Here is a 57,671-nt window from a genome sequence, read left to right as displayed (position 1 = left end):
GGAGAGTTTTCCCTTGTTTGGAGCCATCTTTCTCCCGTAGGTCATCTACCCATGGACCAGTAGCGTTTACAATTTGTTTGGAAAAAACTTTGATTTGTTCTCCAGTCAAGACATCTTCCGCTATAACACCTGTTATTTTTCTATTTTCATAAATGAAATCTACTACTTTGACGTAGTTGAAAGCGAGTGCGCCGTATTCAACGGCCTTTTTTAACACTTCTATGGTGAGTCGAGCGTCGTCTGTACGGTATTCTACATAATATCCAGAGCCTTTTAAACCTTCTTTGCGAAGCAGAGGCTCTTTATTTAAAGTTTCCTCTCGATTGAGTATTTTTCGTCTTTCTATTTTCTTAACACCTGCTAAATAATCGTAAAGGCGAATACCGAATGAAGTAGCGAGTTGGCCAAATGTACCACCTTTTACAATTGGCAGCAGCATCCATTCTGGAGTTGTGACATGAGGCGCATTTTCATATACGATGGCTCTTTCTTTCCCAACTTCAGCAACGATGGATATTTCTAGTTGTTTCAAATAACGAAGTCCACCATGGACTAATTTTGTGGATCGGCTGGAAGTACCTGCTGCAAAATCTTGCATCTCGATTACCGCAGTTTGAAGTCCTCTACTCTGGGCATCTAAAGCGATACCTGCGCCAGTGATTCCTCCTCCAATGACCAACACATCTATTTCTGTTTCAGTTAGCTTAGTGAGAGATGTTGTTCGGTTCATTTCTATTCCTCCTTGGGAAGTAAAAAAGGAAAGACCACAATCCCAACACTTTTTAAGTAGTTGGGATATGCGGCCTTCTCCTCGTCTCCGGTCAATTAACTTGTTATTTAAAAACACGTGTTGCTTCTACTGCTTTTATCCATCCATCATAGTGCATTTTTCGGTTTTTGTCATCCATTCGAGGATTAAAGGTTTGATTGATATCCCAATTTTCCGCGATCTCCTGTTTATCTTGCCAGAAGCCAACAGCTAGTCCTGCCAAGTATGCAGCTCCTAGTGCAGTTGTTTCTAAGACAACAGGTTTTTCAACTGGTACATCTAACATATCACTTTGAAATTGCATGAGGAAGTTATTAGAGGTTGCTCCTCCATCTACACGTAGTTTTTTCAGTTGGATACCCGAATCGGATTCCATCGAAGAGAAAACATCTTTTGTTTGATAAGCCAGTGATTCAATGGTTGCTCGTGTCAGATGTGCTTTGGTAGTACCTCGGGTGATACCAAATACAGAACCTCTCGCTTCACTATCCCAATATGGTGTACCAAGGCCGACAAATGCAGGAACAACATATACACCGTCTGTGGAATCAACGCTTGTAGCCAAGCCTTCGGAATCCGCTGCGGTCTGAATAATACCTAGACCATCTCGAAGCCATTGGATAGCAGAACCTGCTACAAAAATACTTCCTTCTAAAGCATATTCGACTTTACCATTGACACCCCAAGCTATAGTGGTGAGCAATCCATTTTGGGAACGTACTGCTTCTTCTCCTGTATTCATGAGCAGGAAGCATCCGGTTCCATATGTGTTCTTAGCCATCCCAGGTTCAAAACAAGCTTGACCAAAGAGTGCAGCTTGTTGGTCACCTGCCATTCCAGAGATTGGAACCTCTTCTCCAAAGAACAGGTTTGGAGATGAAACCGTGTACACCTCAGAAGAGGAACGAACCTCAGGGAGCATCGATTTTGGGACAGTCAGTATTTCCAGCAGTTCTTCATCCCATTTTAAATCGTAGATGTTGTACATCAAGGTACGAGACGCATTGGTATAATCGGTTACATGGGTTTTGCCGCCTGATAATTTCCATACGAGCCAAGAATCGATAGTACCAAAAAGCAAGTCCCCATTTTCCGCTTTCTGGCGAGCTCCTTCTACATGATCGAGAATCCATTTGACTTTTGTACCAGAGAAGTAGGCATCGATCAATAGCCCTGTTTTATTTCGAACGGTTTCTTCATGACCATTTGCTTTTAATTCTTCGCATATATCTGCTGTTTGTCTCGATTGCCAGACAATCGCATTATAAACAGGGATACCGGTGTTTTTATCCCAAACAACGGTTGTTTCACGCTGGTTGGTAATGCCAATTGCAGCTACTTCACTTGCAGATACAGGATATTTTGCTAATACTTCAGAGATAACGCTTTGGACAGAACCCCAGATCTCCATGGCATCATGCTCTACCCAGCCAGCTTTTGGGAAGATTTGGGTGAATTCTTTTTGTGCTACACCAACGATTTGACCTTGTTTGTTAAAAAGAATTGCTCTTGAGCTCGTCGTTCCTTGATCGATGGATAGAATGTATTTTTTACTCATTTTATGACTCCTCCATTTTCGTGTTATTACTTATATGTTAAAACAATCCCATATAGAGTACAGCTGCTAGGATTGCACCAATAACGGGTCCAATAACAGGAATCCAAGCATATCCCCAATCAGAAGAACCTTTTCCTGCGATTGGTAAGATTGCATGAGCAATACGTGGACCTAGATCCCTAGCTGGGTTAATCGCATACCCGGTTGTTCCTCCGAGAGACATCCCAATTGCAACAATTAAGAAGGCAACCGCGATAGTTTGTACACCATCAGCAAATACTAGTCCTTTTGCTCCAAATGCTAGTAATACGAATACGAGAAGTGCAGTACCTATGATTTCACTTAATAAGTTAGCAAATGAACTGCGAATAGCTGGTCCAGTTGAAAAAACAGCTAGTTTAAGTTCAGCATCATTTGTTTCTTTCCAATGAGGCAGATAATGCAACCAAACAACAACTGCACCGAGGAAAGCCCCGATCATTTGAGCCAGTATCATAGGAAATACTTGAGCCCAAGCTAATTTACCTGCAATGGCAAACCCTATTGTCAGAGCGGGGTTTAGATAAGCTCCACTTATATGCCCGACGACATAGGCAGCGATCATTACAGCAAAACCCCAACCAAATGTGATGACAATCCAACCAGCATCTTTTGCTTTTGATTTACTTAAGAGTACACCAGCGACAACACCATCACCTAAAATAATTAAAATCATTGTTCCGATAAGTTCTGCCATAAAAGTGGACATACATGAAACCTCCTTTAAATTGAGTGATAGAGAAAGAGATAGGAGATAGGCAAATAAAAAATCACAAAAATTCCCTCCCAATAAAAGGGGATTTTTGTGATTCTCCTCATCTCATCACATGGATTAACTTTTTAAAAATTGATGTAAACGTTTACAATTAGAATAATATCCTATCGAAACGAAGAAGGCAAGCTTTTTTTAGCTTTCCCATATTTTGCGATCAGAAGAAGTAACAGCGACTGCGCCAGAGTCTAAAGCCAATTGAACTTCTTGATGAGTTCGGATTAATCCACCAGCTAAGAGCGGGATTTTTGTTCTCGATGCTACTTCTTGAATGACACGAGGCATGATTCCAGGTAATACTTCAATGTAATCAGGTTGAAAGCTGTCTAAAAGTCGATAGCTTGTCTCTAAAGCATGAGAATCTAATAGAAATAATCGCTGAATGGCAATAAGTGATTTTTTCTTCGCTACTTTTACAACCGGAGTTCGTGTTGAGATCAAACCTGCTGGTTTGATGGTTTGGCATAAAAATTGCGCTGCATACTCATCACTTCGTAAGCCTTGAATCAAATCAGCATGTAAGAGTACTTTTTTCTGATTTCGGTTAGCAAGGGAAATCAGACTCTCTAATTGACCGATATGAGTATCCAGAAGCACGATATATTTGTAGTGAGAACGCAACATTTTTTCATATTGTTTGATGTTTTTGGCTGCGGGTAATATTTTTTGATTTGCAAAATGTGTCATCGTATCTCCTCGGACTTTCTCATTTGATAAGTCAAGCATTTAAATGAGATTGTAACACGATTTAGGCTGAAATTCATATGATGGAGAAACAGGTGTAACAGAAGGTGATAGTCGTGCAGATACAGGCTAAAACAGACCTTGAAGCTTATCAAGTAAAACAGTTAGTGGAATCCCATTATGGGTATCACGTTTATGAAATAAGGAAAGTGAGAGCCGTTTATAAATTGAAAACGGATCAGGGAATTGTTGCTTTTAAGAATGCAAAAAAAATGAAGGATATCGATTTCGTTGACTCTGTTATCCAGCATCTCCATTTTTACGGATTTTCCCACGTGCCGACTTTAAGAAAAACAAGAACCAATAAATTGCTTTTACACTATCATGATGGTGATTATGTTGTAGAACAGTGGCTTCCTTCGGATGTGCAAGAGGTAAGTCCGTATAAACGAGATTGGCTTTATGCAGCAGGGGAGAAACTGGCTCAATTTCATGAAGCTGCTGCCAATTACCCCAGTAATCAAATTCCTAAAAAACGCATTCGTCAAGCGTGGGGAGAATGGTTTCATCGGAAGTACAAAAAAGTAACAGAACGGAGCCAATGGACAAACTCACATACTGATAGTTGGCTTTTAGCAAGGATGAAACAAGCAAAAGATAATCTCCTTAAGTATCCCAATATTACTTCGCTTTTATGCCACGGGAGTTTGCATCAAGAAAACATAATGATGGATGCTGATTCAGAAGTATGGCTCATCGATTTTGAGAGACTTACTTATGATTCCATCGGAAAAGATTTGGCTCAAGTTTTGATGTATCATTTCCGGTTCCATCCATGGAATCGAGAAGATGTAGATCAATTTTTAGCTGGTTATCAATCCGTATCTGTACTTAGTCAATCCGATTTGATTCATTTTTGTACGCGCAATTTAGTACCTGAGCGCATGATCTATGCTTATTTAGATGGAAATCCTGTATTAGAAGACCAAGAGAAAGAATGGGCAAAAGAGTCCGTATTGAGAGAGATAGTACCAGACTATTGGAAATAAAAGACGATACAAGTTTATCGCAACCATGTATCGTCATTCCGATTATAATATTAAAGGATTTGTTTGATTTCTTCAATCTGTAGAAAAATTCCTTTTTCTACGTCAAATGTCGGCTTATAACCAAGGATGCTCCTAGCTTTGGAAATGTCTGCCCAAGTATGTTTTGGATCGCCTGCTTGGGCTGGAAGAAAGTTTCTAATAGCTTTTTTTTCGGTTTGTTCTTCCATCAGTTGGATTGCTTCATTTACAGTGAGATGAGAGATGCCGCCAATATTAAACACTTCTCCGGTAACAGAAGAGTGGGCAGCTAAGAGATTTGCCGTAACCGCATCTTCCACAAAGGTAAAATCTCGAGATTGCTGACCATCGCCGTATATCGGGATGGGTTCCTCGCGTAAAATACGACTGATCATACGATGAAAAGCCATATCAGGTCTTTGTCTCGGGCCAAATACGGTAAAGTATCGCAATGAATTAACTGGAACTCCAAAGTTTTTGTGGTAGAGCTCACAAAGCTGTTCGGCTGAAAGTTTTGTTACTCCATATGGAGAAATGGGGTGTGGGATATGATCTTCGGCAGTAGGCCCATTCATTCCACCATATACAGAAGAAGAAGAGGAATATACCATTTTCTTTATGGATGTTCGTTCCTTTATCGCTTCTAAAAGGCGTTGGGTGGTCAGAATGTTGTTATCGACATATTCCCGAAAATCAGCTCCCCAACTGGTTCTAACCCCTGGCAAGGCAGCGAGATGATAGATGGTGTCTACACGATCTAAAATAAGATTAAAATCAGCAGTGAGAAGATCTTGTTCGAGAAAACGAAACCTTGGTTGATGTATGAGCCAACGAAGATTTCGTTCTTTTACTTTTCGATCGTAATTAGAGGTAAAGCAATCTATTCCGATTACTTCCAGTTCATCTTGTATTAGTCGTTCAGTTAAAGTAGATCCAATAAAACCAGCACATCCAGTAACTAGTATTTTTGACATGGAACTCCTCTACTTTTCTTATTTTTTCTTTTCCCAAACAGACAAAATATCTTTTGCTACCCGTTCAAATCCGTAATTTTGGACTGCTAATCTTTTTCCTGTGACACCCATGTGTTTCCTCATTGTTTCGCTCGATAAAATGGTGGAGATGGCGCTGGTAAATTCCTCAGGATTTTCTGGATTTTGTACAATTATTCCATTTTCTCTGCTCTGAATTATTTCTGCATTTCCACCTCGAGCAGTAGTGACAATAGGTAATCCAGCAGCCATTGCTTCATAGTGCACTCTTGCTAAAGGTTCTTGCCAGAGGGAAGTACAGACAAAAACGTCTCCAGCCCAAAACCATTTGTGGACTTGTTGAGGATCGACAAACCCTGTTGTAATGACAGGAACAGGACAACGATTGGCAAGTGCGTGAACATAAGCCACATAGTCGCTTATACCTTCATCGCTGTACCATTTGCTTCCGACCAATACAAGTGCAATGTTCGAGTGCTTTTTCTTCAAAGATTGCATGGCGAGTACTAGTCTATCTACTCCTTTTTTGGCAGTTAATCTACCGACAAACAAAATTACTTTTTTGCCTTGCAGATTATGCTGACGACGAAGCATATCACGTTCTTTTTTTCGTTCTGCTTCAGAGCTAGGGATATAACGTTTGATATCCACTCCTGAATAGATGGTTTTCAACTTCGGTTGTGCTTGGGGATATTGTTTTGCTATCGTTTGACCAACGTAGCTACTTACAGTCACGATCTTTTCCAGTGAACCAATTGCTGCTACCGCGGTTGATGGATCGATCTTTTCTAGTAAGAACATATCATTATGCATACTCAGGATAAGCCTAGCATTAGGGGCTACTGAACGAATGGGTGGAATGAACTTCGGTCGATTGAACACGTGAATTAAATTATATTTGCTCGCGTTATTTTTAAGATAGGCCACAACATGTTGGATATAGACATCGGGAAGTTTTCCTGGAACTCGCACATAATCTATTCCAGCCAATGTTTGTCTATTTGGCAGGCTAGGGTCATCTACACTTAAAATCGTAAGTTTATGCCGCTTACTAAGCAGTGGAGATACACCATCGATATAGGTTTGGATCGCTCCTCCTCGAACAGGAGGAACTGGTAATTTTTCTGTACAGATCATCAAGATATTCATTCATTACACACTCCTTTTCCTAGGTGAAGAATTAACAAATTTCTTCCTTCTTCCAGCTAAGTTTTTAGGAGTGCTTCTTCTTCGTTTTTTCAACTTTCTATCCGTTAAATATTTCTTTCTCGCAGGAGTACCATAAATCGGTTTTTTAGGAGAACGAATGGGAGTATATTTTCTTTTTTCTTTTCGAAGTGGTATTTTTTTTGGATTTTTTGTAAGTTTTCTTTTCTTGTACTTCCGTGGAAGTGTTTTCTTGTACTTTTGAGGAAGTGTCTTTTTTGGTCTTCTTGGTATCGTTTTCTTGTATTTCTTCTGATTCTTTTGAGGTCGCTTTTTCGTAACTTTGTCCTTTACTTCTTCCGGTATGGTTTGCTTCGATTTTTCCGAATCTTTATCGATGTTTTCTTTCCGATTTTCTTCTTGGTATTTTTCTTCTTTAAATGGTTGCCGTTTGAGTTTTTTCCATAGTTCTTCTGACATGCCATAGTCTTTTCTCGCATATTCTTCTTGGTACTTTTTCTTGAACGCTTCCTCCCAGTTTTTTGAAATGTATTTCCCGCCTACTTTCCAGTCCTTGCTAAGCTGCTGTAAAGCGGCCCATTTTGTGGCATCTTGGCTCTCAATATTGCTCAACAGTGTCAATAATTGCTCATTCATCGCAGTATCAGGGTTGAAAATAATTTCTTTCACATGTTTATAAAACTCGTTTGGCAGCATCATGTCTGTGTGAAACACTTCAAATAACTGGGGACTGATTGGATTTGATTGATTATAGGCTTGAATCATGCCATTCATCCAATTGACATCCCATGCTCCTTTATCCTCCATGGAACTGGTGACCAATTTTCGCAAGTCTCGAATAGGTAAATCAAACGAAACTCCGTCCAAATCGATTATCCATACACCTTTCGGTCCAATTTGGCCGTTGGAGAAACCATAATCTTGGTGAGCGAGTCCCCAATATTTTTCTCCTTTTGCGATAAGGTCGTAATAAGAAGAATTGTTTAATATTTCTAAGGCTTTGATGGCCTGTTGCTGATATTTATCTACCATTTTAAGTAAGGTTTTACTTGCAGGTGTTTCAGAATAAGCCCGGGCTAATTCTCGGAACCAGCCAATTTTGGTTATTACTTTTTCATATTGCTTGGGGTAGTTATGCAGTCTGCTTGAAAATTTTGCACCAAATGGAGGATGGTAGCCTTTGGAATGATGGTGAAATTCTCCTAGTCCATAACATAGTTTCGCAAAGCCGTCGATGGATGTTTGATTTGCTGGTGTGAGATCGATCCAGTCGGTAACGATCCATAGTTTTCCACCAGCTTCGACGCAGTTGTCTCCAGATTTGCTTCGGATTAGTTTGGGCACTCGTGCTCCTTGATTTACGACGTATTCTTGTGCTCCAACACTAAATAGACTCCTTTCTGGTGTGCGATGCAGAACTTTTAAACTCCGTGCGCCTTTATCAGTATCGATTCGCCAAATGGCACCGCCTTTATCTGGTTTGGAGGTAATCATTAGCATATTTTTGACTTTCATATCATAGTAAGTGGTTACTTTTTTTGCTAGTTCCGTAAGTTCAGCTGGTACGTCTTCGAAATCTTGTTCCGCAGTGCCCCAAGGCTGAATGATATACTCGCTCATTCATAGCCCTCCTACTTAAAATCTTCATTTCTCACAAAATATGTTTATAGATTCTAATGGGAAGGGCACCTATCTGTTTCTATGAAAAATAGGTATTTCGTTTAAGAATTAAATAAAATAATGGATCATTCGATAGACACCAAACATATATTAAGAATCACTAAAGAAAAAAGTAAGATGGAGAGGCGATGTCATGAACGTTGCAGTGATTGGCATGGGCTATGTTGGAGCTACTATGAGTGTGGCTTTGGGTCTAGAAGGACATCATGTTTTAGGGATAGAAATAGATGCAAAAAAGATTGAGTCTTTCCGATCAGGAAAACTTCCTATTTATGAAGCAGGAATGGAAGAAAACTTACGTGTTTTACTAGAAAGGAATCAAATTACATTTTCCAATCAAATTTCGGATATAGATCAATGTGATGTGGTGATGGTTGCAGTCGGTACTCCTTCAGCAGACGATGGCAAGGCTGATCTAACCTATGTAAAAACAGTAGCCAGTCAAATCGGAGAACAGATAAAAAAACCACAGATGATTGTCATCAAGAGTACAGTGCCTGTTGGCACAGGGGAAATGGTCAGAAAAATTATTGAGCAAAGTCAACATAAAAGGGGAGCAGTGATTCCATTTGAAGTCATATCCAACCCCGAATTTTTACGTGAGGGAAAAGCTCTTCAAGATGCTCGAAACCCCGAAAGGGTGATAATTGGATGTGAAACAACAACAGCAAAGAAGGTGATGACAGAACTGTATCAGTCTGTTGCAGAGAAGCTTTATTTTACTTCCGTTAAAAATAGTGAAATGATCAAGTATGCGTCAAATGCTTTTTTAGCAACGAAAATTTCCTTCGTTAATGAGTTGGCTCGTCTAACAGAAAAAGTAGGAGCAAATATAAAAGAAGTGACAAGAGGAATGGGGATGGATAGTCGAATTGGGGAGCAGTTTTTGCATGCTGGTATCGGGTACGGAGGTTCTTGTTTCCCAAAGGATACAGCAGCACTGTTGTCCATGAGTCGAGAAACAGGGGTTAACCTTACTTTGTTACAAGCTGTAAAAGATATAAATAACAGTCAAGTTATGTGGTTCTTAAATAAAGTCGAAACAGTGTTGGGAAAATTAGAAAGCAAAAAAATCGCTGTATTAGGGCTTACCTTTAAACCAAATACAGATGATATTCGTGAAGCACCATCGATCCGAATACTTCAGTATTTGTTGCAAAATAATGCAGAATTGTCAGCCTTTGATCCCAAAGGAATGAGAGCTATGCAAAGATTATTTCCACAAGTATCCTATTGCAGGGACCCATTTGAAGCAATTACGCAAACGGATGCAGTTATAGTGGCGACTGAGTGGCCTGAAATAGTGGAGTTAGAATGGGAAAAGGCAGCACATTTGGTGGCGAAACCGCTTCTGTTCGATGGCAGAAATGCTTTATCACCAAAGGATATGGTTCATTGGGAGTATTATGGTGTCGGAGTTTCTTTATCATGAAAGGTGTCATATTATGTGCAGGTAAAGGTACTCGAATGCAGCCCTTTTCGTTGACTATTCCTAAAACGATGTTACCTGTTGTGAACCGTCCACTAGTAGCGTATTGCTTAGAAAAATTTTATCAAGCAGGCATTGAAGAGATTGCTGTGGTTGTCCATTCAGAACAACATATGCTGATAGAATATTTGAATAAGTTACCTGCAAAACCAGTCATTTGTTATCAAAAAGAACAACTTGGAATCGCACATGCGCTCAAGTTGGTGGAGTCATTTGTCGGAACTGATTCTTTTATACTCCTTTTGGGAGATAACTTGATAAAAGAACCGATGGAGACATTAATCCATGCCTTTGAAGGAAATCATGGTTCGATTCTTCTGTCTGAAGTGGAAAACCCTAGCGATTATGGAGTTGCTGAGATTGTTGATGATCGAGCTGTCAATATAGTGGAAAAGCCGATTGATCCGAAAAGTAATCTTGCTGTGATTGGGATGTATCATTTTTCTCCAGTGATTTTTAAAGCTATTCGTTCCATTGATCCATCGCCTCGTGGTGAATATGAAATTACCGATGCGATTCAGTGGTTGATTCATCAAGGTTATTCCATTTCATACTCGATTACAAAAGAAAACTATACTGATGTAGGGACAATTGATCGATGGTTAGCGGCAAATAAATGGATGTTGTTCGATATGATGTCTAAAAATATACGTATAGGCAAAAATACAAAGCTAGAAAACTGTGTCCTTAGCGGTCCTATTGTGATAGGAGATAACTGTATATTAACCAATGCGACAATTGGGCCATATGCAACGATTGGAGATAATGCGACCATAGAAAACTGTAGTATTTCTCAAAGTATTTGTCTTGATCATGCAGTTATTCAAGATTTAACAAGACCTGTTATGGACAGTGTAATAGGACAGTATGCTAGATTATTAGGGAATCATCCCAAAGAAGAGCAAGCCGTTCGATTAGTTTTGGGCGATCATTCTAGAATGTCCATTGCGGAGTAGATTACCCATCTCTCATCATAGATGGGTATTTTTTACGGAAAAGCGGACATACTGACGCCAAACAAGTAGGAGGGAATAAAGTGGAACAGCAGAAGCCAGATATATTACTCCATGCAGAAGGTGCTGATAAAGAACGGGATGAACGACTAGCAGAGAAGGGTACGCCTTTAGGTGAAGCAGTAGAGGCAAATAAAGAGAAAAAGATACAAGGAAAGAACTCTCCAGCTACATAGGTGGAATTTTGAGTAGTGAGTCACCAGCGATAGAAGATCTTCTATCGCTTTTAATATTTTTTTGGGATAAACTTCCTACCAAAAAGGAAGTTGAAGGACATAATGCGAATTGGTAAAGGAGTCATGTATGGAGGTTTTTGGTATGAGTCCATTTACTTGGTCCCCGAGAGAAAAGAAATTAGCAATAGCGCTTGTTGCTATCTTAGTATTTGCGATTGGTGCTCTACTTTGGAATCAAGATGATATTTCGTTGCAAGGAACATCATTGCCTGTATATCCACAGCAGCAGCCTAAAGATAAAATGGTGGAACCAAAGAAACAAACACCAATTGCTACCATTGATGTGAAAGGTGCTGTGAAAAAGCCGGGTATTTATAAACTCACTATGCCAGTGAGGCTTTATCAAGTTATAGAAGTGGCGGGTGGTACATCTGATGTTGCTGATGTAAATCGCATTAACTTGGCGAAAATTATCGCAGATGGATCTATGATTTACATTCCAAAGAAAGGGGAAGAAGTTCCGAAGGAGGCTTCTGCCATCCAAAACAAAGAAGAAAATAAAATTAACCTGAATACAGCTACTTTAACAGAGTTAGAGGAGTTGGAGGGTTTAGGACCGACAAAAGCAAAGGCAATTATTCAATATCGAGGAGAACATGGGGGATTTCGATCGGTCGATGAGTTGTTGCAAGTTTCTGGTATTGGAGAACGAACATTAGAGCGGATTAAAGAAAAAATATTTGTAAGCTAAATGCATAGTCGGGGAGTTGCGAAAACTCCCCTATTTCTATTTGATAGGTGATGTTAGTTTCCTAAAGGCTCATAAATTTCTATCAAATTTCCTTGGGGGTCTCTAAAATGAGCTGTTTTTAACCCCCAATTTTTTCTAATCGTCGGTCTGGTATTAAACGATACTCCTTTTGCTTGTAAATCTTGGTAGGTTTTATCTACATTCTCTACTTCGAAAATAAGAGCAAATGCATCCAGGTTTCGATTATCGAGAGGAAAATCATCAGCACCTACCGTTTCTGCCATAAGCTCACGTTTGAATAAAGCTATTTTTGAAACACCAGTGTCAAATTCAGCATAAGCGTCTGTTTCATTTCCCCATAGCACTTTGAATCCTAACGTGTCTCGATAAAAGAAAAAACATTCCTGGAATTTGGTTACACATAAACGAATATTATGCAGTTTCACAGAATAACTACCTTCCTTTCAATGGAAAAGGGATTCAATCCGAAAGAAATCCCTAATAAATTAATTTTTCTCTTTTATACAAAAAACACCTTCATTGACCAGAAGGTGTTTTCCTATGCGCTATTTGATTTAGGATAAGACTTTTTTCACCAAATTGATAGCTTGATCCAATTCTTCTTTGGTAATGGTCAATGGTGGAGCAAAACGGATTGTGTTGTCATGTGTTTCTTTACAGAGAAGGCCTTCATTCATCAATTGTTCACAGTGAGGACGGGCTTTTTCATGCAGCTCCATGCCGACAAATAATCCTTTTCCACGAACTTCTTTGATAATCGGATTGCTTATTTTTCTTAGTTCCTCGATAAAATATGCTCCCAGCTCACGAGAACGTCTAGGTAATTCATCTTCTTCTAACACATCCAAAGCAGCAATGGAAACGGCACAAGCAAGCGGATTTCCACCAAATGTAGATCCATGTGAACCAGGTTCAAAGACGCCTAAAATTTCTCGGTCTGCGGCAACTGCTGAAATAGGTATCACTCCGCCTCCTAATGCTTTCCCCATAATGTACATATCAGGTTTTACATCTTCCCAATCGCAGGCAAATAATTGACCAGTCCGTCCAAATCCAGTTTGGATTTCATCCGCGACAAACAGAACATTATTTTTCTTACAGATATCATATGCAGCTTTTAAGAATCCTTCTGGAGGGATAATAATTCCAGCTTCTCCTTGAATCGGTTCTAAAATAAATGCAGCAGTGTTTGGAGTAATCGCGTTTTGAAGTGCTTCCACATCTCCATAAGGAATCACTTTAAAACCTGGCGTAAGCGGTCCAAAACCGCGTTGATAATCAGGGTTTGAGGACATGGAAACAGTAGTGATCGTTCTGCCATGGAAGTTATCTTCGCAGACGATGATTTCAGCTTGATCAGCTGCTACTTTTTTAACATCATATGCCCATCGTCGAACGGTTTTGATCGCTGTTTCTACCGCTTCTGCACCTGTATTCATCGGTAGAACCATTTCTTTACCAGTGATTTGAGCTACTTTTTCATAGAAAGGACCTAGTTGTTCACTATGAAATGCACGTGAAGTAAGTGTGATTTTATCTGCTTGTTCCTTTAAAGCTTGAATTAATCGAGGGTGGCGGTGTCCATGATTGAGTGCGGAGTAGGCACTAAGCATATCCATATAGCGGTTTCCATCCGCATCGGTTACCCATACTCCTTCGCCTTCTACTAAAACAATGGGTAAAGGATGATAGTTTTTTGCACCATATTTATTTGTTAAATCAATGATTGTTCCATTATTTGACATAATTATTCCTCCTGAAAAATATTTTGCAATTCTATTGTAACGGAAACGTTTTCAAAAATGCAAAGAATTGTTTAGTTAATCATTAACGTGCATATATCGTTTTCTTTTTATGTATCGGTATTGATTTGATTGAAATATTAAAATGTGGTGTTGGATGAACATGCATGGCTGATAGGGAATTTTTTTGAAGGATGGCAGATCTTTAAGTTTTACTTTTTGAATTTATATCTTAGATTATTGATTTGGTGTATCATATTTTTGGAATCTATATCTGACGGAAGGATAGGGTTATATATGACAATTAAATCCGATAGATGGATACGCAAAATGGCAATCGAACAAAAGATGATCGAACCATTTGTAGAGCGGAATGTGGGGAAAGGAGAATTTGTTAGTTTTGGTTTATCGAGTTATGGCTATGATTTACGTGTTTCCGATGAATACAAAATTTTTCATAACGCATTAAATCCGATTATTGATCCGAAAGAAATCGATGAAAAATCTTTTATCGATTATAAAGGTGAGGTGTGCATCATTCCACCAAACTCTTTTGCATTGGCGAGATCAGTAGAATATTTTCGTATACCTGAAAATGTACTGGCAGTTTGTGTTGGCAAGTCGACTTATGCTAGGTGTGGAATTATAACCAATGTTACTCCGTTTGAGCCAGGCTGGGAGGGACATGTGACATTGGAGATATCCAATACTACACCATTGCCAGCGAAAATTTATTCGCATGAAGGTTTATGCCAAGTTCTATTCCTCGAGAGCGATGAGGCATGTGAGGTTTCTTACAAGGACAAAGCTGGGAAGTATCAACATCAACAGGGGATTACATTGCCAAAAGTATAGGAATATACGTTTGACTAAATTTGGAAAATATGATAAATTCGCTCTAGTTTAGAAGTAGGGGAGCGAACAGATTGTATCGACCATTTGTGAGCATTACTAGTGGTTGGATTGTTGGTGTGTGGCTAGCAAATCAAATTCATATCGATACATATTGGATTATCGCGGTAATTATCGCTTTAAGCGGGTGTCTCTTTTATGGTAAATACATGAAGGGGGGACCCGTTATTTTATGTTTAATAGGCATTTCTTTTGGTGCTGCTTACTTTGATTTTTACAATGAAGGGAATGTTTCTGCATTTTCAAAACCATTACATACTTATGGAGTGGGAAAGATTGCTTCTCTTCCGAATATCGATGGAGATAGCATCCGATTTGACGTTCAGATCAGATATTTTCGAGATGGTGAAAAACTTAAGCAGGTACCAGAGGAACTCATTCGAGTAAATACGAAAGCAAATAGTCTTGACCAACTTTCCATCGTTAAAAGTTGGTATACAAGTTGCAGCATTCAGCTTCCTCTCCAGCTGGAAAGGCCGTCACCAGCACGAAATCCAGGAGGATTTGATTATGCGGGGTATTTGCATCACTATGGTATTCATTGGCAGACATATGTACCATCTCTCACTCAGATTCAAGTTATTGCCTGTTCCAATACGATAGGTTCTCAAGTCGAAAAGTTACGCCAATTCCTTCATGATCAAATTGCTGAGTTATATCCAGCAAAGTATGCTGGACTACTACAAGCAATGCTTATCGGTGAACAACATATGCTCGATTCTACTACACAAGAGATATTTTCCACACTTGGTCTGGTGCATGTGTTGTCCATTTCGGGACTGCATGTTTCCATCTTGGTAGCCAGTTTGTATTTTTGCTTGATTGCCTGTGGGATAACGAGAGAAAAAGCAGCACTTTTGATCCTCGGTTTTCTTCCGGTTTATGCGATGTTGACGGGAGGGAGTGCACCTGTTATTCGATCTGTAATCATGGCGATGATGATGCTGCTTGCAGTCATCTTACGGAGAACAGCTGATGCTGTTTCCTTTTTGGCATTAGCTCTTTTGTTTCAACTTATCTGGAATCCTTATCAGCTCTGGGAACCGGGATTTCAGCTCAGTTTTTTGGTTACGCTCGGTTTAGTGGTCTATGTAGAACCTCTTTCTCACCATATTCCGGTTCCTTGGCATCGATTTCGTCAAGCTTTGTCTGTGCTGGTCGTATCCCAAATCGTCTCTTTCCCAGTTGTAGCGGCATATTTTTATCAGTATGCTTGGCTGTCTGCTCCTGTCAATTTGATATTTGTACCAGTATATAGTGTTATTGTTCTGCCGTTATCAAGTCTATCTGTCTTGATAAATCTTATTTCTAGCAGTTGGGGAGCGATATTAGCTGGCATAACTTCTTGGGTATTAGGTGTAATGGATCACGTCTTACGATGGATTTCTGGACTTCCGTACATGACATACTCACTTTCTCCTCCGACACTATGGTGGATTCTTTGTTATTTTTTTATCTTTTGGTTCCTTTACGTCACCATAGTGACGGATCGGTTGTTTATTCAACGCCTCCGGTATGTCATGATCTCTGCACTTGTTGTGTTAGCAGGAATCCTTCTATTTGCTGGGAATCTTTCAACTACACGAATTACGATGATAGATGTGGGGCAAGGAGATGCTACGCTGATCGAAACTTCAGGCGGAAAAGTTATCTTGATAGATGGTGGAGGTATCCTTCCACGCAGACAGCAGGCATGGCAGAAACAGACGAGTACTTTTGAGGTCGGTAGAGATGTGGTTGTACCTTATTTGCGATATCGAGGAATTAACCATATAGATACGATTGTGATGACTCATGGAGATGGAGATCATATTCGAGGATTAGAGGCGGTGGTTCGGCGTTTTTCGATCGGACAGGTGCTTCATAATGCAGCTGTACCAGCTGATTCTTTTGAAAAAAAACTATTGACGCTTATGAGACAGAAACAGATTCCGATAAAATTGGTTGTCTCAGGTAACAGTTGGCAAATCGAACAAGGGGTACAAGCGAAGATTTTGCATCCTTCATCCGTTGTTTCATCAGCGAATATCAACAATGGATCGATCGTTATGTTACTATCAATATATAATACAAATATACTTTTCACAGGAGATATGGAGGAGCCTGCGGAAAAGGAGGTCCTTGCAAAGTTTCAGTTGCCGAGGGTACATATATTAAAAGTAGCTCATCACGGGAGTAAAACATCAACAAAATACGCATGGATTTCAAACATAGATCCAGATCAAGCACTCATATCAGTCGGCTTACACAATCGTTATGGTCATCCAAAGCCAGAAGTACTTTCACGTTTGCACCAGTTTGGTGCACAGATATGGCGAACGGATTATCAAGGCGCTATTTTGGTTCATATCAATCCTAGAGGATACCGGATAGAAAGCATGAAGAAAGGTGATGATCATTTCGATGATAGATAAACTTCCTCCTGTATCTCTGTACTATGGACTAGAATCATTTTTAATGGAAGAAGCATGCAATCAGCTTCGCGGTCAAGTTCCAGAAGAAGAAAGAGATTGGAATTTACTTGTAATGGATCTAGACGATACTCCTTTGGAACAAGTGATACAAGAAGCAGAAACTCCTTCTTTTTTTGGAGGAAGACGGCTCATTTTAGCTAAAAATGCAACTTTTTTTACAACTGCTAAACCAAAAAGAGAGCAAAATCACAATTTAGATGCATGGCTCCATTATTTAAGCAGACCAAGTGAAAGTAGTGCAATTGTCTTTACCGTAGTGAACGATAAATTAGACAAACGCAAAAAAGTAGTTAAACAAATGGAGAAGGTAGCATCTGTTACCAAATTTGATGAATTAAAAGGACAAGTATTGCTCAAATGGGTAATGGATCGATTTCGAGCTCTGCAAGTAAAGATCAAACGTGAGGTATGTATTTCTTTCATACAGGTAGTCGGTAGTGATTTACGTCTCATCAATCAAGAATGTGAGAAGCTAAGTCTCTTTGTAGGCCCCAAAGGTATCATCACGCGAGAAATCATTGATGAATTGATCCCGCGTACGCTTGAAAATAATGTTTTTCAATTGACGGAGAAACTAGCAGAAAAGAAAATCACTGAAGTTTGGCAAATATGGGAAGATCTGCTCACGCAAAAAGAGGAGCCGATTCGAATTTTAGCATTGATGACTAGGCAATTTCGCTTGTTATATCAGGCGAAAGTGCTGACGGCTAGGGGGATGGGTGCTAGTGAAATCGCAAAAATGTTAGGAGTTCATCCGTATCCTGTGAAATTAGCAATTTCTCATTCTTCATCTTTTACCTTGGAACAATTGAAAAAATATTTGTCATTAACCATCGCAGCTGATCAAGATATCAAATCTGGTAAAATAGAGAAAGTATTAGCAGTAGAACAAATCTTTTTAGCGATACATGGAATTACTGCTTAAAGAAAGGTGTCAAATATGGAACAAGCAAAGCAGAAAGATCTTCGAAAAAAACAATTAATCTATACCAATCTGATCTTTTTTCTCTATGCCATTATTGCCTACAGTGTCATTTTTACAGGTGCTACTGGATTAGTAGTCTATCTTGTTTTAGCGGCTATATTTCTCATCTCTCCTATCGGTTTTTTTCTCTTTCGAACATCTGGGCCTCTTTTATTATTGTTTCCAGGTATGAAAGAGTTGCAAGTATATGAAAAAGAAAAATTAAAAGATGCATGGTTCTCGTATTATTTTACAAATGCTATCTTGCAAGTAGCAGCTACGATTTTTTTTATTGTCCAAGCATCTATACGTAACCCTAAAATCGCTTTTATCGAAGGAATTCCACCTTGGATTATTTTTGCCATTTCGGTTATCTTGCTATGGATAGGAAATGGTAATCAATTGTTTCATGCAAAAAGAATGGATGAAAAGACTTATGAACAGTTAAAAAGTTATGCAGATGACCGTCGTACCTTTGCTATGGTATTTGCTATTGTTGCGCTCGTTATGACGGGTATTGCCATCTTAGCTGTTTCTATCATGTCCCGGAAATTTATTTAAGTCTAATGCTGGTATCGTTATTGATATCAGCATTTTTTGATAGAATGGAAGTTAGCACTTAACATTAGTGCTAACAGAATCCATGGAGGGGAAATGCGAATTCTCTCGCGTCGTCGTCGCAAGCCCGTAAAGCTGAAGAAGACGTCTCGCAACCGCAGGAGCTTCTGGAAGTTCACCGGAGATATGATCGAGGACTACTTGTTCTGGATGAGTGACTCTGAATGGATGTCTCTCATCCGTGGAATTGGCTTGCTACTCAGCCTTCCGTTCCGAGCACTGGGTGCTATCGCCAAGTGGTTCGAAGAACTCTGATCCGTTGGGGCGACCTCGAAGTCTGGGTTCAACAGGAGTTTGGTCATGTATGTGACCAAACTCCGCCCAATTAAAGTAATGTATGTATCGTATGTGTTTGCAGAAACTAATAGGCAGTCTAAGTTTTTAAATAAATGTAGGAGATGAACCATGAAAATAGCGATAATCGGAGCTACTGGAAAAGCGGGACGAAACATCTTAAAAGAAGCGATAGACAGAGGGCATCAAGTAACAGCTATTGTAAGAAATGCAACCAAACTGGATTATTCAGGAGATGTCATCGAGAAAGATATTTTTCAGCTTACTCATGAAGATCTGCAACCATTTGATGTAGTGGTCAACGCATTTGGAGCACCTGCTGGAAAAGAACATCTCCATGTAGAAGCAGGAAATGTATTGATAGAGGCATTACAAGACAACTCCCACACGAGATTGATAGTAGTTGGCGGTGCTGGAAGTTTGTATGTGGATGAATCTAGAACAATGAGACTAATTGATACACCTGACTTTCCAGAAGCATTTTTACCGACAGCAAAAAATCAAGGAGAAAATCTCGCTATCTTGGAACAGACCAAAGGACTCAATTGGACTTTTGTCAGTCCATCGGCAATTTTTGCTCTTGGGAAAAGAACAGGGAAATATACCATTGGTTCTGATGTATTATTAATCAACGAAAAAGGAAAAAGTTACGTGAGTTATGAGAATTTCGCAGTTGCCATTCTTGATGAAATAGAAAATCCAAAACATAAAAATCAACGTTTTACTGTAGGATCTGAAGAATAAGAAAAACCGATTGTAGGTGATAAAGCCTGCAATCGGTTTTTCTGATAATCAAGAACCATTGATCAAGGACATCGCTAATTCTGGTGTAAACTGTCCAGCTTGTGTACCTTTTCCAATCCCACAATCGCCATCGGATTCACCTGGACGTTTGATCCATAGATAAGCGTCTGCAAAAGAGCTGGATTGGATAGTTGGTTCTTTTCCTAAATTTCTGGCAGAAGGATTACACCATTCGCCATTTGATCCATTGCCATTGCGACTAGTATCTATAACGAGGTGGGCAGTGATGTTATATTTGTTTTTCAGTGTTTCTGTTAATTTTGTGCCATATTGTTCGACATCAGTCGTTTTATTGTAGTTAGAAACGTTTAGAGAAATACCTCTGGTATTTGCAACCCCTGCCTCTTTTAACCATCCTGCCATATCTTCAGGAGATTTCCATTTTCCATCCCCGCCATCGATATAAGTCCAAGCAGCAGGTGCATTTTGTTTTAAGACTTCTGTTGCGCCATTTAGCAAGGAAAATCTAGTTTGCCGATCTGTATTAGATAAACAGTCTAGGTGAATCAAAGCATCTGGCTCTAAAATGACAATAGCAGGGCGATTGCCAATACCTTTTGCGATCTTTTGAATCCACGCATTGTATTCTTCTGCTGACTTTGCTCCGCCTGCCGAGTATCCACCACAATCGCGCTGAGGAATATTGTATGCGACAATGATCGGAAGTTTCTTTTCCTTTGCTGCTTCACTGACATAGTTGTCTACTTCATCTGCATTCCACCCGCCAAACCATCTTGCAGTGGGAGTACTAGCTATTTTTTCCTTAATTTTTTTAGCACGCTCATCATTTGCGTTGTTTTTTACCCATTTGATAGCTTGGGAATCTGTTTCGGTATAAAGACCAATTGTGTTAAGAAATGGATTATTGGTATCATTGCTAATTGTTTCTGGATCATTGGTCTGAGTTTCTGATGAAGGTTGTGTATCAGACTCCTCTTTGGAAATTTCCTGTTTTTGGGATGGTGTATTTTCTACGGGAGTTTGTTCATGGTGCTGGTGGTATTGAGACAATTCAGAGATAAAGGATTCTAAGGAAATATTCCAATAAAAATTAGTGAGGAAAAGCAAGCCAATTAATGTTTTAACCAAGCATATATCCCCCTCATGATAAATTAATAGTTAGTTTGTTTCTAATAGTAAGATAATTACACAAGGTAATCAAATGAAATTTAGATGAATAAATGTTTTCTAGAAAGAGAGAGATTTAAGAAAATACAAAATCCCTTTCCAGAGAAACTACCTAGTAGAACAAGTCCAATTTTAAAGGTTATATCATGAATTTCTTTTTTTGCGATAATCGGCTGTTGGGGAAGAAATATAGAAGAGTATCCTTAAAAAACAAAAGACAGCACACCAGAAGGGGCTGTCTGAAAAAGCTTAGTTGTTATTTTCCTGTTTCATAATACGGTTGGTAACTTCATATGCAGAGGTGAATGAGAGCTCGGACAGTTGTCCTTCACCATGGCACCAATCTCCTGCGAAATAAGTATCTTTTAAACTATAAAACTGGACAGGCATGAGCTGCTGGTCATGAATGCTTTTGATTTCTTGTACGGTTGCTTTTTTGGAAAGTCGTTTTGCAACAAGAACATCTCTCCAACCAGCAAAGTGTTTATCATATACAGATTCGATAATCGCTACTTTTTCATCTGCTTTTCCTTCTTTGATTTCTTCCTCATTCAAATAAGCAATAGCTTGCATCAACTGTCCGCCTTCAGGAATACAAGTTTTATCATAATGGGAAATATCCGTAATAAATACACGTTCCCCTTTGTGATAAATATATGTGTATGGACTTGCTATTCGCTCGGATAAACCAACATCATATACTACAACTTGTGTAGGGAGATAATTTGTATAAGCGGTGAACAGAGATTCATATTTTGTTTCCCCAAATAATTTTCCAAGTTCTTTCGGTGGAATACAGAAAATAAATTCATCTGCTTCGTAAGTTTGTTCTTTTCCATGAATTGCTTTGATTTTACTACCTTCCACTTCTAATTTATCGATTTTTTCTTTTGTAACAATTTTTCCGCCATTTTTTTCAATGATACTTGCAAAAGATTCTACAATCGCTTGCCAACCTCCACCTATGTAGGCAACAGCTCGCTGGGTAGAGAAGAGTCTTTTGTAGTAGGCAAAAAATAAGGGGGAAGGAATATTTTCAGGTTCATTGGTAAAAAAGTTAGAAGAAGCAACTGTTAACAGTAATTCACGAATTTGCTCAGGTTGCTTTTTTAAGTAATCCCCGATTAGTACGCCATCTTCTCCGCGTTCAATTGCAGTCAATGTTTTTAAAATCTCAGCAGCAAATCGAAGTTTGTTATTTGCATCGAGCACTTCCGTTTTATACAGTCCTTCTAATGTTGCAGGCATCGGTGTGGTAAAAGTTCCCATGTCATAAAATGCTTTAGAAGGAGAGAAATCGCGCCAATCGACTTCCAATTTGATTTCTTTTTCAAACTTACGGAGGACAGATTTGTCTCGTGCATAGATGGCATGTGCCCCAAAATTAAAATTAAACCCTTTCATTGGGATGGACATTGCCCTTCCACCTAGTTTGGGCGCCTTTTCTAATAGTGTTACTTGGTATCCGTGGTATGCTAGTCTGGCTGCTGCAGAAAGTCCAGCTAAGCCGCCTCCAACCACGACAACAGATGAAGACATAAAAACACCCTTTACAAAATTCATTTTTCAAAAGTATCGTAGACATAGATAAATTCCCTTCTTCGTAGAAGAAAGGGTTTCATTGTGAAAAGCATATATTCATCCCCTACATTGTAACAAGTTCTTCTGTTTTTCGGTAGAGTGCAATCATATTCTTAATTTTCTTATAAAAAGGAAGTGCAACCAAAGATGAAACTGGTAAGTGCTTGTTTAATGGGCGTTCATTGCCGTTTTGACGGAAAGCATAGTTTGGATACAGAGGTACAAAAGTTAGTAAAAGAAGGTAAGGCGGTACCGGTTTGTCCAGAACAGATGGGAGGGTTATCTACTCCACGTCTACCAGCAGAGATCATAGGTGGTGACGGGGATGATGTTTTAGATGGAAAAGCCAAAGTGGTCAACGTTGAAGGAGAAGATGTTACGGATGCATTTATCCGTGGTGCAGAGGAAACATTACGTGTGGCAAAATCAGTCGGTGCTACAGAAGCCATCTTAAAAGAGCGCAGCCCTTCTTGTGGAAGCTGTGTTATTTATGATGGAACTTTCCAAGGGAAGAAACAAGCAGGAAATGGAGTTACGGCGGCGCTGTTGAAGAGAAACGGCATAAAAGTAGTTTCAGAGGAAGATTAGAGAAAAATGGAGTTTTAGATACAAAAAGACCGAGGCTGCTCCACTCGGTCTGATTTATTTTAAATACATGAGAAAAAAGGCAGTCCCACCAGTTATACCACTGCAATGACAATGCCTTATCAATCATTCATTTTTAGTTAGTTGCTAGTGGTTCTATCTTATCATCTTTTAGCAGTTTCTGATATTGCAGATACATCGCAATTCGCCATGGTACAAGCATTCCAAAAGCTAAGATGAAAAACAATGCCCCAGTTTGAGGGATACTTAGAAAATGCTCAATATACGAATGAAGCGCCAACCGAATGGTCAAAAGACCAACTAAGATATAGACAAAAGCAGGTGAACGCTTTAAGTACACTTGACCTTCCCGAAGTTCAAACTTGGACGTTTTGATGAGTGGAATAGAAAACAGAATTGATCCACACAAAAAAGCCAATCCAGCCCATGTCCATGAGATATGAGTGGGTGGGAAGAGAAACATAAGGAACCCAGTACTCATACCGAGCGGGGGGATGAGAATCTTTTTGGCGTTTGTCGGTTTTGATGCAGATCGAATTCGGATCATGATCATCGATAGTGCCATCATGATAAAGACAATAGTTGCGATTGTATGCAGATGCAAGGTAAGGAAATTCTCCATCTTTGACACCTCTTAATCTACACAGAAAGTGGTAAATCTTGTCCTTATTATATGAAAAAAGCGCGAAAGTATGAAAAAGCGACCCCATGAAGGGTCGTCCTTATAGCGCTTGTAACTTTTGTGTGAGACGAGATTTTTTACGAGCAGCTGCGTTTTTATGAATAAGTCCTTTTGTTACTGCTTTATCCAAAGTACGACTTGCTGTTTTCAAAAGACCAGTAGCTTGTTCTTTATCATTGTTTTCAATAGCAGTTAGAAAACGTTTTACAGCAGTACGCATAGTAGATTTTTGAGCAGAACGATGAAGACGTCTAGCTTCGTTTGTTTTAGCGCGTTTGATAGCAGATTTAATGTTAGCCAAGGGAAATTCACCTCCATAGTAATACTGTTGGTTCCGATAAAACAACATGCATCATTGTAACACTAACGTCTAGGAAAGTAAAGAATAATAGCGCGATAATAGTAAAAAATAGGGAAGAAAATATATCGGGAGTTGACCAAGATGAAAGAACATCAAATCGACCTGAGTCAGTACAATATCCGAACAGATTTAGCAATCGAAGCACATGATCTAGCCCGTGAACAACAGGATAGTCAAATACCTGGTGTCAAGATGAATGAGACCAATGCAGAAGGAATCCGAACCAGCTGGATATGGGTAGAAAATGATGAAGGAGCCCAGCGAATTGGCAAAGCACCAGGTACATACGTGACCATCGAAGTTCCTGCTCTGCGTTCCAAAGACTCTAATTTACAAGAGCGAGTAGCCGAACACTTTGCCAATCAATTTTCACAATTTCTTCAAGATGTTGGCATTGATGCAAATGCAAAAGTTCTCCTGGTAGGACTTGGAAACTGGAATGTAACCCCAGACTCTTTAGGACCACTTGTGATCAAACAATCGATGGTCACTAGACATCTATTTGTCTTAGCTCCAGAGCAAGTAGACGATGGCTACCGCTCAGTAGCAGCAGTTTCCCCTGGAGTGCTCGGTATTACCGGAATGGAAACAAGTGAGATCATCTACGGAATCGTTCAAGAATCCAAACCAGATGTCGTCATCGCCTTTGATTCCTTAGCATCCCGCGCATTGTCCCGCGTCAACACAACCATCCAAATAACCGATACCGGTATCAGCCCCGGTGCAGGAGTGGGCAACAAGCGTAAACAGTTGAATCAAGAAACACTCGGTGTACCTGTACTTGCAGTAGGAGTTCCAATAGTTATAATAATACGGGTATAACGGTTTCGAGTTTGTTACAGAAGATTGCTAGGACTTTTCCAAGTCCGATTAAGAAGCAGATAAACACCAAATTACATGGAGCCCATTAGAAAAAAATAATATAATGAAGGAACACAAAGGGCTTCTCTTATGGGGCAGGAGCAGAACATGCATGAGCTGAACGAGCGACTGATGGGTCTCAAGAACGAGGCGCGTGAGCTTTTCCAGCGTATCGAAAATGTTCGCCATCGAGATGAAGTGTTCGAACTCTGGTGCAGCTATCCTTTCCAGTTCGGAAGGTCTCGTAAGGAAAAGGACATCCAAAAGTGGGTCGCTGATGTTCGTTCGGACAAGGCTGTGATGGAAATCCTCACGGATGTGAAGGAACATCCGTTGCAGCGAATCAGTCGATTCCGAGGAATCGAGCGAGATTCGTATACCTGGACCGCAACGGATCTCCTTGAGGAGGGAAACCTCGATCAGGAGACACATCAAAAGGTGGAGCAGGTCACTCAGGGACCTGAATGGCTCCGTGAGAACTTGGACTGGATCGACGCCGAAAACGGCATGGAAGAGCTTGAACGGCGAATCCAAGCTTGGATCGAGGATGCGAAGAAGGTCCTCTCTGATGCGTGGACAAAGGCTCAGACGGTAGCTCTCGCACAGAAGTTCAACGTGCGTCGCTAGCTCTAGGAAGTCCGCTTTCCCACTTACGGGAAAATAGTACCCTCTGACATTATGGAATTGAATTCTCTCTTCTGTCAGAGGGTGCTGTGTTTTCAAAACTTAAATGTGTTGAAATTTCTTTTAACAGATTATTGTTCCGATAGTGGGGCATATAGAATCGATTTGCGTTTCGATCAAAAAATTTTAATTATCTGGCGGGCTTCCTGCACGACGATTTAAATGGTCAAAAGACATTTCTTCCTCACCTCCAGTGCCTGATAATTTTACACTGATTTCGTAAAAGATTGTTAAATAATCTTGATATTTTCTTTTGTCAATGCTCTTATAAGATTCCGCCAATTTTAATGCGGTATTTCTTTCTTGAGTCTGTAAACCATGTTTATGTGCTAATTGATATGCTTGTTTTAATGCTTGGATTCCTTCATCGTTGCGATTTTGTTGTAACCATAGTTCTGAGAGACCACTAAGAGCTTCAAATTGATAAAAGGCATCGTCAACATCTTCGCTCAATTTAACAGCATTTTGCAGATGTGATTCGGCTAAGGAGATATCACCGATTAGACTGTACAGTTTCCCAAATTCTATTTGGTTATATGCAGCAAAATAGATATCTTTGATTCTATCTTTCCATTCAGTTGCAGTTTCAAAGCATACTTTCGCCATTTCCAAATCTCCTAAATCCTTATAAATACTTCCTAACGTTGTCCACATTTCAAAAGATCGATCATAGCTTTTTTCTCGACGAGCGATATCAATCGCCTGTTTTGCCTTTTGGATCGCTTGATCATACATTTTTTCCCGAAAGAGCAGGTTTACTTCTGACTGATACATATTTAGTTTGGTTTCAGTATCCATTTCACCTTCGTACATGCGCATGTCTTCTATAACTCTTTTAGCCTCACTATTTCGCTTTAACTTCTCCAAATAAATGACTTTGCTCACAAGCAAAACATATTTGGTAGATTTTCGTTCTCCATTTGGATCAAAAGCTTGTAAACCATTTTCCACCGTATCAATGCTTCTTGATAATTGTTAGATCGAGAGTAGATGCGACTTAGTTCATAGTAACTAGCTGCTACTACATTGGTAGATAAAAGAGCAGGGAAGCGGTTACAGCCAGCAATCGCATCTTGAAAGTAAGAATAAGCTTTCGACCAATGTTCTTTTCCTCTACGAAAAAAGTATTTCCCTTTTAAATAGTGAATGATGGCTAATAATGGATCATCTTTTAACTCTGCTTCTATTTTCTTTAATTCTTTGTTTCCTTCTTGAAGATAGCCATAGTCGATGTGATTTTCGATGGAAGTTAGTTTTAATTGGATCATTTGCAGGAACTGATCTTTCTTTCCTGCTTCTTTTTTCAATAGTTGAGGGATATCTTCCCAAGCGATACCAATAGCTCCAAACAATCTTTTGATCGTTTGCTGACTGGCTCTTTTTCCCTTTGCTTTTTCTACGTTACTTACAGTCGAAGAAGAGACCCCAGCTTTTCTTGCTAATTGCTTTTGCGTAAGGTGGGATTTTTCTCGCAAACGGAGAAGTAAAGTACCCACTTCCAGGCGACTATATTGTTCAAAATCCATAAAATCTATCCTCCTCTATCGTACCAAAAATTTTTTTGTTTCAAATAGTCAGTGAAATGGTTTGAAACGTCATTTTTAAGTCAAATGAGACCGACATGTGAGTCGATTTTGGTGAAATTTTTTCGCTGATTCACCTAGATGAGTAAAATTTGACTTGGGAATAGGAACTGATTTGTCAATTTCTCAAAATTTGTAAATAAATTAATAATTTATTATAATTCTAAGCAGAGATGAGACACCTTAGATGGCAACGTTTTCAAGATTAATCATTCCTCTATGTAGAGGTCAAGATTTTTCAATTTCGTAGCTGTACTCAAATTCATGAAGGGATGCATTGCAAATGAATCGGCTATATTCATACAGAATGTCTTCCCCTTCACTTTTAAATCGTCCCCAAACTTGACGCTGCATTTCGACTACGGCTTGGTTACGGGCGATATTCAGGATGGCTGCTTCTTCCTCTGTTGGCATGCGACATGTAAGGCGTTCTTTTACAGTGGTAGGATAAAAGTTTTTTTCCTCTCGGAGCCATGTAAAGAATGGAACATAATTATCGTTCCATCGTTGAAGAGGATATAACTCTTGATCTCGTTCGCACAACTCTCGCAGCAGAGAAGCAAGGTAATAGCCTTCCATGATCCGATAGGGAACACGATCGACAATTTGAACGCGATAGCGTCGAAACACTTCTGTTTCAGCGGTGGTGTTTAATTTACCTGCAATCTGAGCCCCAGCAGGAATAATTTTGGATCGGTCTAAAAATCGAACGAAAACTTCTCTTCCTTGTTGTTGCAAAACTTGCATGTATGTATCGTTTTTTTGCAGTTCTTTACCTTCTATTTTAGGATGGCTTGTATCCCCTAAAATTTCTTTTGGGGTAGACGAGCGGACAAATGCACCTCCACGCGGGACAATTTCAATCAGATTTTCTGATTGCAGGCGAAGAAGTGCGGCTCGAACAGTGGAGCGGCTGATATCTAAATCCTTTGCTAAATCTCGTTCAGAAGGTAAACGGTATCCAGCATAGTAAATTCCTTGGTTAATTTTATCCATGATCAGCTTTACCACTTCATCTATTTTGGAGCGAGTATTCATCGCTGTGGTTCCCCTTCCTATTATCGAATAAAGACTCTTTCTTGATCTGCAAAATAGTCTTGAATGCGAATCTGTTGAGCAGGATGTAAGTTTAATGTTTCTAATTCATCTTTTGTAAAAAACGTGACTTGTGTTGATTCCGAACTAACCGCTATTTCTCCACCTAAGATTTTGCAATGAAAACAAATCGAAAATTGCTGGCGAATCTCACCATCAGAGAATGCGATAATATGATGGGGGTCTGTGTAAAGGCCAATGCACTTTAATATCTCTACATCGAATCCGGTCTCTTCTTTAACTTCACGGATGATTGTTTCTTCGATGGATTCACCTAAGTCCATGGCTCCGCCAGGTAATGACCACAGGTGATTGTCACTTCTTTTGTGCAACAAAATTCTGTGCAGTGAGTCCTCTACAATTGCTGAAGCAGCGGGGACTAATGAATTGGCTTTAGGGGCATCAGATTGATGATAGTAATCTTTTCTAGCCAAGAGGCATCTTCCTTTATGATTTTCTGATTACTATGATTATACTGTAAATATTTTGGTTTGTCATTAGAGATACAGTGGTAGGTACCATACTTTGAAGGAAGAGGGGCTAGTCATAAGCTCCAAATTTATTAGTTACCGTTCATGACTATGAAAAATTCAATAAGTCTAGATTGGATTCTGGAAAACCGAACAGTTCCAGTAGAAGTTACAAATGTGCTTCAAGAGTTAGCAGACAGACACCAGTATACTGCGGATGTTATGCATCAGCATAAAAAGGAACTGGTAACAGAACTCCATCAATGGGCAAAGGGTATATCGCAAAATTTTTGTTTCCAAATGGCATGGAGGATGATGAAAGATGGATTCATGCTTTGATTCGTATGGAAATCAGGAGATTAAGTAAGCTCTAAATATAAACAGAGGTGATAGGAAATGGCATTAAGGTTAATCGTAGAAGGCTGTAGAGATAAAGTGAGGGGTTTTGTAGAGTTTTTAAAAATAAGTCATCAATGGCGTTTTTACAATCGTTCTCGGTTTTCTATCGGAGGAGATGAACTTCGAATAGACTATTTTTTTGATGAAAATCCATACATCAAACCGACGATAACAACTCGACAAGTAAGTAAATTGTCTATTACTAGTGAGGACGGAAAAGAAATCGAGCTCACTTTATTAGATGCTGAAATGGTAGAGATGGGAGATGGTTTGGTTTATATACATGGGAGAAATTACGATATTTTCGCTGATTAAGATACAATATCATTTTTAGCCTCATATAAGAACTTCTATGTTAATTGCTATAAAAGGAAAAGAGGTGACCCCGACTGTCTTCAGCCGGGGTCATTTTACTCTGGTGACATTATTGTTTTCTATTTGACACCAGAACTACTTCACTCTATACAGAAGTGAAGGTAGCAGCTAGTTCTATCCCATTAGAACATGAAGGATCATGCCAAGCGTGGGCCAGTCCACAAGTTCCTGTTCCCGGATTTCACGCAGGGTCGGAATCTCTACGTATGTCCGCTCCGTGTCCTCCAGAACACCTTGTGGAATTCCTTGCTTCTGACGCAGATACTCCATTTCGTCGTCGGTCAGTTCGGCGCCGAAGACGTGGGCTCGGTGAGCCGACATCGTTGCGGCGACCTGTCGGGAACCATACATCACAAACCGATCAGCCGGAAGGTCCAGACTTGTCTCTTCCCGACACTCTTCTGAAGCGAGCGCACGAGGATTGGGGACATGCTTGAAGCTGGAACCGCCGGGAACTTCCCAGACGTATCCTGAAGCATTGGAGACCGGAGTGCGAAATTCCCTGATGAGTACTACGCGGCTGTCATCCAGACACTCGGCACGCTGATAGAGGACAATGGTGGCAATGTCTGGACGAGACAGCACTACCTCATTGGTCTTTGAACGGCCTTCGGCAGTAATGTAGACCTCCGCATGCAAGGCCCAGAAGAACACCAACCGACGATCCTTGCCGACCCGGAAGGTCCAGACGACTCGTGCATGCTCCAGTACGTTACCTGCAGCACGCTGTGCCTGATACCACTCTTGGAAACGGGAAGTGCGCCAAACAAACAGAGGAATTTCCCTTTCTCCATCCGTTCGCCATGCACCTTCTCCCATCAACTCCAGCGCATTGGCAACCGTCTGTTCCAGAGTAGTTGCTTCAGGTACATGGAGCTTCCTTGCATAAAGCCTAGGATAACGAGTGCCGAATGCATCTTCCGGCGCTCCGAACACGATTTTGCCACTGTCCTTCCACTTGCCCCATTCATCATTGGTCGTCAGGCCAGGCATGGTTTCCATGTCGCGCGGAACCCAAGCGAGAATTACATCAGCGAGGTGGAGGCAGCGCTCCTGCCATTCGATCAGGTCGAAGTATTCCTGATCGGTGTTGATCTTCTTACCATCTTGACCAGGACGAATCTCAGGTACGAAGACAACCCCATCGTAACCTGCTGTTTCAAGCAGATAGAGGGCATGCGGACGCCACGACTGGATTTCAGGATTCTTTGGCGTAGGCCCTACCAGATAGATGGACTTCTTGTACCTCTTTGGTGGTTCTTCGCACGCGTACACAACGGTGATGTTTGACATAATCCCTCCTGGGATTAAATTGAACGGATGCTAACTAAGTTATTATACTATTTATTCTATGAATTATGAAAAATTTATTTTGAGGATGAATGACATAAATAGTTGAAAAATAAAAATAGAAGTAAAGTTGTTCAATTTATTTGCTATAAAAAAAGATACTCTATTGTAAAATAAAATCACCCAAATGGTTGGGTGCGATTAAGTTTAAGAAAGTAGATAACCCATAGAACTAGAAGTATAATGGTTTCATAATATATAGAAGAGGTAATTTTGTGATGAATCGATTCAAGCAAATGGATGATTAAAGTTGCTTTTAGATCAAAACCGTCCGTTTCCTAAACATGTAGTTAAAAACTTGCATGATCATCTTGTTGTGGAGTGGACGTATCATTCGAATTCAATCGAGGGGAATACTTTAACACTATCAGAAACAAAAGTCGTGTTAGAGGATGGTATCACGATTGGTGGAAAATCAGTTAAAGAACATCTTGAGGCATTGAATCATAGAGAAGCTATATTTTTACTAGAAGATATCGTGAAAAGAAATGAGTCGTTTTCAGAAAGAGTAATCAAAGATTTACATGCCATTATTCTCAGAGGGATTGATAATGAAAATGCTGGCGGTTATCGAAAAACTAACGTTCTAATTAGTGGAACAGAGCATATTCCGCCTGATTACTTAATAGTTGAAGAGCAAATGAGGAATCTCATTTCATGGTATAGGGCAGAAGCACAACAGTTTCATCCAGTAAAAAGAGCAGCGATGCTGCATAGTTTGTTTGTGAAAATTCATCCGTTTATTGATGGAAATGGTAGAACTGCAAGGCTATTAATGAATTTGAAACTGTTAAAAATAGGATTTGTTCCCATAGTGATAAAGAAAGAACAACGTTTACACTATTATCAAGCATTGGATCGTTCTCATGTTGCTTCTGACTTTGATGATTTTATTCAGATGTTAGCCGAATTGGAGCAAGAGAGACTCGAATTTTATCTGCGATTTTTATAGTTTCGGGCAGGGGATTTAATTGTAAATGGATCATTTCTTGTGAGTGGAAGAAGGCTGATGCTTAGCATCAGCCTTTATCTAACTTCATATAATTTGTTTGGATTCATGATTAATAGTTATAAACGACTGCTTTTGCATCACAATGATCTCTATTATATGGGCGTTTATCGTAGCAGTATAGACGAAGTTGATAAGTTCCGGATAGACCAGACACGGAGTATGTTTGTTTTCCTTTGTTATTTTTCGTTTTTTCTATAATTTTTTCCTTTGTTTTTACATCTGTTACATGAAAGGCAATTTTGGAATCATTGTTATTTGTAATTTCTATTCGAAGCTTATGATGGGAATTGGCAGCTATTTTGGGTGTCCAGTGATCAGACCGCTGATCTTTGATGTAAGTAGAAACACTTGTGTCTTTGCCTGCAGCAAAGGAATGGGATTGTACGGAAAAAAGAAAGGTGAGTGCTAAGATGAAAGCTAATGAAGGCATCCAAATTTTTCTCATGAGTTTTTCTTTGTCTCCTCTTCAAAAGTTTATTTATTAACATAATACCTAATGTTTTGTATAATTTAACCTTAATTAGATGTTTACTTGTGACATTTTCAGTAAGAAATCCATTTTATAGAGATTTTTTCTATACATATGAAATTCCTCTTGAAGAACAAATATAGCTAAAAGCCATTTCTCTTATATTTTTCATGTTTGTTCCCATGCAGATTGAATGGTAATCAATAAAATAGTGAAGAATGGGACACATAAGAAGGAATGGAGTGAAGAACATTGATCGATATCGTAGGGCAAATCATGTTGTATGTCAATAATCAGGAGGAAGCACTGAAGTTTTGGACAGAAAAAATTGGATTTTCTCTCATTTCTGAGCACGATAATGGGCAAGGGATGAAGTGGTATGTCATTGCCCCAACGAATAATGCTCAAACCAGCATTGTTCTACATAATAAGGAATTGGTCGCAAAGATGTCTCCTGAAGTGAGTCTCGAAACACCTTCCTTATTGTTTTTCTCGAAAAATCTCGATTCCTTATATAAAGAATTTCAAAGTAAAAACATAACAATTGGAGAAATGATGCAAATGCCTGAAGGAAGAGTATTTAACTTTGCTGATAATGAGGGGAACTATTTTGCTGTGGTAGAGAAAAAATAAGTTAAACGAACACATTAGATAGATCAGTGTAACGAAGGCCTTATTTGGAAGGTGAAAAATGAGATAGGAATGTAAGGCAGCGCTCTGTACTATCAGAGCGCTGCCTGCTTAATTAAAATGGGATGTATTCAAATCACAATAGTTCGATATAGCCTTCAGTTCCATTTATTCGAATACGTTGCCTGTCCTTTATCAGTTTGCTAGCATTTTCGACTCCAACAATTGCTGGTAAACCATATTCACGTGCGATGACCGCTCCATGTGTCATGAGTCCACCAACTTCGGTGACTAGCCCTTTTATGGATACAAACAAAGGGGTCCAGCTAGGATCGGTAAAGGTAGTGACTAAGATATCTCCTTCTTCTAAATTTGCATCTTCCATCTTTAAAATGACACGTGCTCTGCCCTCTATCACCCCGGAAGAAACAGGTTGACCGACAATAGCTTCGCCTGGGAGATTTTCTCGTTTATATTGACCTGCAATGATTTCACCATCAGATGTGATAACCCGTGGAGGTGTTAGCTTTTCATATAATTTGTACTCGTCTTTTCTTTTGTTGATGATCTGATAATCCAATCTATTTGTTTGTACAACTTCGCGAAATTCCTCCAACGTAAGATAGTATATGTCTTCTTTTTCTTGCATAACCTTGGCTTCTACAAGCTTTTTGGCTTCTTTGATTAAGGCCTGTTTATAAATGAAGTAGCGATTTATCATTCCGTATTTTGGATACTCCCGATAACCGATGAAATTACGCATCAGGCTGATCATTTGTTTTGTCTTTTCGGCTTTTTGTTTGCCATCTGGTAACTGCTTTAATCGATCTAATAACTCTTGTTTTTTTTCCGACGCTTTCTGTCGCCCTTGCTCAAATTTTCGCTTGCTTGCATTCGACTCAAAGTTTTTGATGTTACTGAGAATCATCGGGATGAGTATCGTTGGTTTTTCACTCCAGCGAATTTGAGTAATGTCAATCTCTCCTGGACATCGCATGCCATATTTGGTGAGAAACGTATTGATTGCGTTTTGGGCTTCTATTCCACCATGAAACTTAATTATTTCATTTAGGAAGTTATCATCTTTTACATGCTGCAAATAATGGATTACATCTGGGTAAGGACGAATCACATCGGCAACATCCATTAGCGCCAAACCCATCTCCGATGTAATATTGTTTGAAACAGATAGAGAAAGCGTATCTGCTACGTTTTTTTCACCCAACCATTTCTGCATTTTTTTATTGATCCAGACTGAAGCATTCATAGCAACCATAATCGTATGAGAACTTTGTGGATCAAATAAGATCTTCTTTAATTGTTGAAAATCTTTTAGAATGAAATCAAATACGTCCAATCCTGATTTTGTTTGGATGTTTTGTTTTAACTCTTCTATCGATGCTTCATTACGTTTGATTAAATCAAGAACGATGGTTGGATTGATCTCGATATTTTGTGCCAGAGAATTCTCAAATACATCTTCATTGCTTTCAATGAGCCGAGGCATTTCTATACCATCAGGTATAGATTTTATAAAATTTTCTCGCTCTATGAGACTTATAAATGCGTCTCTGATGAGCGGATCAGATTGTTCCATTGCATCAAAAAAATTTTTTCTACTGACAGGTGACGCCAGAATATCGGTGTTATCCATATACAACCTTCCGCCTGCGTGCAGCAAAGAATGTTTATGGTTTTTTTTAAAAAAGGACATGCCTAGTGGCTTAATTGGTTCTGTCATCATCTGTACGTGACCAACAGATAGATAAACCCGATTCCCATTCCCCCGATCATCTGAATCAGGCACAGGATATAAAGTCGTGATGGGACGACTCTGGACGATATAAAATATCTCGTCTGCTAAACACCATTCGATATCTTGCGGGCAGCTAAAATAGGCTTCGATCTCTCTGCCTATGTGTGCGAGTTGTAAAATTTGTTGGTCACTAAGTGTTTGCGTCTTTTGTTGATCAGAATCGATCTGTTTTGTCTCTGTTCCGCCTTTTTTTCGTCCATAGATAGCCAATTTTTTGGTTGCTATCATCTTATTGACGATTTTCTCTTCTTGCACCTTATAGCAATCCGCAGATACCAAGCCGGAGACAAGGGCCTCTCCTAAACCAAAGCCAGCATCGATCGATAGAACCTTTCGATTGGAAGTAATCGGATCAGCAGTAAATACAATTCCGGAAGCCTGTGGGAAAATCATCCGCTGAATGATAACGGATAAGTAAACTTGGCTGTGGTTAAATCCGTTTTGGATACGATAAATTACTGCGCGATCCGTGAAAAGAGAAGCCCAGCATTTACTGATATGTTGCAATATTGCATCTTTCCCAATGATATTTAAATAGGTGTCCTGTTGACCGGCAAAAGAAGCATGAGGTAAATCTTCAGCAGTTGCGCTGGAACGAACAGCGTAAGCGTGTTCCTCGCCAAATTGGGAGAGATAGTGAGCAACAGCTTTCACCACATTGGAAGGAATTACTACTTCCATAATGGTTTTTCGAATCTTCCTGCTGATTTCACCAATTTGATCTCGATCCTTTGCTTTTAGCAGTGCTAGTTGATTCAACAATATGTGGAACACTTCGTTTTGTTTGAGGGCTTTTTGATAAGCTTCTGTTGTAACACAAAATCCATTTGGCACTTGTATCCCTTGAATTTTTGATAATTCCCCTAAATTTAACCCTTTTCCGCCGACAAGCATAAGCTGTGTTTTTTTCATTTCCTGAAAATCGAGAACCAAAGAACTCAATCTATCTCCTCCTAACATTTCTTTTGGTTTCATTGATATATTTTGAAAATAGTGCTTATGGTATCCTCTTTTTCTACGCACCGAAGAGTTGATTACAATATATGTATATATTCTAGAACTTAGCTCTAAGAATAAACAGTCTATATCTTATCTTATTTATATTTTATAATTAAAGTGGGAGAGACGTATTTCATTTTCTAGGTTCTTATTGTTTTGTTTAGGGAGAAAACAACTACCCATAAATCTCGGATATATAAAAAGACTTATGAATCATTATTTCATAAGTCTATTTACCAATTAAAAATATAAATGGAAAAATAAGGGCGTATCTCATGCGGAATCTCATGCTTAAAAAACCCTTATATATCAACGTTTTCCGAATATAGGTTACAAAACTATACTTTTGTAACCTTATATAACCTTTCAAAAGAGAGAGTTTAAGATATATAGATGCGGTTCCATAGATAATCAGTACAAATGTTCTCTGGAGTATTTAAGAGCTTGTGTTCAAATTTATTTTTGTGGCGAAAACACCCGTGAATTCATTCGAGGGATGAATTTTAATGAAGTGGTCTCAAATAGAAAAAGATAATCAAGGGGATTATAAGCCCCTCTTTTTTGTTTATTCTAAGAATGATAAATAAAACAAATAAAAAGGGGTATTCAGTGACTATAAAAAAACGCCTATATATTCTTATGTCAATAAATATATTATTAACGGCTCTAGCGAGTTATCTCATCTACACTCTAGCATTCCATTACTATTTTGATTTTCAAGCTGATTTAACCACCTTAGAACAATGGATGGAAATCTTTTATTTATTCATTTTTTCATTGGGGCCTGTCTTATTGTTTTCCTATACTACTCCATTTCCCATATTAAGAACGAAAACAACTGCAAAAACAGGTAAGCAGAGTTTTCTTACTTATTTAGGTTTGTTTGGGATACAAACAGTTCTTTCTTTCGGGTTAGAGTTTACAATTTATCTAGGTCATACCAGAGTTGGGATAACCCATGGTGTAACGAATATTTATTGGGAAGATGATTTTTTGGTATTTTATTTCATTTTTGAATGCATCAAGTTTACGTTTTTCACAATTGGCAATGCGATCTATTTTTTTGTAGAAGAGAGATTTTTTCAGTGTCTTAATTTCCTAAAGAAATAAGAGATCAATAAGTTCTATGTTGTTCAGATGAATAATAAGGGGTTATTAGAAAAAAATACTTTGTAAAAATAAAAAGGATGTTGTTTAAAATGTCCGATTACAAAGTCAAAGTAGTTGTAACAAACAATAAACTCGATACTATAGATATTGAAAATAAAATCACTGACTTTCAGCGTGTTTTCGCTGAAGTTGCTTCACGCTATTATAGTGATAAATTTAAAAAAAGGGACAAACGGACAAAATTAGAATAGAGGCTAGATAAGCCTCTTTTATATTTGTTTCTTTAGTCAGAGCAGTATATAATACCTGTAATAATACAACTGTAGAATGTGAAAGGTTGTAGATTTATGTCAGGTAAACTAAGAGTAGCATTATTTATGAGGGCAAGTACAAATAAACAAACAAGCCAAGGAAAGATGAAACTAGCTTCTCGATCTGGCAAAGTATCTGCTAGACCTGCATCAGATGAAAATGATCTTCCGCTTCAAAAGAAGAAATGCATGGAGTACATAGAGAATCAACCGGATTGGGAATTTACGGAGTTAGAGTATGTAGAAGCAGGTGTATCTGGATTTCATACACATACTAGTAAACGGACAGGCCTGAATCGTGCTTTTGAGGACGCGAAAAAAGGTCTATTTGACATATTGTTAGTATATAAACTCGACCGAATTGGCCGCCGGTCAACAGAGAGTTTAAATCATGCCATACGTTTTTTAAGGCATTGCCGGATTTGGGTAGTAGATAAAAATAGAGAGTTTACCAACAATGGAGATGCGGATGAAATTTTGAACTTCATTGAGTTTTGGTCTGCCAAAAAGTCTTCGATGGATACCAAAGTTCGTGTAACAGATATGATGAAACTCATTCATAAAGAAGGTTTTTGGACTGGTGGGAATCCTCCATACGGGTATCGCAATCATCATGAGTTGTCCAATATGTTGGACATTGACCCAAAAGAGGCGGAAGTAGTAAAAGAAATCTATCGGTTGTATGTATCAGAAGGTCTAGGAATGCTGCGAATTGCTAGTATTTTAAATGAGAGAGATTTACAGACAAGGACAGGTCGCCAGTGGCGATCCGAAAGTATTCGAAAAATATTACGTAACACGGTTTATAAAGGTTATTTGTCTTATGGGAAAACAAAGACAGTAGAAGGAGAGTTTGGGTCGTATCAAAAGTATACCAAACAAGGGGAAGAACTCGTATCAGAGAAGTTTTGGCCGGAATATGAAATCATTTCAGCAGAGATTTGGGGAAAAGCACAAAAGATGAAAAAAGCGAGAGTGACCAATAATCAGTTTGGCGGGGTTGCTCCTCAGCGAAAAGGAACAGGAAAAGGGTTATTAGTAGGTGTTTTAACCTGTGAATGCGGCAGCAATATGACATATGGAAGTCAGCGGGATTGGTTGGATTCCAAAAGAACAAAAAAAGGCGAACTATATGGTATCTATCGTTGTCTAAGGAGACTCAAGTCAGGCGTTCATGCCTGTGGGTCAAAAAAAGGAACGCATAAAACGGAAAAACTCGATAGACTGGTCATGGATAAAATAAAGGAATACACCAAAGAATTGATCACATCGAATGTATTAAGCGAGATTCAACAAAAGACGTTACATGCTTCCAAAGAAATCGAAGCAAAACTGTTGCAAGCAAAACAGGATCGAGAACAATGGCAGCGAGCAAAAGAAAATGCCAATAATCACTTGCTCAAGATTTTAATGGGAGAAGACTCTTCTTTCTCTGAAGCTCAACTAAAAGAGTTGTATGAGCGATCTGTACGGGAATTGCAAAAAGCAGAAAGACTATATGAAGAGATGAAAGCATTAAAAGACAGCAATGGTCTTTCGGAAGTAGATGTCTTAAAACTACAAGATGTATTGGAAGACTGGGGAAACTTATTTGAGGTTGCAACTATCGAAGAAAAACGAGAAATGATTAAAAGTATTGTGAGAGAGGTAAAAGTCGCAGGAGAAGACATCACAATTGAACTTCATTTTGATGTTCCAAAGTTTTTTGAGGCAGTAAGCTGTGCTAGAGAAACTGCGGCAACTCTTGAAAAAAGGGATGGAGCACTTTTGTCTTTAGAATTGCAATATAGTAACAGTAGGAGTTCCAACCGTAGTTGATGCAGTGACGATTGCATTTGATACGGTGAACTACTTATTGGCTTACTTGAGTAGAGAAATGTCAGGAGTAAAAGGAAATCCGCTTGATCCTTTGAATCGCCCAGAACTAAAAGAATTAGAGCGGCAAGAAGTACCACTTGAGACCAAAACAAAGATGCTGGGATTAGTTGGCGGGTTAGAAGATGATGAGAAGAGACAGCTTATTCATGAGATATTATCGCCATTGGGTCAAAACTTAATGGTAACGCCAAAAGAAGTAGATGATTTTATTAATGATATGGCGAAAGTGATTGCGACGGGATTAAACTGTGCCTTACATGAAGCAGTGACGATGGATAATGTTGTAACCCATATGCATTAATAATGGTAGTAAAAATCCGTTGAATCTCTGGACGGATTTTTTATATTGGGGCAGGGCTTCCTGCGAACCGAAGTTCCTAGGAAGCCCCACGATCCCCTACCTCTAGAGGTTCTGGTTTTGCATGTCCAGCCTCTACTGTCGGTAGTACCGAATCAGCTTTGAGAAGTGAGGGACAAGCAGGTACTGAAGGTCGCTCCACATTCCAGGCGCATTCCCTCCAGCATGCAGACGGATGACTTCACCTCGAAGCTTCACTCCGAGATAGGCGAAACAGAGGATGTTCTGTGTCTCGTCATGCTTGAGGGGAAAGACTTCTCCAGTGAGTGCCATCCGCTTGAGCTGCTCCTGACCCCAGTGGGGACGCTCGCCGAGTTGAATCCCTTGAGGAAGGAGCTCAGGAGCAATGCGGAGAAGCATACGCAGTTCGATGATGTGATCCCGATTCTTGTGTGACCTCCTCATCTCTTGCATCATCTGCTTCAGCCTTCGGCGAAGCCTGATGTTTTCATCCAGAAGCTCCTGGAAGGAAGGATGCGTTGAGCTGGTTGTTACCAGAACAGTCATCTGGTTTGACCTTTCTGTATATAGGGGATTTAGTTGGCTAAAGTAATTATAAAGGAAATTACCTGTAAGATAAATAGAAATTTACAGATTAATTTCGAAATCACTTATCATTTGTTGAATGAGTTATTACCATTTGGGAGGAAAATTGAATTGCAAGTGTGACTATCTCTTTTTGACTGATGCAGTAGATGCTATTACTAGTAGTGTCTTTTGTGTAGATATTGGTTTTTTGAGAAGAATAAATATTAAAACGTGAAGGGATACCGATAGTGGTATCCCTTCTTTATATATGAATATTAGAATTGTCGGCGGGCGGATTAGCGGGAACTTGTCCTACTAACCCACCCGTATGCCTACGCCGAGATTCGGTTGTTCACCAGCTCGCGGTACTCTCTGACCTTGACCGCTTCCCCTTCCGGGAGGATCATGAGCCACAGGTCGAGCATGTCTCCCCAGAATCTGAGGGTTTCACCCCCCAAGTCCTTCTCCATCGCCTCCTCGAAGTACTGGTGAAGGAGCTCATCGCACTTGCTGGTACGAGAGCCCGTTATTTCGTACATCGGCCAGAGGGAGAGATACGCTTCCAGATCGAAAGCGTCATTCCACCTGTGAAGCGCCGAGACATGATCGGCAGTTCTCGCCTCAGGTCTCACCCCATATTCGACCAACTCACTCTCGAAGTTGGCTTGCAGAGCACAGATGTCGAAGCTGGGAAGTTGATTCGGCTCCTTGGTTTGAAGCTCAGTCTCCAGAAGCGACATGAGTTCGAGCTCGAAGGTGTTGGGATCATTGTATTTCCGGATGAACCAGAAACAGTCCCGCATCTCTTGGCGGCTGATCTCAGCGCGGCGGAGCAGGATCATCAGGTTTTGCCTCGCAAACCCGTGGTACCTGTTGAGCCCGATCCTGTCGGCGAAGGCGTGCTGCCTACCATTCTTCCTTGCAGGCATGGGATGCCCTTCTGATCAGTTGACTAATAGAAGTATATTTATTTTATCAACAAAATCATATGACGACAATTATTCTCTAGAATAAATAAACTTAATCAATAGCCCATTATTCATTCGTCTAACTTTATAAAAGCCAAATTGTTGCTATTATTCTTCTCTTCTATTTTTTCGTTCTACTCTCTCAAACTCTCTCATAGGTATTGATAGAAAAGAAAGTGCACGGATGGGGGAGTTAGGATGAGGCGGACGCATTTTCGCATGGAGACATATAACCTATCAGATCCTAGATATCGGCGAATGTTCGTTATTTTTATGATGAGTGCAGCAAACCTTTTCTTGGTCTTGGGTGTCTTTTTTGTTTTTCAAACCGAGTCGAATCATAACTCACAATTGGGTAAAGTTACTTCCAATATTACTTCTAGGACACTACTTCAAGTCATGAGTGATAACATTCCTTATTTGCAGGAAATGATTCACCGTCCGGGAAGCGAACAGATGGTATCACGCCTCTTTTTTGAAGTGATGACTAGTTTTGATCCACAAGATCCTCGTACTTTTTTGAGCAATGAAATTCCTTTGTTTGCTCTATTTGATACCGATATTGATACAGCGAGTAAAGATGTAACCTTTTCGGATGTTCCTATTGAGTCATCGCCGCCTGCAAATCTCGAAGAACAAGTGATGAATCAGATCAAGAAACAAGAACAGTCAGAACAGAAACCGCCATCTACTACGGTAACAAGTCCAAAAGTAAAAAGGGTGTTTATCTATCACTCGCATTTCTCGGAGTCCTATATTCCGGAGCTGGATCAATCCAATGGTATGAAAGCCAATGATGCCAACAAAAACATCACCTTGGTGGGCAAGCATCTCGCAGAAGATTTGGCGAAGATGGGGATAGGTTCTGTAGCATCACATCTCCCATATCCATATCGAGGGGCTTATAATGCATCACGCAAGACAGTAGTTCAAGCATTAAAGGAGTACGATCACTTAACGTATTTGATTGACATCCATCGAGACTCTCAGCGACGTAAAAAGACCACCATTACGATTAAAGGAAAAACGTATGCTAGACTTGCTTTTGTTGTGGGGGGAGCAAGTAAGCACTATACAGACAATCTAAAATTGGCTCGTTCCTTGTACAAAGATATCAATAAGATTGCTCCTGGATTAGTCAGAGGTGTCTTTATCAAGCCGAGGACAATGGGGACAAATGGGGAGTATAACCAGTCCTTATCTAAAGGGAGTTTTCTTGTGGAAATAGGCGGAATTGATAATAATTTCCAAGAAGTGTATCGATCGACAGATATATTGGCAAAAGTGTTAAGAGAACGAATTTCAGATGCAATTCCGGTTCAAAAATAGAAAGGATGAAGCAAATGCGATATTCTATCCAGATTATGAGCCTTGCCCTTGTATTGTTGATCGGGGTATTTGTCGGGATTGATTCAGCAGAAAAAAATATTCAAAAAATGCAAGGTATCGAAGGCGCACCAAGAGCAGTGCAGTTGAGTAGTAAAGGCGATAAATTGGAGTTAAATGTACTCGGACAAGTAGTAAAATCCAATAAAATCAACGCTGTTCAAGTACAAAAAGTTCAAAAGACAATCACCCAGAGTGAAAATGTCCTATCTAATATTGGAAATGCAATTGGTTCCAATATGCGCTATTATTCCAGAATGATGCTGAGTACTGTTTTCGCATGGGCTAAATAAATAATTTAATAACGAAGAGTTAAAATTTTATTAAAAAGTCGACTAAAAAAAGTCGACTTTTTTTTTATTTCGAGTTCCTAATGTATATACAGATAACAGTAGATCATTTATTATAAAAATAAGTAGCACCTTTTTTACTTCTACAAAGAGAGATGGGGGAGGTTTGATGAAAGCTGCTAAGTGGGTCAGTATTCTCACTGCGTTAGCTTTGGTCTTAACTGTTTTGGCTGGCTTCGGATCAGCTAATACTTCTTACGCTGCTGGTGGTCCTGATGATTACAAAATTGAAATCAACAAGACAACCAATTACCTTTATTTGTACAACAAATACGGTAAGGTAATTAAGACATACCGAGTAGCAACTGGGAAAACCAAAGCGTTAACACCTGAGGGAACATTTGAAATTATCATTAAAATTAACCAACCCGGTTGGAAAGGTATTCCTGGAGGAGATCCCAAAAATCCACTAGGTCCAAGATGGCTTGGTTTACAAGTTCGTGGTGACAATGGTCGGACATATGGCATTCATGGGACTAACCAACCATCTTCCATCGGAACGCATGCATCACACGGTTGTGTACGAATGAATAACAACCAAATTATTGAACTTTACAACACAGTAGGAACGGGTACATTGGTATGGATTCATACTGGTAAGAGCGATGGTATCTGGCATGGAAAACATCGTACTTCCAACCCAAGTCCTGCTGGTAAACTGACGGTTTCCGTTAGTGCTGCAAATATCCGTGCTGCTGCTTCTCTTAACGCAAAAGTATTACAAGTAGTACCTCGTGGAACAGTCCTCAACAAAGTTGGAGTAGTTGGAGACTTCTACAAAATCAAGCTAAAAAGCGGTGCATATGCTTATGTGCACAAATCAGTAGTAAAATAGGACTTAAGAAAAACGCCCACAGCAATGTGGCGTTTTTTTATGTTTGTTGCAGGACAAACAATATCTAATACCATTGCTTGCTCTCCTTACAGCCTGCTATAATGATACAATGCAGTCTGCTAATGGGCTAGCAGGGAGGATTAGAACGGATGAATAAACAATCGCAAATACGTAATTTTTCCATTATCGCACACATTGACCACGGAAAATCAACGTTAGCTGATCGAATCCTTGATTTTACAGGGGCACTCACTGAGCGAGAGAAACAAGATCAGTTTTTAGATAAGATGGATTTAGAGAGAGAACGCGGCATTACCATTAAGTTACAGTCAGTACGTCTCCCTTATCGGGCAAAAGATGGGCAGGAGTACATATTGAATCTAATCGATACACCTGGCCATGTTGATTTTTCATATGAAGTATCACGGAGTTTGCAAGCTTGTGAAGGTGCTTTACTCGTTGTAGATGCAGCACAAGGTGTCGAGGCGCAAACATTAGCGAATGTATACCTTGCATTGGAAAATGATCTAGAAATCATTCCAGTCATCAACAAGATTGATTTGCCAAGTGCAGATCCAGAGCGCGTAAAGGAAGAAGTAGAAGAAGTTATTGGTTTGGATGCTAGTGATGCTGTCCTTGCTTCAGCAAAAGCGGGTATCGGAATTGAAGATATCTTGGAGCAAATTGTTGCAAAAGTACCAGCACCTACTGGAGACGCTGAAGCTCCTCTACAAGCGCTCATCTTTGATTCTTTTTATGATGCCTACAAAGGTGTAATCGTTTATATGCGGGTTGTTCAAGGAACGATACGCAAAGGCATGAAGATCAAAATGATGGCGACAAGCAAAATTTTTGAAGTACTGGAAGTAGGAGCTTACAATCCACATCCTGTCTCCATGAATGAATTATCTGTTGGGGAAGTTGGTTTTGTGGTAGCAAGTATTAAAAATGTAAAGGATACTCGTGTTGGAGATACGATAACAGATGCTACAAATCCAGCAGCTGAACCACTTCCGGGCTATCGTAAAACAAATCCGATGGTATTTTGTGGATTGTATCCAGTGGATTCTTCCCAATACGAAGACCTGCGAGAAGCATTGGAAAAATTGGAATTAAATGATGCATCTTTGGCCTATGAACCAGAAACCTCTAATGCGCTTGGATTTGGATTTCGATGTGGTTTTTTGGGCTTGCTTCACATGGAGATCATCCAAGAAAGAATCGAACGAGAGTTTCAAATATCCCTCATCACCACAGCGCCAAGTGTTGTTTACCAAGTCCACATGACGGATGGTACTTCTTTTCAAATAGAAAATCCAACATTGATGCCTCCTGTTCAAAAGATTGATCATGTGGAAGAACCATATGTGCGAGCGGGCATTATGGTGCCCAATGATTATGTTGGTACCGTTATGGAACTCTGCCAAAACAAACGTGGTCAATACATCGACATGAAGTATTTGGATACCAATCGTGTGAATTTGCAGTATGATTTACCGCTTTCTGAGATTGTCTATGATTTCTTTGACCTCTTAAAATCAAGTACCAAAGGTTATGCATCTTTTGACTATGAGTTAATCGGTAATAAGACTTCAGATCTGGTGAAGATGGATGTTTTATTAAACGGAGAAGTAGTAGATGCCCTTTCCTTTATCGTCCACCGCAATCGTGCCCAGCATCGTGGCCGTTTGTTGGTAGAAAAGTTGAAAAAACTGATCCCTAGACAAATGTTTGAAATACCAATCCAAGCAGCAATCGGAAACAAAGTAGTAGCACGAGAGAACATTAGCGCCATCCGCAAAAATGTACTGGCTAAGTGTTATGGTGGGGATATAAGCCGTAAGCGCAAACTGTTGGAAAAGCAAAAAGAAGGTAAAAAGCGGATGAAAGCTGTCGGTAGCGTAGAGGTTCCGCAGGAAGCATTTATGGCTGTTCTTAAGATGGAGGAGAAGTAAGTGTTTTCCCCTAAAGCGGTTTATATTCACATCCCATTTTGCGCTACGAAATGTCATTATTGTGATTTTACCGCTTATGTTGTAGATGGACAGCCAGTGGATGATTATATCGATGCTTTGGAAAAAGAAATCGAGATGACGGTGAAAGATGTTCCCCCTGGCATGTTAGAAAGTATATTTATCGGTGGAGGTACTCCAACCGTCCTGACTCCTGTTCAGATGGAAAAGTTACTTCGTATGATCCGTTGTTACTTTCCAAACTGGTCCCCTACTATCGAATATACAATGGAAGCAAATCCAGGAACGACCTCCAGCGAGTTACTTTCGGTTATGCGAGCAGGCGGAGTGAACCGTTTAAGTTTTGGTGCACAAACTTTTGAGCCGCATTTGTTAAAGGACATTGGAAGATCACATGGAGTAAGCGAAATTGCGACAAGTGTAAAAGATGCTAGGTATGCAGGTTTTACGAATATTTCACTTGATTTAATGTTTGGTTTACCAAATCAAACAGTAGAACAAGTGAGGGATACATTGGAACGTGCAGTAGCATTATCTCCTGATCATTTCTCTTGTTATAGTTTAAAAGTAGAAGAAGGAACACTATTTTATCATTTAGAAGAGCGCGGACAGCTACCGTTGCCGACAGAAGATGCAGAGTATGCGATGTATCAATTAATTCGTGATTATTTGCTTTCACAAGGATATATTCAATATGAAGTTAGTAATTTTTCCAAACTAGGAAAAGCCAGCAAACATAATTCCACCTACTGGAGAAATGAAGCCTATTATGGGTTTGGTGCTGGTGCTCATGGTTATGTAAATCATATTCGGCATGCAAATGTAAAAGGCATTTCGGAATATATCGGGCGTATAGCCAATGGAGAACGCCCAATTTTACAACAGGATAAAATAGACATCCAAGAACAGATGGAAAATTACTTTATTCTTGGTCTAAGACTATTAGCAGGAGTTAGTTTGAAGCAATTCGAACAACAATATGGATTACCTGCTGATAAAGTTTTTAAGGAAGCAATTGAAATATTAGTAAAAAAACAGTTTCTTACCATAGAAGATGATATTCTCCGACTTACCGAGCAAGGTTTGTTATTTGGGAATGATGTTTTTGCCCAATTTCTCTACTGATATCATTGACACGGAATCAGTGGTTTGATAACTTTAAGAGTAGATTTTAGCACTCGGAATAAACGAGTGCTAATAGAGAAAACTTGCCGTGTGTCTTGCCTTACAAGGCGCTGACAGAGGCATAGATAAGATTTATGCCATCTTATCTACCAAGTTAGGAGGGAGGCAGATGTTAACTGAGCGGCAAAAAAAGATTCTCTGGGCAATCGTTGATGAATACATCCTATCAGCAGAACCTGTTGGTTCACGTACTGTGTCAAAAAAAGAAGGGGTTGGATTTAGCCCTGCTACTGTGCGAAATGAAATGGCTGATTTAGAAGAGATGGGTTTTTTGGAGCAACCGCATACATCTGCCGGACGTATTCCTTCAGAAAAGGGATATCGTTCTTATGTTGATCATTTGCTGCATTCTCAAGTACAAAGAGACGAGAACCGACGAGCTGTATGGATGCTAGATCCTCTAAATGTACTGGAGATGGAGATGCAAAGCGTTTCAGCCAGACTCTCGCAGCTTACGAATTATATGGCAATGATTGTAAGGCCTAAGTTAGTAGATGGGCACTTGAAACATTTATCTATTGTGCCGATTAGTGACAATCTTGCAGTTTCTGTCATCGTCAGTGACAAAGGGCAAGTGGAGCAACATCAAATCTTCATACCTGAGGCTATTTCTTTATCCATGATCGAGGAACTGGTCAATCTGCTCAATTACCGGGTAATTGGTCTGCCACTTTCAAAATTGAATAAACTGGCTTTTAGCCAAATTTATGATGATCTGCATCACTTACTGTATCCTGCACAACTCATCCCTACTATGCTTGAGCAACTATTTGAGTTTGAACATCCCGAACAGATTTTTTTAAGCGGGACAACAAGGATGTTAGAACAACCTGAGTTTCGCGATGTCAATAAAGTTCGTGGGTTGCTTGATTTGGTGGAAGCGAATGAACAAGTTCTACAACTCTTGGAGCCTTTAGAGCCACTGATACCTGGAATACAAGTTCGAATTGGGAGTGAAATCTCACTTGATGGTGTTCAAGGATGTAGTGTGATAACTGCATCTTTTAAAGTAGATGAGGACCCTGTTGGAACAATAGGTGTGTTAGGTCCCACAAGAATGGACTATGGTAAAGTAATATCCCTTATTGAAGGTTTTACTAAGTTAATCTCCGCGCAGTGAAGGAAGCTTACGAAAACGTGAGATGTAAAGCGCAGCCAAAATACTATATGCATCAAGAAACAATAAAGGATGTATCCTCGGTCCCCATGAAAGAAAGGAAGAGAAGGTTCAATGGCGGAAAGTGAATTTTTTGATGTAGATAGAGTAGATCCACGCTTATCTGCTCTCCAGTCGAATGCAAATGCTGTAAAAGCTGTCGCATCTGCAGTGGAGACTACTCTTGGACCTAAAGGTTTAGATACCATGCTTGTTGGGGAACGAGGAGAAGTAATTGTTACCAATGATGGAGTGACAATACTAGATCGTATGCAAGTAGAACATCCTGCTGCTCATATGATTGTTAATGTGGCACGTGCTCAACAAGATGAAATGGGTGATGGGACAACAACAGCGACTTTACTTGCAGCAGCCCTTGTAAGTGAAGGTGTAAAACAGGTAACATTAGGTGTTCCGGTTGTAAAGGTTATTGCTGGCATCAACCGGGGTGTTCGCTTTGCTCTAAAAAAAATGAAAGATCGTGCTCGTCAGATCCAACACCTTGATGACGAGTGGCTACAGAGAATTGCTTTTACAGCGAGTCGAGAAAACGAAGATATTACAGTATCTGTAATAGAAGCTGCTCATCTAATCGGGCATGAGAAATTAGTAGATAAAAATTTCCGATTATCTAGTTCTGTAGTTGCTCATCCTCGTGCAGAAAGCGCTGTGTTTACGGGTGTTTTTCTTAATCGTTCTCGATTAAATCCACAAATGCCTCGGGCAAAAGTAGATGCGAGAATTTTATTGTTGGCTGACTCTCTTTATGCTGATACAGTAGATGATGAAGCACTCCGAACAGAGTCTGGATTTAAAAAACATGAACGTTTTCGTGAACAATTTTTAAAAGCTATTGAAAATATGGTTCATTTGAATGTAGGAATAGTTTTAACCACAGGAAACATTGACCCATTAGCAGAAGATATACTTACGGACTCTGGTGTAATGGTTGTCTCCGACCTCACACAAGAAGAAGTTTATCGTGTATCTGAACATACACTATCAAAACCGATCAAACGCAGTACTTTATTTAAACCAGTCGAAGAACTAGAATCAGTATTAGGGTATGCTTCCATTATCGAGGACGATGGAATTTTAGAGCGTGTTTTAATCAGTGGGGGACGAGGAAAAGCGTATGCCACCATTTTGGTAAGTGCTTCTACTGATGAGGTAGTAGAAGAACGGGAGCGGATATGCAAAGATGCAGCTTCCGCAGTGCAGGCTGCTGTAAAAGGTGGTTTTGTACCTGGTGGTGGTGCACTGGAACTTTCTATTGCTCGTGATGTAGAGCGCTTTCGAGATAGTATTCAAGGTATGGAAAGATTTGGGGTAGCTGTGGTAGCTGGGGCATTGGAGCGACCTATGACACAAGTCGTCGCAAATGCTGGATTTAACCCTCTAGAGAAGATTGAGATGGTGAAAGCTTACCAAGTAAAACGTGATTCCGATTCTTTGGGAATTGATTGTGATCGTGGTACTATCTCAGATATGATTGAAATGGGTGTTGTTGATCCTCTACTGGTGAAATATCATGCATTAAAAGCAGCAGGAGAAGTTGCTACTGCTGTACTTAGAATTCATACCGTTGTGAAGATGAGAAGCGGTGAATAAGGAGGGATTAGTATGGAAGAAAAGCAAAAAGTAGGAGATGCAGAGGAAAACGTATTACATGTTGACGAAAATACCTCTAAGCCTTCCCGAGATGAGAATGATTCACTGCAAAATGAATTTGCATTGTTGAAAGAGAAAAGTGCACAATTAGAAAGTGAGTTAGCTGAGTCAAAGAATCAATTATCAAGGGCTGTTGCTGATCTAGAGAATACTCGTCGTCGAGCACAGAAACAAAAAGAGGATGCGGTAAAGTATGCTTCTGTTCCTCTTGTAGAGTCTTTGCTGCCAGTCCTAGACAATTTTGAAAGAGCGCTAGATACGGCAGAAATAAAAGCTGAGGACAGAGGTTTACTCGAAGGAGTAGAGATGGTTTATCGTCAGTTGCTTCAGGCTTTGTCTGATGCAGGTCTAAGTATGGTGGAGGCAGTTGGTGTTCCATTTGATCCGCATGTACATAATGCTGTTTTGCAAGTAGAATCAAGTGAGCATGAGTCTGGAATTGTGATAGAGGAGTTACAATCTGGTTATCGCTTCCGGGATCGGGTAATTCGCCCAACAATGGTGAAAGTGAGTACATAAGGGTAATCTTTCTACATAATTTCAGGAAGTTTTTATATGGACAAATTTCTTCTCTAAATTAAGATAAATTATTCTGTCAACTAAGCTATTATATACATAGCATTAATTTTTAGGAGGGTGTAAGCAGTGGGTAAGATTATCGGTATTGATTTAGGAACTACAAACTCTTGTGTGGCATTCATGGAAGGTTCAGAAGCAGCAGTAATACCTAATGCTGAAGGAGGTAGAACAACTCCTTCAATCGTTGGATTTTCTAAACAAAACGAAAGATTGGTTGGAGAAGCTGCAAAACGTCAAGCTATTACGAATCCAGAAAATACAGTGATGTCAGTAAAAAGACATATTGGAACAGACTATAGAGTGAAAGTTGAAGAAAAAGAGTACACTCCTCAAGAAATTTCTGCAATGATTCTCCAAAAATTAAAACAAGATGCAGAGAGCTATTTAGGAGAACCTGTAACTCAGGCTGTCATCACTGTTCCTGCTTATTTTAACGATAGCCAACGCCAAGCTACAAAAGATGCAGGTAAAATTGCTGGTCTTGAAGTTATGCGTATTATCAATGAACCAACTGCAGCTGCATTAGCTTATGGTTTAGAAAAGACGGGGGAAGAAAAGATTTTAGTTTTCGACCTCGGTGGTGGTACCTTTGACGTTTCAATTTTGGAACTAGAAGATAATTTCTTCCAAGTTATTTCTACAAGTGGAGATAACCATCTGGGTGGAGATGACTTCGACCAAGTCATCATTGATTATTTGGTTCAAGAATTTAAACGGGAAAACGGTATCGACTTATCTCAAGATAAAATGGCACTTCAACGCCTCAAAGATGCTGCTGAAAAAGCAAAAAAAGATTTGTCTGGTGTATTGAATACCACCATTTCTCTTCCTTTCTTGACCATGGATCAATTTGGACCAAAACACCTAGAAATAACACTAACACGCGCGAAATTTGAAGAATTGAGTGCAAAACTCATTGAGCGCACTATGATACCTACACGTCAAGCCTTGAGTGATGCAGGATTATCACCTAGTGATATTAGCAAAGTAGTATTAGTGGGTGGTTCTACCCGTATCCCAGCTGTACAAGAAGCGATCAAACGCCTCACTGGAAAAGAACCTACAAAAGGGGTTAACCCAGATGAAGTAGTAGCAATGGGTGCAGCTATTCAAGGTGGAGTTATTACTGGTGATGTGAAAGACGTAGTATTGGTTGACGTTACACCTCTGTCTCTCGGTATTGAAACAATGGGCGGTGTGTTTACCAAAATTATTGAGCGTAATACTGCCATTCCAACAGATGGAACACAGATTTTTTCTACTGCTGCTGATAATCAAACTGCTGTAGATATCCATGTTCTTCAAGGAGAACGGCCAATGGCAAACGACAATAAAACGCTCGGTCGTTTCCAATTACATGACATTCCACCGGCACCTCGTGGTATTCCACAAATTGAAGTAACATTTAATATTGACGTAAATGGTATCGTTAATGTTGCAGCAAAAGATAAAGCAACTAATAAGAGTCAGGCTATTACCATCCAATCTTCCAGTGGATTAAGCGATATTGACATTGAGAAGATGATTCGCGATGCAGAAGAAAATGCTGAGGAAGATAAACGTAAAAAGGAATCTGTCGAACTGAGAAATAAAGCTGAACAACTTGTATTCACCACTGAAAAAACAGTGAAAGAATTAGAAGATAAAGTAGATGCAGGTGAAGTAGAAGCAGCAAATGCAGCAAAAGAAAAAGTCCAAAAAGCTTTACAAGAAACTGACGAAGAAGCTTTGAAAACAGCAACAGAAGAACTGGAACAAAAAGTCCAACAACTTTCTGTCAAGTTGTATGAAAAAATGCAGCAAGAAGCAGCTGCTCAAGAAAATCCAGAAGCGAAAAAGAACGACAGCAATGTAGTAGATGCCGAATTTGAAGATGTCAAAGAAGAAAATTAATGCACACAATCCTCATGGCCATAGTCGAAGGATGCCCGACTCTGGCCTCCTCCATATATTTTTAATTTTTAGGGAGAAGGAGGTGATCTTGTGAGCAAACGTGATTACTACGAAGTGTTGGATGTTTCTCGAACATCTACTGAAGAAGAAATCCGCAAAGCTTATCGAAGGCTTGCTCGCAAATATCATCCTGATGTAAACAAAGAAGCCGATGCCGAAGCCAAATTTAAAGAAGTAAAAGAAGCTTATGAGGTATTAGGCGATCCACAAAAGAAAGCTCAATATGATCAGTTTGGTCATGCAGACCCAAGTGGTATGGGTGGCGGAGCTGGTTTTAATGGCCAAGACTTTGGTTTTGGTGATATTTTTGATATGTTCTTTGGTGGCGGTAGACGTGCTAACCCAAATGCACCAAGACAGGGAACTGATTTAGAAGCTAGAATGCATATTGAATTCAAAGATGCTATTTTTGGTGCTCAAAAAGATATCATCATGGTGAAAGCGGCAGAATGCGATATTTGTCATGGTTCTGGAGCGAAGGCAGGAAGCAAACCAGAAGTATGTTCGACTTGCCAAGGAAAAGGGCATGTAGAATCCATTCAAAATACTCCTTTTGGACGTATTGTAAACCGCCATGATTGCGCGCAATGCCGTGGGAAAGGGAAAGTAATTCGCGACAAATGTGTGAATTGTGCCGGTACTGGACAGACCAAGAAGAAATTTAAGATTCCTGTTACCATTCCTGCAGGCATCTATGACGGGGAACAAATTCGTATCACAGGGGAAGGGAATCCTGGAGTTAATGGCGGGCCGCCTGGGGACTTATATGTTACTGTTTTTGTTAGAAAGCATGACTTTTTTGCAAGAGATGGCTATGATTTAACCTGCCAGATTCCTTTGAGTTTTGTGCAAGCTGCCCTTGGAGATGAGATTGTTGTACCAACTTTAGATGGTAGGGCTAAGTTGAAAGTTCCAGCTGGAACACAGACAGGAACAGAATTCCGTCTAAGAGGTAAAGGAGTACCGCGTGCACGTGGATACGAAGGTGATCTTCGCGTACAAGTAAAGCTAGTCACTCCTATGAAATTAACAGAAGAACAAAAGCAACTGCTTCGCGATTTTAATCGACTTTCTGGAGAATATATACATGAGCAGAGCGATAATTTCTTTACGAAAATGAAAAAAGCATTTAAAGGAGAGTAACGGGCGATTAGATGCCCGTTTTCTTTTTACTTCATTTTCTAGGATGTTTTTAGGAGGATGTTCCGATGAAATGGTTAGAATTAGCGATATATACAGAAGAAGAGTCAGTTGAAGCATTGACAGAAAGATTACAGGATAATGGAGCTGGGGGAGTCTCCATTGAAGAATCGGCAACCATCGATCGAACACAACCGGGAGAATATGGTGAGATCATCGCTTTAAATCCTACGGATTACCCTGATTCAGGGGTAATTGTTAAGTCTTATTTTGCAGAAGTAAAGAATACAGATCAGCTGGTTTCTCAAATGGAGGAATGTTTACTTGAATTAAAAGAATATGGTTTACATGTTGGAGAGGGGAAAATTGAAACAAAGTGGGTGGATGATGAAGATTGGGCAAATGCGTGGAAAACTTACTACAAACCGACACGTGTGTCTGATCGATTGGTTATTGTGCCGGTGTGGGAGGAATACAAAACCCAATCAGGTGAACTACCCATTTATTTAGACCCAGGTATGGCATTTGGAACAGGAACACATCCAACTACGAGATTGACATTGCAATTGATGGAAAAATATCTTCATCCTGGCAATAAAGTTATCGATGTAGGATGTGGAAGTGGGATTCTCAGCATTGCAGCTGAACAATTGGGCGCGGGTAGAGTTTTAGCCCTAGATTTAGATCCTGTTGCAGTGAAAAATGCACAAGAAAATTGTGCCCAAAATGATACCAAACGGATAGTAGTGAAGGCAGGTAATCTACTGCAAGGTGTAGGAACGACAGCGCAACTAATCGTTGCCAATATACTAGCTGAAATCTTACATAAAATGATGTATGATCTACCAAGAGTCCTAGAACCTGGAGGGGTTTTTATTGGTTCAGGAATTATAGAGAGCAAACAAGAGGACATCGTGAAAGGTTTGCAGTCTGTTGGGTTAACAGTACTAGAAATCATTACCGAAGAAGACTGGGTAGCTGTAGCAGCGAAAAAATGGTAAGCTGGTGAGGGTTTTTTCATGCAAAGATACTTTATTACTCCTGATCAATTGTTCGGGGAAGTAATTCATATAACAGGTGATGATGTTCATCACATTCGTACCGTGATGCGAAGTCAGGTTGGAGATACATTTATTTGCTGTATGATGGGAATGGATTATTTGGTGAAAATTGAGTCGATCAGCCCATCAGCAGTTACTTGCCATGTTATAGAAGGCTCGCAATCTGAAGGGGAACCTAACGTTCAAGTAACCCTTGCACAAGGACTGCCAAAAGGTGAAAAATTTGAATGGATTTTGCAAAAAGCTACAGAACTAGGAGCAAATGCATTTCTGCCTTTTTCCTCTACTCGAACCATTGTAAAATTAGAAGGGAACAAAGCACCGAAAAAACGAGATCGCTGGATTAAGATTGTGAAAGAGGCAGCAGAGCAATCTCATCGCGGGATTATTCCATCTGTTGAGCTTCCATTGAATTGGAAGGCACTTTTGTCGGAGATTTCAAATTATGATGTAGCAATTATCGCCTATGAAAAGGGTGGATTAGCACTTCAAACAGTACCTTTTATACAAGAGAGTAAATCCATTTTGATGATAATTGGACCAGAAGGCGGATTTTCGGAGCAAGAGATTGGGGAAGCAGTTGAACATGGCGCAAAACCGATCACGTTAGGAAATCGTATCTTACGTACGGAGACAGCAGCGATTAGTTTGTTGGCCTGTCTCATGTTTATGTTTAACGAATTAGGGGGTGACTGAAAATGAGCAAAATCGCATTTCATACATTGGGATGTAAAGTAAATGCATATGAAACAGAAGCAATGTGGCAACTGTTTCAAAAAGCGGGATACGAAAGAGTAGAGTTTGATACCAAAGCAGATGTTTACCTGATCAATACATGTACGGTTACCAATACAGGTGATAAAAAAAGTCGTCAAGTGATTCGTAGAGCGATTAGGAAAAATCCAGATGCTGTTATTGCCGTTACTGGATGTTACGCACAAACGTCTCCAAGCGAAGTCGCTGCAATTCCTGGTGTAGATATTGTGGTAGGGACACAAGGAAGAGATAAACTCATCGAATATGTGGAGCAATATCGCACAGAGCGGCAGCCTATCAATGCTGTTGGCAATATCATGAAACAGCGCGAATACGAAGAATTCGATGTTCCTGCATTTGCAGATCGCACTCGGGCATCACTAAAAATCCAAGAAGGTTGTAACAACTTCTGTACCTTCTGCATTATTCCGTGGGCAAAAGGACTTTCCCGTAGTCGCAAGCCGGAAAATGTATTGGCTCAAGCGCGCCAATTAGTTGCTGCTGGTTATAAAGAAATTGTGCTCACAGGAATTCACACAGGTGGTTATGGGGATGATTTGGAAAACTATCAACTAGCTGATCTTTTGATTGACCTTGATAAAATCCCAGATTTGCACCGGATTCGAATCAGCTCTATAGAAGCAAGCCAAGTAGATGGCCGTCTGATTGATGTATTAAATTCATCGGATAAAATGTGCCGTCACCTTCATATCCCTCTCCAAGCTGGTGACAATGAAGTATTAAAAAGAATGCGTCGCAAATATACCGTCGAAGAATATCGGGAAACCATCTTAAAATTGCATGATGCCCTCCCTGGTGTAGCGATCACCACTGATATGATCGTGGGATTTCCAGGAGAAACCGAAGAACAATTTTTAAATGGTTATCGCTTTGTAGAAGAGTTAGGGATGTATCAAATGCATGTATTCCCATATTCCAAACGTACGGGAACCCCTGCTGCTAGGATGCTTGATCAAGTAGCCGATGAGGTGAAAACCGAACGCGTCAGCCGACTGATTGCTTTATCGAATAAACTAACTACCACATATGCCAGCAAGTATGTTGGGGAAGTATTAGAAGTGATCCCGGAAAGAGCCTACAAAGAAGAACCGGGTAGGGGTTTGTATACTGGTTATACGGATAATTATCTTCCTGTGGCTTTCCCTGCAACGGAGGACATGATTGGGAAAGTATGTCGGGTGAAAATCGATGAAGTAGGAGCAGAAATGAATAAGGGCTCTTTTGTTAGGGTGTTGGATGAGAAACAATTGTGTTCTTAAAACTAAGACAGCTTTATGTAACACGTAACCCCACTAGAATTTCTTTTAGTGGGGTTACGTATCTATAAAGCATCCATTATTTTCGGACGGTGGTGTGACACTTATAATCAATGATAAAAAAGTAATCATTGAATTACATAAAAGTGAGCTTGATGAAGGGTGTCTAAAAATCGCCGAATGGGCTTTTCAACGTTATGATAAAGCATTTAAAGCATTACGGGATAAATGATACTTGCATTACAATAAAATAGGAGGGTTTAATTTGCGTAAAGAAATATCAGCAGGTGGAGTCGTGTTTCGGAAAGTAGGGGAAGCAATTCAACTCTTACTTATCCAAGATCGTTTTGGCAAGATAACTTTACCTAAAGGACATCAAGAAGCAGGGGAGACGATCGAACAAACAGCTGTTCGCGAGATTGAAGAGGAGACAGGAGTTGTCGGTAAAATTGTCGCGAAAATAGACACTATCTCCTATACTTTTATGCATTCTGAGCATGGGGAAGTAGAAAAAGAAGTGACCTATTATGTAGTTCAAACGGATGAAGATAGTATTAGCCCTCAACTAGAAGAAATAAACGAAGTGGCTTGGTATTCGATTGAAGAAGCAAGAGAACTTCATCAAGTAAATGGTTATGAAAACAATCATTCTATATTGGAAAAAGCAATCCAGTATTTAATGGGAATGTATAAAAATGATTAACAAATCACATCAGGTAGCATCAACCTGATGATCGATAATAGAACTTTTACACATTTATCCGATATTGCTTGTCCATTTTATCTCTTCGTTATTCCATTTGCCAAAAAATTCTTTTTCATTGAGTATTGCTTCATAAATCGGTAACAGAAAAATTTTTATTTGTTTCATAACTTGTTCGAACGAGATAGATATTTTGGTGGTTCTTTTTAAAAACGCTGCCCATTGTTTTTGTTTATCATCAGAAATGACAAATTCTTCGGAAAATATGTCCGGCTTACGTTCATATAAAGTACCTCTCCTTTGAAAGGTTTCAAAAATGGCTTCATATACTATTCTACCATCAAAGGGAAATTGTTTTGTTAGTAGATAGATATCATAGAAATCTTTCATTCGACTGTTCAACTTA

Annotated in this window: 60 protein-coding genes and 1 pseudogene (2 of these 61 cut by a window edge); 38 read left to right on the top strand and 23 right to left on the bottom strand. The window is 39.6% G+C overall.

The window, feature by feature from the left end:
- From AC5WOF_RS00930 to AC5WOF_RS00915, 4 genes are all read right to left on the bottom strand, one after another.
- On the bottom strand, window positions 1-730 hold the start of the coding sequence (locus AC5WOF_RS00930; RefSeq protein WP_496048077.1) for a glycerol-3-phosphate dehydrogenase/oxidase. It extends 893 nt beyond the left edge of the window; 730 of the gene's 1,623 nt are visible here — the first part of the coding sequence; it begins with the start codon at window positions 728-730; its stop codon lies off the left edge, out of view.
- Between the two features lie 103 nt (window positions 731-833).
- Complete coding sequence (glpK, locus tag AC5WOF_RS00925) at window positions 834-2,327, bottom strand: glycerol kinase GlpK (RefSeq protein WP_496048076.1); 1,494 nt, start codon at window positions 2,325-2,327, stop codon at window positions 834-836.
- A gap of 37 nt (window positions 2,328-2,364) precedes the next feature.
- Complete coding sequence (locus AC5WOF_RS00920; RefSeq protein ID WP_496048075.1) at window positions 2,365-3,156, bottom strand: MIP/aquaporin family protein; 792 nt, start codon at window positions 3,154-3,156, stop codon at window positions 2,365-2,367.
- A 117-nt stretch (window positions 3,157-3,273) separates the two neighbouring features.
- Window positions 3,274-3,825, bottom strand: coding sequence for a glycerol-3-phosphate responsive antiterminator (locus AC5WOF_RS00915; RefSeq protein ID WP_496048074.1), 552 nt, complete (start codon window positions 3,823-3,825; stop codon window positions 3,274-3,276).
- Between the two features lie 104 nt (window positions 3,826-3,929).
- Here AC5WOF_RS00915 and AC5WOF_RS00910 point away from each other — a divergent pair, with 104 nt between their 5' ends.
- Entirely contained in the window at window positions 3,930-4,871 is a 942-nt protein-coding gene (locus AC5WOF_RS00910) for a phosphotransferase (protein WP_496048073.1), read from the top strand.
- Window positions 4,872-4,921: 50 nt separating this feature from the next.
- On the opposite strand, the gene AC5WOF_RS00905 is transcribed toward AC5WOF_RS00910, so the two are convergent.
- From AC5WOF_RS00905 to AC5WOF_RS00895, 3 genes are read right to left on the bottom strand one after another with little or no spacing between them, the layout of a single operon-like run.
- The gene (locus tag AC5WOF_RS00905; protein ID WP_496048072.1) at window positions 4,922-5,863 is read right to left on the bottom strand and encodes an NAD-dependent epimerase/dehydratase family protein; all 942 of its coding nucleotides are present in this window, start codon (window positions 5,861-5,863) and stop codon (window positions 4,922-4,924) included.
- A gap of 18 nt (window positions 5,864-5,881) precedes the next feature.
- Entirely contained in the window at window positions 5,882-7,030 is a 1,149-nt protein-coding gene (locus tag AC5WOF_RS00900; RefSeq protein ID WP_496048071.1) for a glycosyltransferase family 4 protein, read from the bottom strand.
- 3 nt (window positions 7,031-7,033) lie between these two features.
- Complete coding sequence (locus AC5WOF_RS00895; RefSeq protein WP_496048070.1) at window positions 7,034-8,668, bottom strand: CotS family spore coat protein; 1,635 nt, start codon at window positions 8,666-8,668, stop codon at window positions 7,034-7,036.
- Window positions 8,669-8,861: 193 nt separating this feature from the next.
- Between AC5WOF_RS00895 and AC5WOF_RS00890 the strand changes: the two genes are divergently transcribed.
- The 4 genes from AC5WOF_RS00890 to AC5WOF_RS00875 all read left to right on the top strand — a co-directional run bounded on the left by AC5WOF_RS00890 (window position 8,862) and on the right by AC5WOF_RS00875 (window position 12,157).
- Entirely contained in the window at window positions 8,862-10,160 is a 1,299-nt protein-coding gene (locus AC5WOF_RS00890) for a UDP-glucose dehydrogenase family protein (protein WP_496048069.1), read from the top strand.
- Complete coding sequence (locus AC5WOF_RS00885) at window positions 10,157-11,173, top strand: sugar phosphate nucleotidyltransferase (protein WP_496048068.1); 1,017 nt, start codon at window positions 10,157-10,159, stop codon at window positions 11,171-11,173. The genes AC5WOF_RS00890 and AC5WOF_RS00885 overlap by 4 nt, the downstream gene beginning before the upstream one ends.
- 80 nt (window positions 11,174-11,253) lie before the next feature.
- Window positions 11,254-11,406, top strand: a complete 153-nt coding sequence (locus tag AC5WOF_RS00880) for a hypothetical protein (RefSeq protein ID WP_496048067.1) — start codon at window positions 11,254-11,256, stop codon at window positions 11,404-11,406.
- Window positions 11,407-11,548: 142 nt separating this feature from the next.
- Entirely contained in the window at window positions 11,549-12,157 is a 609-nt protein-coding gene (locus AC5WOF_RS00875; RefSeq protein ID WP_496048066.1) for a ComEA family DNA-binding protein, read from the top strand.
- Window positions 12,158-12,210: 53 nt separating this feature from the next.
- On the opposite strand, the gene AC5WOF_RS00870 is transcribed toward AC5WOF_RS00875, so the two are convergent.
- Entirely contained in the window at window positions 12,211-12,603 is a 393-nt protein-coding gene (locus AC5WOF_RS00870; protein WP_496048065.1) for a VOC family protein, read from the bottom strand.
- Window positions 12,604-12,732: 129 nt separating this feature from the next.
- Window positions 12,733-13,923, bottom strand: coding sequence for an ornithine--oxo-acid transaminase (locus AC5WOF_RS00865; RefSeq protein WP_496048064.1), 1,191 nt, complete (start codon window positions 13,921-13,923; stop codon window positions 12,733-12,735).
- A gap of 294 nt (window positions 13,924-14,217) precedes the next feature.
- Between AC5WOF_RS00865 and dcd the strand changes: the two genes are divergently transcribed.
- The 6 genes from dcd (at window position 14,218) to AC5WOF_RS00835 (ending at window position 19,926) form a co-directional block, all read left to right on the top strand.
- Entirely contained in the window at window positions 14,218-14,775 is a 558-nt protein-coding gene (gene dcd, locus AC5WOF_RS00860) for a dCTP deaminase (protein WP_496048063.1), read from the top strand.
- Between the two features lie 71 nt (window positions 14,776-14,846).
- Window positions 14,847-17,246 carry a DNA internalization-related competence protein ComEC/Rec2 gene (locus AC5WOF_RS00855; RefSeq protein ID WP_496048062.1) on the top strand — a complete coding sequence of 800 codons (2,400 nt, stop codon included), beginning with the start codon at window positions 14,847-14,849 and terminating at the stop codon, window positions 17,244-17,246.
- A complete protein-coding gene (gene holA, locus AC5WOF_RS00850) occupies window positions 17,236-18,231 on the top strand; it encodes a DNA polymerase III subunit delta (RefSeq protein WP_496048061.1) in 996 nt (331 codons plus the stop codon). Before AC5WOF_RS00855 ends, holA begins: the two co-directional genes overlap by 11 nt.
- Window positions 18,232-18,246: 15 nt before the next feature.
- Complete coding sequence (locus AC5WOF_RS00845; RefSeq protein WP_496048060.1) at window positions 18,247-18,831, top strand: hypothetical protein; 585 nt, start codon at window positions 18,247-18,249, stop codon at window positions 18,829-18,831.
- A gap of 183 nt (window positions 18,832-19,014) precedes the next feature.
- On the top strand, window positions 19,015-19,143 hold the full coding sequence (locus AC5WOF_RS00840; RefSeq protein WP_496048059.1) for a hypothetical protein: 129 nt from the start codon (window positions 19,015-19,017) through the stop codon (window positions 19,141-19,143).
- Window positions 19,144-19,293: 150 nt separating this feature from the next.
- Window positions 19,294-19,926: an NAD(P)-dependent oxidoreductase gene (locus AC5WOF_RS00835; RefSeq protein WP_496048058.1), complete on the top strand. Its 633-nt coding sequence runs from the start codon at window positions 19,294-19,296 to the stop codon at window positions 19,924-19,926.
- A 48-nt stretch (window positions 19,927-19,974) separates the two neighbouring features.
- On the opposite strand, the gene AC5WOF_RS00830 is transcribed toward AC5WOF_RS00835, so the two are convergent.
- Together AC5WOF_RS00830 and AC5WOF_RS00825 are read right to left on the bottom strand one after the other, a co-directional pair.
- Entirely contained in the window at window positions 19,975-21,075 is a 1,101-nt protein-coding gene (locus tag AC5WOF_RS00830; RefSeq protein ID WP_496048057.1) for a glycoside hydrolase family 6 protein, read from the bottom strand.
- A 288-nt stretch (window positions 21,076-21,363) separates the two neighbouring features.
- Entirely contained in the window at window positions 21,364-22,653 is a 1,290-nt protein-coding gene (locus tag AC5WOF_RS00825) for a phytoene desaturase family protein (protein WP_496048056.1), read from the bottom strand.
- 189 nt (window positions 22,654-22,842) lie between these two features.
- Here AC5WOF_RS00825 and AC5WOF_RS00820 point away from each other — a divergent pair, with 189 nt between their 5' ends.
- A complete protein-coding gene (locus AC5WOF_RS00820) occupies window positions 22,843-23,283 on the top strand; it encodes a 2-thiouracil desulfurase family protein (protein ID WP_496048055.1) in 441 nt (146 codons plus the stop codon).
- 133 nt (window positions 23,284-23,416) lie between these two features.
- Here the strand turns inward: AC5WOF_RS00820 and AC5WOF_RS00815 are convergent, their stop codons facing one another.
- Together AC5WOF_RS00815 and rpsT are read right to left on the bottom strand one after the other, a co-directional pair.
- On the bottom strand, window positions 23,417-23,923 hold the full coding sequence (locus AC5WOF_RS00815) for a CcdC family protein (protein ID WP_496048054.1): 507 nt from the start codon (window positions 23,921-23,923) through the stop codon (window positions 23,417-23,419).
- A gap of 100 nt (window positions 23,924-24,023) precedes the next feature.
- A complete protein-coding gene (gene rpsT / locus AC5WOF_RS00810; RefSeq protein ID WP_496048053.1) occupies window positions 24,024-24,284 on the bottom strand; it encodes a 30S ribosomal protein S20 in 261 nt (86 codons plus the stop codon).
- A 141-nt stretch (window positions 24,285-24,425) separates the two neighbouring features.
- On the opposite strand from rpsT, the gene gpr reads away from it, so the two are divergent.
- Entirely contained in the window at window positions 24,426-25,166 is a 741-nt protein-coding gene (gene gpr / locus AC5WOF_RS00805) for a GPR endopeptidase (protein WP_496048052.1), read from the top strand.
- A gap of 129 nt (window positions 25,167-25,295) precedes the next feature.
- Window positions 25,296-25,832: a hypothetical protein gene (locus AC5WOF_RS00800; protein ID WP_496048051.1), complete on the top strand. Its 537-nt coding sequence runs from the start codon at window positions 25,296-25,298 to the stop codon at window positions 25,830-25,832.
- Window positions 25,833-26,015: 183 nt separating this feature from the next.
- Here AC5WOF_RS00800 and AC5WOF_RS00795 read toward each other — a convergent pair whose 3' ends face one another.
- The 4 genes from AC5WOF_RS00795 to AC5WOF_RS00780 all read right to left on the bottom strand — a co-directional run bounded on the left by AC5WOF_RS00795 (window position 26,016) and on the right by AC5WOF_RS00780 (window position 29,001).
- On the bottom strand, window positions 26,016-26,840 hold the full coding sequence (locus AC5WOF_RS00795; RefSeq protein ID WP_496048050.1) for a hypothetical protein: 825 nt from the start codon (window positions 26,838-26,840) through the stop codon (window positions 26,016-26,018).
- Window positions 26,771-27,415: a helix-turn-helix domain-containing protein gene (locus AC5WOF_RS00790; protein ID WP_496048049.1), complete on the bottom strand. Its 645-nt coding sequence runs from the start codon at window positions 27,413-27,415 to the stop codon at window positions 26,771-26,773. The genes AC5WOF_RS00795 and AC5WOF_RS00790 overlap by 70 nt, the downstream gene beginning before the upstream one ends.
- A gap of 285 nt (window positions 27,416-27,700) precedes the next feature.
- A complete protein-coding gene (locus AC5WOF_RS00785) occupies window positions 27,701-28,510 on the bottom strand; it encodes a GntR family transcriptional regulator (RefSeq protein ID WP_496048048.1) in 810 nt (269 codons plus the stop codon).
- Between the two features lie 20 nt (window positions 28,511-28,530).
- Window positions 28,531-29,001 carry an NUDIX domain-containing protein gene (locus tag AC5WOF_RS00780; RefSeq protein WP_496048047.1) on the bottom strand — a complete coding sequence of 157 codons (471 nt, stop codon included), beginning with the start codon at window positions 28,999-29,001 and terminating at the stop codon, window positions 28,531-28,533.
- Between the two features lie 141 nt (window positions 29,002-29,142).
- On the opposite strand from AC5WOF_RS00780, the gene AC5WOF_RS00775 reads away from it, so the two are divergent.
- The gene (locus AC5WOF_RS00775; protein WP_496048046.1) at window positions 29,143-29,376 is read left to right on the top strand and encodes a hypothetical protein; all 234 of its coding nucleotides are present in this window, start codon (window positions 29,143-29,145) and stop codon (window positions 29,374-29,376) included.
- Between the two features lie 57 nt (window positions 29,377-29,433).
- Window positions 29,434-29,751 carry a hypothetical protein gene (locus AC5WOF_RS00770; RefSeq protein ID WP_496048045.1) on the top strand — a complete coding sequence of 106 codons (318 nt, stop codon included), beginning with the start codon at window positions 29,434-29,436 and terminating at the stop codon, window positions 29,749-29,751.
- A 174-nt stretch (window positions 29,752-29,925) separates the two neighbouring features.
- Here the strand turns inward: AC5WOF_RS00770 and AC5WOF_RS00765 are convergent, their stop codons facing one another.
- Window positions 29,926-31,104 carry a nucleoside 2-deoxyribosyltransferase domain-containing protein gene (locus AC5WOF_RS00765; RefSeq protein ID WP_496048044.1) on the bottom strand — a complete coding sequence of 393 codons (1,179 nt, stop codon included), beginning with the start codon at window positions 31,102-31,104 and terminating at the stop codon, window positions 29,926-29,928.
- Between the two features lie 307 nt (window positions 31,105-31,411).
- Between AC5WOF_RS00765 and AC5WOF_RS00760 the strand changes: the two genes are divergently transcribed.
- Window positions 31,412-32,113 (top strand): Fic family protein, encoded by a 702-nt coding sequence (locus AC5WOF_RS00760; protein WP_496048043.1) that lies wholly within the window; start codon window positions 31,412-31,414, stop codon window positions 32,111-32,113.
- A 109-nt stretch (window positions 32,114-32,222) separates the two neighbouring features.
- On the opposite strand, the gene AC5WOF_RS00755 is transcribed toward AC5WOF_RS00760, so the two are convergent.
- Window positions 32,223-32,618 (bottom strand): hypothetical protein, encoded by a 396-nt coding sequence (locus AC5WOF_RS00755; RefSeq protein ID WP_496048042.1) that lies wholly within the window; start codon window positions 32,616-32,618, stop codon window positions 32,223-32,225.
- 276 nt (window positions 32,619-32,894) lie between these two features.
- Between AC5WOF_RS00755 and AC5WOF_RS00750 the strand changes: the two genes are divergently transcribed.
- Window positions 32,895-33,275 carry a VOC family protein gene (locus tag AC5WOF_RS00750; protein WP_496048041.1) on the top strand — a complete coding sequence of 127 codons (381 nt, stop codon included), beginning with the start codon at window positions 32,895-32,897 and terminating at the stop codon, window positions 33,273-33,275.
- A gap of 133 nt (window positions 33,276-33,408) precedes the next feature.
- On the opposite strand, the gene ppsA is transcribed toward AC5WOF_RS00750, so the two are convergent.
- Entirely contained in the window at window positions 33,409-36,030 is a 2,622-nt protein-coding gene (ppsA, locus tag AC5WOF_RS00745) for a phosphoenolpyruvate synthase (RefSeq protein ID WP_496048040.1), read from the bottom strand.
- Between the two features lie 666 nt (window positions 36,031-36,696).
- Between ppsA and AC5WOF_RS00740 the strand changes: the two genes are divergently transcribed.
- From AC5WOF_RS00740 to AC5WOF_RS00725, 4 genes are all read left to right on the top strand, one after another.
- Window positions 36,697-37,197 carry a hypothetical protein gene (locus AC5WOF_RS00740; RefSeq protein WP_496048039.1) on the top strand — a complete coding sequence of 167 codons (501 nt, stop codon included), beginning with the start codon at window positions 36,697-36,699 and terminating at the stop codon, window positions 37,195-37,197.
- A gap of 89 nt (window positions 37,198-37,286) precedes the next feature.
- Window positions 37,287-37,448, top strand: a complete 162-nt coding sequence (locus tag AC5WOF_RS00735; protein WP_496048038.1) for a hypothetical protein — start codon at window positions 37,287-37,289, stop codon at window positions 37,446-37,448.
- 96 nt (window positions 37,449-37,544) lie between these two features.
- Entirely contained in the window at window positions 37,545-39,326 is a 1,782-nt protein-coding gene (locus AC5WOF_RS00730; protein ID WP_496048037.1) for a recombinase family protein, read from the top strand.
- A 4-nt stretch (window positions 39,327-39,330) separates the two neighbouring features.
- Entirely contained in the window at window positions 39,331-39,687 is a 357-nt protein-coding gene (locus AC5WOF_RS00725; protein ID WP_496048036.1) for a GPR endopeptidase, read from the top strand.
- A gap of 76 nt (window positions 39,688-39,763) precedes the next feature.
- Here the strand turns inward: AC5WOF_RS00725 and AC5WOF_RS00720 are convergent, their stop codons facing one another.
- Window positions 39,764-39,886, bottom strand: coding sequence for a hypothetical protein (locus AC5WOF_RS00720; RefSeq protein WP_496048035.1), 123 nt, complete (start codon window positions 39,884-39,886; stop codon window positions 39,764-39,766).
- 23 nt (window positions 39,887-39,909) lie between these two features.
- Here AC5WOF_RS00720 and AC5WOF_RS00715 point away from each other — a divergent pair, with 23 nt between their 5' ends.
- Window positions 39,910-40,140 (top strand): hypothetical protein, encoded by a 231-nt coding sequence (locus AC5WOF_RS00715; protein WP_496048034.1) that lies wholly within the window; start codon window positions 39,910-39,912, stop codon window positions 40,138-40,140.
- A 464-nt stretch (window positions 40,141-40,604) separates the two neighbouring features.
- Here the strand turns inward: AC5WOF_RS00715 and AC5WOF_RS00710 are convergent, their stop codons facing one another.
- Window positions 40,605-41,201, bottom strand: coding sequence for a hypothetical protein (locus tag AC5WOF_RS00710; protein ID WP_496048033.1), 597 nt, complete (start codon window positions 41,199-41,201; stop codon window positions 40,605-40,607).
- 237 nt (window positions 41,202-41,438) lie between these two features.
- Between AC5WOF_RS00710 and spoIIP the strand changes: the two genes are divergently transcribed.
- The 15 genes from spoIIP (at window position 41,439) to AC5WOF_RS00635 (ending at window position 57,265) form a co-directional block, all read left to right on the top strand.
- A complete protein-coding gene (spoIIP, locus tag AC5WOF_RS00705) occupies window positions 41,439-42,569 on the top strand; it encodes a stage II sporulation protein P (RefSeq protein WP_496048032.1) in 1,131 nt (376 codons plus the stop codon).
- Between the two features lie 14 nt (window positions 42,570-42,583).
- Window positions 42,584-42,919 (top strand): DUF3679 domain-containing protein, encoded by a 336-nt coding sequence (locus AC5WOF_RS00700; protein WP_496048031.1) that lies wholly within the window; start codon window positions 42,584-42,586, stop codon window positions 42,917-42,919.
- Window positions 42,920-43,085: 166 nt separating this feature from the next.
- Window positions 43,086-43,811, top strand: coding sequence for a L,D-transpeptidase family protein (locus AC5WOF_RS00695; RefSeq protein ID WP_496048030.1), 726 nt, complete (start codon window positions 43,086-43,088; stop codon window positions 43,809-43,811).
- Window positions 43,812-43,960: 149 nt separating this feature from the next.
- A complete protein-coding gene (gene lepA, locus AC5WOF_RS00690; protein ID WP_496048029.1) occupies window positions 43,961-45,766 on the top strand; it encodes a translation elongation factor 4 in 1,806 nt (601 codons plus the stop codon).
- Complete coding sequence (gene hemW / locus AC5WOF_RS00685) at window positions 45,767-46,909, top strand: radical SAM family heme chaperone HemW (protein WP_496048028.1); 1,143 nt, start codon at window positions 45,767-45,769, stop codon at window positions 46,907-46,909.
- 169 nt (window positions 46,910-47,078) lie between these two features.
- Window positions 47,079-48,089, top strand: a complete 1,011-nt coding sequence (hrcA, locus tag AC5WOF_RS00680; protein WP_496048027.1) for a heat-inducible transcriptional repressor HrcA — start codon at window positions 47,079-47,081, stop codon at window positions 48,087-48,089.
- A gap of 111 nt (window positions 48,090-48,200) precedes the next feature.
- A complete protein-coding gene (locus AC5WOF_RS00675) occupies window positions 48,201-49,736 on the top strand; it encodes a TCP-1/cpn60 chaperonin family protein (RefSeq protein ID WP_496048026.1) in 1,536 nt (511 codons plus the stop codon).
- A gap of 12 nt (window positions 49,737-49,748) precedes the next feature.
- Window positions 49,749-50,315 (top strand): nucleotide exchange factor GrpE, encoded by a 567-nt coding sequence (gene grpE / locus AC5WOF_RS00670; protein ID WP_496048025.1) that lies wholly within the window; start codon window positions 49,749-49,751, stop codon window positions 50,313-50,315.
- Between the two features lie 126 nt (window positions 50,316-50,441).
- Window positions 50,442-52,268 (top strand): molecular chaperone DnaK, encoded by a 1,827-nt coding sequence (dnaK, locus tag AC5WOF_RS00665; protein ID WP_496048024.1) that lies wholly within the window; start codon window positions 50,442-50,444, stop codon window positions 52,266-52,268.
- A 90-nt stretch (window positions 52,269-52,358) separates the two neighbouring features.
- Window positions 52,359-53,471: a molecular chaperone DnaJ gene (gene dnaJ / locus AC5WOF_RS00660; RefSeq protein WP_496048023.1), complete on the top strand. Its 1,113-nt coding sequence runs from the start codon at window positions 52,359-52,361 to the stop codon at window positions 53,469-53,471.
- A 65-nt stretch (window positions 53,472-53,536) separates the two neighbouring features.
- On the top strand, window positions 53,537-54,469 hold the full coding sequence (gene prmA / locus AC5WOF_RS00655; RefSeq protein ID WP_496048022.1) for a 50S ribosomal protein L11 methyltransferase: 933 nt from the start codon (window positions 53,537-53,539) through the stop codon (window positions 54,467-54,469).
- Window positions 54,470-54,487: 18 nt separating this feature from the next.
- A complete protein-coding gene (locus AC5WOF_RS00650; protein ID WP_496048021.1) occupies window positions 54,488-55,225 on the top strand; it encodes a 16S rRNA (uracil(1498)-N(3))-methyltransferase in 738 nt (245 codons plus the stop codon).
- A gap of 2 nt (window positions 55,226-55,227) precedes the next feature.
- Window positions 55,228-56,565, top strand: a complete 1,338-nt coding sequence (mtaB, locus tag AC5WOF_RS00645; protein WP_496048020.1) for a tRNA (N(6)-L-threonylcarbamoyladenosine(37)-C(2))-methylthiotransferase MtaB — start codon at window positions 55,228-55,230, stop codon at window positions 56,563-56,565.
- Between the two features lie 94 nt (window positions 56,566-56,659).
- Window positions 56,660-56,794, top strand: a complete 135-nt coding sequence (locus AC5WOF_RS00640) for a hypothetical protein (RefSeq protein ID WP_496048019.1) — start codon at window positions 56,660-56,662, stop codon at window positions 56,792-56,794.
- 33 nt (window positions 56,795-56,827) lie between these two features.
- A complete protein-coding gene (locus AC5WOF_RS00635; RefSeq protein ID WP_496048018.1) occupies window positions 56,828-57,265 on the top strand; it encodes an NUDIX hydrolase in 438 nt (145 codons plus the stop codon).
- 54 nt (window positions 57,266-57,319) lie between these two features.
- Here AC5WOF_RS00635 and AC5WOF_RS00630 read toward each other — a convergent pair.
- A pseudogene (locus AC5WOF_RS00630) lies at window positions 57,320-57,671 on the bottom strand (nucleotidyl transferase AbiEii/AbiGii toxin family protein); it runs 467 nt beyond the window's last position.

Source organism: Shimazuella sp. NTD250, from assembly GCF_059510375.1.
This window is presented reverse-complemented; position numbering and strand designations above follow the sequence as displayed.

Bases quoted from the DNA above. Each gene is read 5' to 3' on its own strand.
- glpK (WP_496048076.1), bottom strand. From the start codon at position 2,327: ATGAGTAAAAAATACATTCTATCCATCGATCAAGGAACGACGAGCTCA.
- AC5WOF_RS00915 (WP_496048074.1), bottom strand. From the start codon at position 3,825: ATGACACATTTTGCAAATCAAAAAATATTACCCGCAGCCAAAAACATC.
- AC5WOF_RS00905 (WP_496048072.1), bottom strand. From the start codon at position 5,863: ATGTCAAAAATACTAGTTACTGGATGTGCTGGTTTTATTGGATCTACT.
- AC5WOF_RS00900 (WP_496048071.1), bottom strand. From the start codon at position 7,030: ATGAATATCTTGATGATCTGTACAGAAAAATTACCAGTTCCTCCTGTT.
- AC5WOF_RS00895 (WP_496048070.1), bottom strand. From the start codon at position 8,668: ATGAGCGAGTATATCATTCAGCCTTGGGGCACTGCGGAACAAGATTTC.
- AC5WOF_RS00890 (WP_496048069.1), top strand. From the start codon at position 8,862: ATGAACGTTGCAGTGATTGGCATGGGCTATGTTGGAGCTACTATGAGT.
- AC5WOF_RS00885 (WP_496048068.1), top strand. From the start codon at position 10,157: ATGAAAGGTGTCATATTATGTGCAGGTAAAGGTACTCGAATGCAGCCC.
- AC5WOF_RS00875 (WP_496048066.1), top strand. From the start codon at position 11,549: ATGAGTCCATTTACTTGGTCCCCGAGAGAAAAGAAATTAGCAATAGCG.
- AC5WOF_RS00865 (WP_496048064.1), bottom strand. From the start codon at position 13,923: ATGTCAAATAATGGAACAATCATTGATTTAACAAATAAATATGGTGCA.
- dcd (WP_496048063.1), top strand. From the start codon at position 14,218: ATGACAATTAAATCCGATAGATGGATACGCAAAATGGCAATCGAACAA.
- holA (WP_496048061.1), top strand. From the start codon at position 17,236: ATGATAGATAAACTTCCTCCTGTATCTCTGTACTATGGACTAGAATCA.
- AC5WOF_RS00845 (WP_496048060.1), top strand. From the start codon at position 18,247: ATGGAACAAGCAAAGCAGAAAGATCTTCGAAAAAAACAATTAATCTAT.
- AC5WOF_RS00840 (WP_496048059.1), top strand. From the start codon at position 19,015: ATGATCGAGGACTACTTGTTCTGGATGAGTGACTCTGAATGGATGTCT.
- AC5WOF_RS00835 (WP_496048058.1), top strand. From the start codon at position 19,294: ATGAAAATAGCGATAATCGGAGCTACTGGAAAAGCGGGACGAAACATC.
- AC5WOF_RS00825 (WP_496048056.1), bottom strand. From the start codon at position 22,653: ATGTCTTCATCTGTTGTCGTGGTTGGAGGCGGCTTAGCTGGACTTTCT.
- AC5WOF_RS00820 (WP_496048055.1), top strand. From the start codon at position 22,843: ATGAAACTGGTAAGTGCTTGTTTAATGGGCGTTCATTGCCGTTTTGAC.
- AC5WOF_RS00815 (WP_496048054.1), bottom strand. From the start codon at position 23,923: ATGGAGAATTTCCTTACCTTGCATCTGCATACAATCGCAACTATTGTC.
- gpr (WP_496048052.1), top strand. From the start codon at position 24,426: ATGAAAGAACATCAAATCGACCTGAGTCAGTACAATATCCGAACAGAT.
- AC5WOF_RS00800 (WP_496048051.1), top strand. From the start codon at position 25,296: ATGGGGCAGGAGCAGAACATGCATGAGCTGAACGAGCGACTGATGGGT.
- AC5WOF_RS00790 (WP_496048049.1), bottom strand. From the start codon at position 27,415: ATGGATTTTGAACAATATAGTCGCCTGGAAGTGGGTACTTTACTTCTC.
- AC5WOF_RS00785 (WP_496048048.1), bottom strand. From the start codon at position 28,510: ATGAATACTCGCTCCAAAATAGATGAAGTGGTAAAGCTGATCATGGAT.
- AC5WOF_RS00775 (WP_496048046.1), top strand. From the start codon at position 29,143: ATGACTATGAAAAATTCAATAAGTCTAGATTGGATTCTGGAAAACCGA.
- AC5WOF_RS00770 (WP_496048045.1), top strand. From the start codon at position 29,434: ATGGCATTAAGGTTAATCGTAGAAGGCTGTAGAGATAAAGTGAGGGGT.
- AC5WOF_RS00765 (WP_496048044.1), bottom strand. From the start codon at position 31,104: ATGTCAAACATCACCGTTGTGTACGCGTGCGAAGAACCACCAAAGAGG.
- AC5WOF_RS00755 (WP_496048042.1), bottom strand. From the start codon at position 32,618: ATGAGAAAAATTTGGATGCCTTCATTAGCTTTCATCTTAGCACTCACC.
- AC5WOF_RS00735 (WP_496048038.1), top strand. From the start codon at position 37,287: ATGTCCGATTACAAAGTCAAAGTAGTTGTAACAAACAATAAACTCGAT.
- AC5WOF_RS00730 (WP_496048037.1), top strand. From the start codon at position 37,545: ATGTCAGGTAAACTAAGAGTAGCATTATTTATGAGGGCAAGTACAAAT.
- AC5WOF_RS00715 (WP_496048034.1), top strand. From the start codon at position 39,910: ATGCAGACGGATGACTTCACCTCGAAGCTTCACTCCGAGATAGGCGAA.
- AC5WOF_RS00710 (WP_496048033.1), bottom strand. From the start codon at position 41,201: ATGCCTGCAAGGAAGAATGGTAGGCAGCACGCCTTCGCCGACAGGATC.
- spoIIP (WP_496048032.1), top strand. From the start codon at position 41,439: ATGAGGCGGACGCATTTTCGCATGGAGACATATAACCTATCAGATCCT.
- AC5WOF_RS00700 (WP_496048031.1), top strand. From the start codon at position 42,584: ATGCGATATTCTATCCAGATTATGAGCCTTGCCCTTGTATTGTTGATC.
- AC5WOF_RS00695 (WP_496048030.1), top strand. From the start codon at position 43,086: ATGAAAGCTGCTAAGTGGGTCAGTATTCTCACTGCGTTAGCTTTGGTC.
- lepA (WP_496048029.1), top strand. From the start codon at position 43,961: ATGAATAAACAATCGCAAATACGTAATTTTTCCATTATCGCACACATT.
- hrcA (WP_496048027.1), top strand. From the start codon at position 47,079: ATGTTAACTGAGCGGCAAAAAAAGATTCTCTGGGCAATCGTTGATGAA.
- AC5WOF_RS00675 (WP_496048026.1), top strand. From the start codon at position 48,201: ATGGCGGAAAGTGAATTTTTTGATGTAGATAGAGTAGATCCACGCTTA.
- grpE (WP_496048025.1), top strand. From the start codon at position 49,749: ATGGAAGAAAAGCAAAAAGTAGGAGATGCAGAGGAAAACGTATTACAT.
- prmA (WP_496048022.1), top strand. From the start codon at position 53,537: ATGAAATGGTTAGAATTAGCGATATATACAGAAGAAGAGTCAGTTGAA.
- AC5WOF_RS00650 (WP_496048021.1), top strand. From the start codon at position 54,488: ATGCAAAGATACTTTATTACTCCTGATCAATTGTTCGGGGAAGTAATT.
- mtaB (WP_496048020.1), top strand. From the start codon at position 55,228: ATGAGCAAAATCGCATTTCATACATTGGGATGTAAAGTAAATGCATAT.